The sequence below is a fragment of the Dolichospermum heterosporum TAC447 genome (genome assembly GCF_024584745.1).
Taxonomy (GTDB): domain Bacteria; phylum Cyanobacteriota; class Cyanobacteriia; order Cyanobacteriales; family Nostocaceae; genus Dolichospermum; species Dolichospermum heterosporum.
Genome location: NZ_CP099464.1, coordinates 1,942,501 through 2,000,171, shown reverse-complemented (window position 1 = coordinate 2,000,171; position 57,671 = coordinate 1,942,501). Strand labels below are relative to the sequence as shown.

Here is a 57,671-nt window from a genome sequence, read left to right as displayed (position 1 = left end):
TTGGGGTAATTTCTTGAGTTGGTTGGCAATTTCTGGTTCTTGACTCAGATAGCGCAATAAGCCATAGCCAATTCCTTTATTGGGAATAGCTCTTAGTTGTTCTTTAACTGATTTTAAAGTGTCCCCTAAATTGTCTGTGGTTGGTAGTTCTACTACGACAGGGAATATGGTTGTAAACCAACCTATTGTCCGTGATAAATCTACACCATCAACTATGTCTTCCCTTCCATGTCCTTCTAAGTTGAACAGCACTCTCTTGGAGTTTGTCCATTTGCTCAAAACCAATCCTAAGGTGGTCAGTAGGATATCGTTAATTTGAGTGTTGTAAGCTTTTGGTACATCTTGCAGCAAGGTGCGAGTCTCCGCTTCGCTTAAATACGATGATATTGTGTTCTCTGCGCCAACGGTATTTTCCCCTTTTCTATGGTCTATTGCGATGGCAGGAACTTCTCTGCGATTTTGATTTAACCAATACGCGGTTTCAGTTTTCAGGGATTGGGATTGGGCATAATCTGTTAATTTCTCTGACCAATCTTTAAAAGCTGTGGTTTTGGCAGGCAGTTGAATAGCTTGACCTTGATCTATTTGCTGGTAGGCTGTTTGTAAATCTTCTAGTAAGATTCTCCAGGATACACCATCAATGGCTAAGTGATGGATTGTTATTAGTAATCGCGCTCTTTTACCGATACCCAGATGGAAAAAGGCGACTTCCACTAGGTTTTCTGATAATTCTAAGCTCGCCTGTAATAAATTCCCTTGCTCTTCTATAGCTTCTGGTTGCTTATTTTCTGGAATTTTTGATAGGTCTATCTCACAGAACCCAATTTTATCTTTTGGAGCAGAGTACATCTGTTGCCAAGTGGATTCATTTTGGGTAAAACTTAACCTTAGGGCATCATGATGTATTAGTAGTTGCTGGAATACTTGTTTTAATAGCTCTACTTTTAGATCACTGGGAACTGATAGCAGAAATGCTTGATTGAAGTGGTGTACTGCTGTAAAATTTTGCTCAAAAAACCAGTGTTGAATAGGTGTCAGAGGTAATGTACCTGTGACTAATTCTTGTTTTATCTCTGTGGTTTTGACTGTTCCTGCTATTGCTTCCAATTGGGCAATTGTTTGATTTGCAAATAGTTGTTTAGCTGTCAGTTCTAGTCCTGCTTGTTTGGCTTTGGCTAAAATTTGGATGCTGAGAATTGAATCTCCACCTAGTTCAAAGAAGTTATCGTGAATTCCTACTTGTTTTACTCTCAGCACTTCTGCCCAAATCTGCGCTAATATTTTTTCTGTTTGATTCCGTGGTAGCACAAAACTTATTTCTATTCCTGCACGGGAATCTGGTGCTGGTAAAGCCCGATGGTCTATTTTGCCGTTGGGAGTTAGGGGTAAGGATTCTAGTATCACAAAACCATGAGGCACCATATATTCTGGCAGTGTTTCTTTGAGATATTGGCGCATTTCACTGATGGTTACTGTGGAATCCTGATGTGGTACTAGGTAGGATACTAATTGCTTCTGTCCAGGAATGTCTTCACGAGCAATGACAGAGGATGTCTGGATTTGAGGATGTTGATTGAGTACCGTTTCTATTTCTCCTAGTTCTATGCGGAATCCTCTGATTTTTACTTGATTATCTATGCGCCCTAAGTATTCTATGTTGCCATCAGCACCCCATCTTGCTAAGTCTCCTGTTCTGTAAATTCGCTCCACTTGACCACATATATCTATTTCCATAAATTTTTCCGTAGTCGCTTGGGGACGATTTAAATAGCCTCTAGCTAAACCAACCCCAGCAATACACAATTCCCCTGGTATTCCTGGCGGTAATAGTTGATTGTTTCTATCTAAGATATAGATGCGAAGATTAGATATTGGTTTACCAATAGGTGGTTTTCTGCCATTGGGTTGACAATGGAAGATAGTAGCGGTGACTGTGGATTCTGTAGGTCCGTAGCAATTGTAGAAATTTCTTTCTGTTCCCCACTGATTAACTAATTCAGTTGTACAAGCTTCACCACCTACTGTCAGATATTGCAAATCAGGTAATTTTGCTTTGGGTAGTACAGATAAGGCTGAAGGCGATAAGAAGCTATGGGTAATTTTGTTTACTGTTAAAAAGTCTACTAAGCTTTGACTAGGCAATAAAGTTACTTTATTTCCTAAATACAAACAAGCACCTGTCACTAAGGCTGTGCTAATTTCACCTACGGATAAATCAAAACTAAAAGAACCAAATTGCAATAATCGGCTATGGTTTTCTACTTGGAAAGTTTTAGCCCAGGTTAAACTTAAATTGACTATGGCGCTATGCTCTATCATTACCCCTTTGGGTCTTCCCGTAGATCCAGAGGTATAAATTACGTAGGCTAAATTATTAGGTTGACTTTGGTGACTGGGGTTTTCGGTTAATTCTAAGTTAAAGGTGTTTTCATCTAAACAAATTACCTGACAAGGTTTTTCTCGATTGTCTAAGGGTAATTCATTTAATAGTGATTTTTGTGTCAGCAATACTGAAACTTGAGCATCTTCTAACATGAAGCTCAAGCGTTCCTGGGGATATTCGGGGTCAAGGGGTACATACGCTCCTCCTGCTTTGAGAATCCCTAATAATCCAATTACCATTTCTAGGGAACGCTCTACACAAATCCCTACTAATGTATCTGGTTTTACACCCAACGTTTGTAAGTAATTGGCTAACTGATTAGCCCGACTATTTAATTGCTGATAGGTGAGTTGTTGATTTTCAAATACTACCGCTACTGCATCCGGTGTTTTCTCTACCTGCTCTTCAAATAACTCATGGATACATTTATCAACAGGATATTCAACTTGGGTATCATTCCATTCTGTTAATAGCTGGTGCTTTTCAACTTCTGTCAATAATGGTAATTGGGCAATAGACTCCTGGGGATTGGTGACAATGGATTCCAGCAGGGTAATATAATGTCCTGCCATCCGCTCAATAGTCCTACTATTAAATAAGTCGGTGTTGTATTGCCAGCAAGGTTGCAACACTCCCTGAGCTTCCATTACCATTAAATTCAAATCTAAGTCTGCTCCCCTTTGATGTCCGAGCAAGTATGGCTCCATCTGAAGCACTTGTTCTTGAATGTGTGATGATTTTTCTGTTAGTTCACACCAACGATGTCGTTGCCAAGTAAAACTAACTTGAGATAAAGGAGAACGGCTGGGATTCTTTTGTGGCTGAAGTTTTTGTGCTAACAAACCAAAAGGGTAATCTTGATGATATTGGGCTTTTTTTACTGTCTTGCTGACTTGAGCCAGAAATTCTTGGAATGTCGCATTTTCCTGGACAGAAACCCTTAAAACTGTCAGGTTAACAAAGTAGCCAACAATCTCTTCGAAGTTTCCCCCCCTCCTACCCCTCATCGGGCTGGATATGAGGATATCTGTTTGGTTGGTGTATCGGTAAAGTTGGATGTAAAATGCTGTAAGCAGAATCTGATAAAGGCTGGTTTTAGATGCTACAGCTAGATGGTTGAGTTTTTCAGTTAACTGTTCATCTAGCTTGACTATGTATGATGCCCCTTGATATGTCTGTACTGCGGGGCGGGGTTTGTCTGGTAGCAAATTCAAAATTGGCAATTCTCCAGCTAATTGTTCTTGCCAGTGTTGCCACAGTTTTTCTCCCTGAGAACTAGATAGCATTTCTGATTGCCAGTGAACAAAGTCCGCATAGGATTTTTTTTCACTGAGATAATCTACTGTTTCTGTCTGTTCTTGACTAATTTGCTCAATTTCCCTGAGATATAAAGTTTGAAATTCACTCAGCAATAAATCAAAAGACCACATATCACCGGCAATGTGGTGCATTGTCAGCATGAGAATGTGTTTTTCTGCTGAACGACTAAATAAATTAACTCTCAAAACTGAATCTTGTTCTAAGTTAAAAGGGCGGTCAGCAATAGCATAGATTTTCTTTGCTAATTGTTCTTCGCTCCACTCCTTGCTATCTATTACCTCAACACTAAAATTCTCTTGTTGATTAACCTGCTGTACCGGTTTACCTTCATGATTGGTGTATGTGGTTCTCAGAATCGGGTGCTTTTCAATAATTTTTTGCCATACACGATTCACAACATCAATCTTTAACTCATAATCAATTTTTACCGTAATAAATATATTATAAGCAACGCTCTCTGGGGCAATTTGGTAGATAAACCACATTGCTTCTTGACCACATGAAAGTGGATAAATATTTTTAATATTTCTTGTCATAATTAGGCACACTCAAATACAAAATTTTACTACTAATTTTTTGATGATTTTGGCTTTTTAAGTAAGCAAATTTTCAATACAGCACTTTCCGGTGTTATGAGGTACATATCCAGCGGGCAAGATGCCCGCACTACAAGAGTTTTATAGTTCAAGTTTGCACCACATCAGAGCGAAATCTGCTGTAATATTTGCTTTATTTTAAGTTATTAAAAATAATATTATCAGGTTTAGCCGTCAACTACAAGGATATTTTACATAGTTAACCAGACAGTTAAGGAACTTCCAACTGTCAAGTAGTGAGACAGAATTAATTACACAATATCATTGCGTAAGCGTTGCGTGGCGTTAGCCATATGGAACGAAGTGAAATGAAGCAATAGCAAGGGTTGTGATTGCTTCCCTTCCCTCGCAATGACTGTAAATATTTTCGTCTAATTAATTACACAATACACAACGAAAATTGGTCATTTGGAGACTGAGAATTTGCGAACTGCTTGCAGCAGCGCTTCGCTATCGCCTACCAATATTCATTATGTTTGGTACAAAATATAAGATTTGATGGTTATGAAATTAAGAAAAAACCGATTGCGACACCGGGGTGCGGAATGTAGGTTAAAAGTGCGGTAATGGTGAGTCAATCACTAGGTTTTGGTATCTGTGCCATAGCCATTTTATAAATAATCCTCTTCGTATTCTTGTAATGATGTTTCAGTAAAGGTATTCTGACTTTGAGTTACTGTTTGAATTGCTGCAATTGTTTGAGCTAAACCCACAATAGTAGGTGTTTGCAATAAACGCTGGAGAGACAATTCTAAAGAGAAATCTTCCCGTAACCGAGAAATTACTTGACCAGCTAGTAAAGAATTTCCCCCCAATTCAAAAAAGTTATCATGAATTCCTAAAAGTGTCACTTTTAAAACTTGTTGCCAACATTGGGCAATTTTTAACTCTATCTCGTTCCGTGGTTCAATCTGCTCCCTATTTTCCTGATTGTTACTTCTTTTAATGAGTCTAGCACGATCAACTTCACCATTTTCTAAACAAGGCATTTCTGGCAGTTGTACAGAGTCATAAATACAAACATTGCCAAAATTATCTTGCACTTTTAAGCCCGGTAATTTAACAACCTCCCCCGTATTAGTTGTAAAATAGGCGGTTAATTTCTGTAAATTAAAAGTTGATGATTGCCAACGTAGAATATTTTGATTACTGCCATCTAAACCGATCAATAAATTATGTTGCTGATGGTGTAAGCTGGCCAGCATAGAAGATATTGCTTGGGAGCAGGACATGATATAAGAACCTTTAGCACGGATCAGATTTTTCATTTGATATCCTTGACTCATTCCTGTATCATCCCACATACTCCAACTGAAACAATAGCTGGTTAATTTATTGGTTAATTTATTTGGGGAATTTTGGTAATGAGTAAAACTATCGAGAAAACTATTAGCAGCAGCATAACCACCCACAGCAGTGCTACCAAAAAAACCGTGTGCTGAAGAAAAGTTAATAAAAATACTTGCCTGATTCTCTTTTGCTAACTGATGCAATACCCAAGCACCCAACAATTTAGGACATAGAATTGCGGCTAAGTTTTCCTGCGTTTCTTCTAGTACCTGTTGTTCGTGAAAAGTTCCAGCTAAATGCAATATACCATCAAGATTTTCACCCCATCTAAATTGAGCTTTTTCTACTATTATTTGCAACTGTTCTAAGTCACAGATATCAACGGACTCATAAATTACTTCACCCCCAAGCTGTGCTAATTCTTGATAGAGTTTGATGTGTTTTTCTGAATTTAGGGGAGTTCTCCCAACTAATAATAATTTAGCTTGGTAATGTTTTAACAAATACCGGGCAACTTCAACACCTATACCACCAAGTCCCCCGGTTATTAAATAAGTTCCTTCTTGTTGAAAGGTAATTGATGATTTAGGTGTGTTGGTAAAATCAACTTGTTCTAAGCGAGAAATTAAACGTTGTCCATTTCTGTATGCTAACTCTCGTTCTTTTGAGGAAATTTGCATTTCTTGGAGAATATAAAACCCATTTTTTTCAACTTCCGCAAAAGGTAAATCAATGTGGCGGCAGTTTAGTTTAGGTAGTTCTTGAGGAATAGTTTTTAATAGTCCTAATACTGTTGATTTCTCATAAGCTATAGGATCATCTGAGGCAATAGACTGAATATGAGAAGAAATAAATAGTAATTGAATATAATTATTAGTACCTTGAACTTTTGCTAAAGCCTGAACCAGGAATAATAAACTATATATTCCCTGTGCTTGTGCTTTTTCTAAGCTATCAATATTATTAATTTCCTGATATTTATCGTAAGTCCAAAGATGAAGAATCTGCCCAATAATAATCTTATCTGCTGCTAGGGATTCGATTAAAAGTTGATAATCTTTGGCTATTTCGGGATTAACTACATAATGAGAACTACTGATTTTTTGAAATTCTTTTCCAGGGTAAACGGTAATATATGACAGTTTATTTTCTGACAATGTTTGACATAAATAGTCACCCAACCCCCAATCATCGAGAAATACTAGAGTTGTATTAGTAATAGTTAAAGAGGAATTAACAGTAATGGGTGATTTAGGTTTCCATACTTGACGGTAAAACCAATTAGGAATGGTATTACTATTGCCTAGTAATATATCAACTCGTTTAATAGTTGATTTAAATTCACCTGTTTGGAAACGTTGGCTGAGTTGAGAACGTTGAATTTTGCCAATAGCGGTTTTAGGAATAATGTCTTTATCTATTGGAATTAAATAATCAGGATTTATTCTCACCTTGTTCACAACACAAGCGCGAATTTCCTTGAGTAGAGTTAATAAACTTTGATCATCATTTAGGTAAGTATTAAAAAATATAGCTAATTTATCAGTATTACTTCCTGGTTGTCTGACTGCACAAGCACCTGTATAAGAAACTTCTACTCCTGTCATTTCCTCAACAGCAGCTTCAATTTCATGACAATAGTAATTTAATCCATTAATGATAATTACATCTTTGATTCTGCCCGTAATGGTTAAACGTCCTTGATCTAGAAAGCCTAAATCCCCCGTATTAAACCAACCATCAGTAGTAAAAGCTTCTTGGTTTGCTTGTGGATTTTGATAGTAACCGATAGTAACAGATGCACCTTTTACCTGTAAACGCCCAATAGTATTTTCGGTTACTATTTGTTCGTTTTCATCAACAATCCGTAATGCAGCACCAGCAATTGGTAATCCTAATTCTACAAATGAAGTTTGATCTGAGGAAGATTCTAGAGAAAAACTGTCAGAATAGGTAATACCAGAAGAAGTTTCACACATTCCAAAGGCTGGGTGAATAGCATTAGTTGGTAAACCATGATGACTGAGAAGTTTTAAGAAATTCCTCGCTGTTTTTGTAACAATTGGTTCTCCAGCATTGATGATAAACTTCATAGAAGATAAATCCCATTGCTGGCGATTGATTTCTACAGCACGGTCACAAATTAAGGAAAACGCAAAGTTAGGCGACCAGCTAATTGTCGCTTGATGTTTATCAATTAAATCTAGCCAGTGAAGCGGTTTCTGTACAATTAAATCAGTATGTACATGAATTTGCTGGCAACCTAAACTCGCAGCCATGATACTCAGAGAAACTAACGCACCCACATGATCTAAAGGCATCCAGTTTAAAACACTTTCCTGGCTGGAAAAATGACCCATTAAAATTAAGCCAGTTGTCATACTCAAGATATTGCGATGATTTAACATCACACACTTGGGTATTCCCGTGCTGCCAGAAGTCAAAAGCAAAATTGCTAAATCTTCGGGTTGATTCTCATATATGTTTAAATCTGCTTCACATTGACGCAACTCATCAACGGTTACAATTTTAAAGTTTTCTAAGTTTAAACCTCTGGCAAAATCATCAATATCAGCAGCTAAAGAACCACTTGTTAGTACCAAGGGTTTCTCTAACATCTCCCAGGTGTTTTTTAATTTACTGGCTGTATTATTGGCTGGTTCATAAATGGGAGCAATAGATACTGGTACTGGAACAAAACCACCCAAAACACAACCCCAAAAAGCACAGATAAAATCTTGATTATCTTCCAGTTGGAAAATTACTTTGTCTTGAGGTTTGAGTCCTGTTTTTCTTAATCCAGCTAAAATGATTTGGGCATCTTGCCATAATTTTCTGTAAGATTGAAATGTCTCACTACCATCAGATTTAATATAGATAATACCTTTGTTTGAATTTTCTGAGGCTCGTTGTAATACTTCTACTAAATTTTTAGGAGCGTCTGGGGAGTATGGCAGTGGTTCACTGTGACTAATGGCTAATTTTTTTGATAAATAATAATTTTTATTTTCTATGTTTTGACTATGTGTACTTACTTGTATTTCTTGTTGGTTATTTTCATAGGGGTTTGCTGGAGTCTCCCCCAACAAATCTTCTAAATGCACAGGAGGAATACTAATACTTTTAACCACAGGTTCAACAACCACAGCAACCTGATCAATTTCTGACAATGACTCTAATTGCTTTTCTAAATCTCGTATTAAGTCAGATTTAATTACTTCTAAACTAGCTAACGCAACTTCATCTACCTGCCCTGTCTCTGTTAAGGGTATGGTAGAGACAGGTACAAATGCAGTGGGTGTCAACTCGCTGGGAAGAATTGTTTGCAGGTGAGATAAAAGTTGTTCTGGTGCAAACAAACCTGATGGAACTATATAAGCTATTAATTCCTGTTTTACCTTTTCTGTCTGTCTCTTGATAACTACACAATCATCTACAGTCAAACTCGACCGAATAGCAACTTCTATTTTTTGGTATGTAAAATTTTCGTTAGTTGAAGTCGCTAAAATTTGATTATGGTTGTCTAAATTCATTGTCTTTATATATCCTTATTAAGATTAAAGCGGCTGTTAATTATTTTCTAATTAATCGTAATTATAAGGTAAAACAGTCATTTATTTTCTTTTATTTCAATTGATGTTATTTTTTAAAGTTATGCTTATTTTAAAATAATGCTTATTAAGCAAACAAATATACTGCAAATGGTTCATAGTTCAACTAAATATGAAACCTCTCCCTAACTCTCTCCTAGAGGGTGTTTGAAAAGTTATGGTTGATGTATCAAATATTTTTTACCCCACCCTAACCCTCCCCAAAGCATCGGGGAGGGAACTAGATATTTATTGTTTCCCCCCTTTACAAGGCTATCGTGTACACACAAGTTATAATTACCCCCATTAATCCCCCTGATGCAAAGGGGGGAAACAAGAATCCAGTTCCCTCCCCAAAGCATCGGGGAGGGTTAGGGTAGGGTAATTTGAGGAATAATGGTGATGCGATAACTTGTGTGTACACCGTAGCTTTATAAGGGGAAAGGGGGGTAACAATGTGATGAAAATTACGGTATACGACTTTTCAAACATCCTCTAAGGTATTGCAGTTTCTGACCCATTTTTTTATTTTCTTTGTATGATAAGAAAGTCTAGCTTCCAGCTATTTCGAGTATAATCTCAGGTTTAGCCATAAAATACAATAGCAGTTTAAACATTTAAGACAACTGTTAAGACAGTTAAGAATCTCACCAACCACGTTAGATAGAGGAAATCTGTTTTTTACCAAATTATTGGGTCTGACGCACCCTACAAGTACAAACTTACCATCACATGAATGAACGAAGTGAAATGAAGCAATCGCAAGGGTTGTGATTGCTTCCCTTCCCTCGCAATGACTGTAAATATTTTTGTCCAATTACTTACATGCCAAGAACTAATGTTATACTATCCAATCAGAATTGAAGTAATTGCAGGATTTTTATAAGTCGTGAGACAGAATTAATTACACAATGTCATTGCGTTAGCGTAGCGTGGCGTTAGCCATGTGGAACGAAGTGAAATGAAGCAATTCCAAGGGTTGTGATTGCTTCCCTGCCCTCGCAATGACTGTAAATATTTTTGTCCAATTACTTATTCACTCTTTCCCGTTTGTAAACTGAATAATTGGAGATAAAAATTCCGTGGTAAAAAAAGTAATTGAACAATTAGTTTTGACCTTTGATGGTCAACATGATTACATAGATTTTGTCAAAAATGATCCTGATCTGGTTTTATCCCAGGGTACTTCAGGTTTTACAGTTTCAGGATGGGTTAATCCCCATCATCTCACTAAACAAGCTACTACTTATGGAACACGCAATGTCTTTTTTGCCCGTTCTTCAGACCGATACAGTGATAATTTTGAAGTTGGTGTTAGTCCTACAGGAAATTTAGATATTTACATTGATGAACAATTGAGCAAATTTATCAAAACCCTGGGTAATAGAGAATTAACCATTGGAGAATGGCACTTTTTTGCTATTGTTTTTAATCAAGGTGATCTTACCGTATATCTTGATCATAATCAATATATAGAATATTTTACAGGTTCTGCGTTAAATAAAGCCACAAGTCCGATCACTCTGGGGGGAACTTTACACAATAATATATATTTTTCAGGACAATTAGCTCATATTAGTGTCTGGAATTATCCATGTAATCAGGAACAAATTCAAGCCCATCGTTCTGGGCTAATAGTTGGGGATGAAGAAGGATTAGTTGCCTATTGGAAATTAGATGAAGGAGCAGGAAGAATAGTCAAAAACCAAATTGGAGAATCTTATCAGGGAAATTTTTATGGTGATCCTAGTTGGAATTTAGCACAAATTCCCTTTCTAGGAGAATCATCTGATCAAGCAGAAATTCCCACTGAGAATTCTATTAGTTCACAACAGCAAGAAACCACAATAAACCAAGTAGAATCACCTATTAATATCCAAATTCTACTCCCATTATCTACACAGGAATCACAAGAAAATATCAATAAAACAGCCCAACCAAAATATAAAATACTTGCCATTGATGGAGGTGGTATTCGCGGTATTATCCCTGCACTTGTTCTAGCAGAAATTGAAAAGCGAACACAAAAACCTATATTTAGTTTGTTTGATTTAATTACTGGAACTTCTACTGGTGGAATTTTAGCACTGGGATTAACTAAACCCAGATTAAATACAGAAACATCTGATAAATTAACCGAGGCGGAATACACGGCTGCGGATCTCTCACAACTATTTATTGAGTATGGAGTGGAAATATTTTATGAGCCATTATTTGAAAAGTTACTTGGACCTTTAGAAGATATATTTCTTCAGCCAAAATATGCTTCTACCAGCAGAGTAGAAATTCTCAAACAGTATTTTGGTGATAGTCTGATAGAAAATAATCTGAAAGAAGTTTTTGTCACCAGTTATGATATCGAGCAACGCATCCCAATATTATTTACCAATAAACGGGAAAAACAACAAATAGAATCTAAAAGATTTCGCAATTTATGTGCAGGATTTTCGCTTTTAGATGCAGCATTAGCCACCAGTGCTACTCCCACTTATTTTCCTCCCCATCGCATTGCCACTGCTCATAATACTAATGGTTTTTATACTTTAGTAGATGGAGGAGTTTTTGCTAATAATCCATCCCAGTTAGCTATTTCTGAAGCAAAAATTAGTAGTAAACAAGAAGCAAACAGGGTTCTGAATACAGAAAATATTTTAGTGGTTTCTCTAGGTACAGGTTCGCTAACAAGTGTTTATCCTTACAATGAAGTCAAAAATTGGGGACTTTTGCAATGGGGAAGACCACTTTTAAATATTATGTTTGATGGTAGTAGTGAAGTTGTGGCTGGAGAATTAGAACGGTTGTTTGCATCTAGTAATCAAAAAAATAAAAGTTCTTATTATCGGTTGCAAACATTTTTAGATGCAGAACTAGAAGAAATAGATAAAACAACTTTACGAAATACTCGCCAGCTACAAGCAGCAGCCCAACAGATGATTGCTCAAAATAGTAAAAAAATAGATGAATTGTGTAGTCTTTTGTTAGAGGGTGTTTGAAAAGTTTTTAATGTATAAATAAACCCCTCTCCAAACCTCTCCCCGACGCGGGGAAAAAGGTCTGAATCAAGGATTAGACGGATTGCGCTGATTTCACGGATTTTAGTAACTTTTATCATAGCAAACAACCTAATCCGCCCAATCTTTTAATCCCTATAATTTCCCATAGCGTCTCCCACAGAGGAGGAATAACGAAGCGATCGCGAAGCGCGACCTAGGAATCGCAAAAACCACGGGATTATGTAATTACTCGCGCTCGTAATGACAATTTCAGGCAATACTGTTCGGTTAAGACTAAAAAACAAAAATACGTAGGTTGGGTTGAGGAACGAAACCCAACATTTTCAATAATTTGTTGGTTTTATACAATAGGTTGTTTACGTGGAAATTTTCGTTAACCGAACAGTATTGCAATTTCAGGGGTCTATAACGCCTGAAACCTTTGCAGATACCACTTGTGTGTACACCGTAGCCTTTATAAGGGGGGTAATTTAACTTGTGTGTACACGATAGGGTAGGGAAGGGGGGCTGGGGGGTTAGGTTTTTGGAAATTTCTGGTTTCATCTAATACTTTTTAAGGGGATGTAGAAACCCCATCTTCGACGAAGTAAGATGGGGCAGTTCATTTCACTTCGTTCCATAGTGCTAACGCCACGCAACGCTAACGCAATGACATTGTGTAATTAACTCTGTCTTACTACTTAATTGCTTGGCAAAATAAGTCCGGTAGAGTTGGCAACGGGGTAATATGCGATCGCCATCAAAGGTAATTAATCCTAAACTTTCCAGTTGATAAGCATGGATAGGATCAATAACCAGACTTTCCTTAGTGGTAACAACTTCAGTATATGTCCTAATTAAATCAGGATTAGCTAAAAGTTTTACCCAATGTTTCTGCAAGTGATAGCGATAAATTCCACCATTGGCGATCGCCTCTTTGACCAAGTCCGATAAAGTAATAGCCCCAGTGCTAAGATAATACAAAGTAAGTTGCGTCAGTGCTGGATGACCACCAATAAGAGATATCAATTGTGCCGACTCGTTACCAGCAGTCCACCTTAGTCCATATCGCCTAGCTAATTCTTCTACCTGTTGCTGAGTAAATTCATGTAAACGGACAGGTAGTCCAATATTAAACGGAGAGTGATTAATATCTAAACAAAAATGCTGTTCTGTTGAATAAGCAACTACTAACCTCAAATTTTTCCATAAATTATTTTGTCGTGATTCTTCGTACCAACAACGCAACAAAGCAAAAAATTCCTGAGCAACTTGAGGATATTCAAAAAATCGTTCAACTTCACTCAACACCAAAACCAGAGGGTTATTACTCTCCTTGAGAATATAATGCTGGAAGTAAAGGCTACAGGTTAACTTATAACCCACATCTTCATCCCAATGATCATTAATATTGGGAGCCATACCTAGTTTTATGGCAATTTGGCTACAAAAAGAACGCAAAAACTTATTTAAGTCAGTTAAGCAATAAGCATCTATCTGGGAAAAACTTAAATTTACAGTGTTATATCCTTGTGCATCTGCAAATGACAAAAGACGTAGTATCAAAGAAGTTTTACCCATCTGTGCAGGGGCGAAAACTCTAATTACACAACCTGCTTGAGTCACCTCTCGGTACATTAATTCTTCTATCGGTTGACGTTCAATATATAGGGGAGAATCTAACGGTACTGGTCCATCAGGATAGGACCATAAAAACGGACTTTCTGTTTGTAGACATATACTATTTGATAAGCAATCTAATATTTTCGTTTCATTATCTTCCTTAAGGAAGATGTAATCCTCTTGATAAAGTTCTAGATTAAACGTATTGAAACATAATTTTAAAGTTTTTTGGTCTACACCTTTATTAGCTGACCATAAGCGGCTAAGAGTTTTAGCAGAAAGTTTTGTTTGGTCAGCTAAATCCTCTAAGGAGAGGCGTTGGCCTTCGTTTTCTATAACCTCCCAAGAGGATATAGCTTCTTGTAGACGTTGTAGTCCTTGAGGAGATAAAAGGACACCTCGTCTTCTTTTTGTTTTATTTTGTTTTACAGCCATAATCCAAGAAGTTGACTAATTTTGTTAACTAGTATAAAATTAGCTGTGTAGGGTTTGTTGAATAAGTACCCAAAGCAAACCTAGATGCCACATAGCGTAAAAAATGGTGGTTTGGGAGATTGGTTTCCAAACTCACCCCCTGATTTTTCATGGAAATGCAAGGATTTTGAGGATCTAAATGCCATAGCCTTGCACTTTTTTGTTCTCAAAATCCGTGAAACGCTTACTGAGAGGCGGTTATATTTTTACTCAGTAAGCCCTAAGTATAGTAAAAAATTACTCAAGTTACATTTCTGGTATTAAATTATCATATTTAGCCTGTAAAAATTAAATCTAAATTAAATGCTAAGATTTCCGTTTGATTCTGAAAAGCGGGAAAATTCTGAAACATGGGAAATTTGATATAAGTAAATTCAACATGAATCCTAACTGATTTATGGTAAAATGTACGAATCGTATATTCAGTATCTCTAACCTCCGTTTAATTTACTTATGTCTTATAGTCTTGATGTAGCAACCGTTACCTTACCTGAAGCTATCAAACTAAAACTTGCCGCATTAAATGATGTAAACTTATTTACATTAAATTCAGAAGCCTACATAGATTTTGATGATGATGTGCAGCTAGATTTAGAAAAAATTTTTGACATTCATAGTCCAGTCGAATACATAAACGTGATGTTCGATAAAATTATTACTGAAGTATTTGGTGGACATGAAATTATTATAATTAACCCAAAATGTAAAATATGTAAAAATGCTCAAAACATAGAAATTTACTTACAGGGATTACTAAATAATCAAAATATAGAATTAGTTTTTAGTAAAAATCCTATTTTAAAATATCAATTAAATCATGGATTTAGTTTTAGTAAGCTGACAAATTCAGTTCCGATCATCAGTAATTTAAATTTAGACAAAGCAGAGTTAATTATATCTAACAATAATTGTAATTACCTTCATAAAGAATTAGGTAATATTAACTTAAGCAAAGGATTGAATTTTATTGGAAATATTGATTTACAAACCATTTCTCAAAATCTGAGTAAATTTATATACGAATATTTAGAAATTAGTGATTTAGCAGGATTAATTACCCTTAATCCCACAGGAAAAATATGTTTAATAAGTCATATTGCAGGACAAAGAAACTTATTTTCTCAACCACCATTGCAAGTTGATTTTAATAACTTACTGCTCGAATTAAATATTGATCCTGATTTACAACCAAGATTTGGATTAACGGGAAATTTAACTCTTCAAGGTTATGATCCCAGTCAAGAATATGAACCTAAACTATTTCTTGCTGGTAATCTCTCCCTCGAACCTGAATCTTTAACAGCATATTTTTGTCAACAATCTGAAAAAACCTGGCATAATCCCTATGGATTGAATGGAACAGAATTACGTAATCTCAGATTCCAAGGAGGGGGAACATATTTACCACCTTACTTTGATAACTTTGGTTTCATTGGTGATTTGAGATGGGAAGAAATAGACATAGAAGTAGCATTTCTGATAGATACTAATGATCCTCAAAGATTAGCATTAGTTTTAACTGTCAATCAACCAGTTAGTTTAATAGATTTGTGGCAAGGTCCAGTTACCTCTTTTATTGAAAAACAAGCAGGTTTTTCCACATATTTAGTTAACAAAGCATTATCCCTATTAGAAACCTTGGATAATTTGCAGATTGAATCAGTTGATGCAGATGCAGACGGAAAATGCAACCCATTGATTAAATATGTTCCCTTTCCTACGATAATTGCAGGCCAACCCATATCAGAAGGATTAGAAATTAATGGTAAAATCAACGCTTGGGGGCATGAAGCGATTTTACTCCTGCAAGGTAACACAAATTTAAATAATATTAGTGGTTTATTAAAAGTTTTTGAAATAGATTTAGGATTTGCCAAAATCAAGGGATCAGATGATAACAGTTTAGATTTAGCATTAAAAGTCACACCTACCGAGCAGTATCTTCAGGGAGATGGCTATGTAGAGTTACTTGGTAACGAAATTGCCAATGTAGAATTTAAAATTACTGCTACGAATGCGATCTTTAAAAACTTTGATTTAAATTTAGCTAATCTGATAAGTCTTGATGTTGATGACTTAATTATAGATATAAAAACTGGCTGCGGTAGTGGTTTTGGGAAGATTTCTATTTTAGGTAATACTCTAGCAGGTATTACATTTGATATTGATCAAAATAGTATTAACATAAACAATCTTGAAATCAATTTAGTTGGTTTCTTAACTCTCAATATTCCCATGTTAATAGTTAATTTAAATCAACAAATTGCAACAGGTGAAGCAGATATTACCGCATTTGATCAAGCTTTAGGTAAAGGCAAATTATTATTTAACGTTCAAGGTGTTTTCATCAAAGATGTATTTTTAAATTTAGTAAATATTCTGAAATTGAATATTCCTAAATTGAAAGTTGATTTAACAAATAAAAAAGTTTCAGGTTTCGGGAATATAACTATATTAGGTAAAAAATTCATGGCATTAGGTATTATCCTTAACGAAAGAGGATTGAAGGCGAAAAATGATTTCGATTTTGGCATTTTAGCCTTCAACGGTGCTACAGTCACTCTGGGTAAAGACAATGATGGAAATATCAATAATTCAGCTAATATTGTAGGAAATCTCAAGTTTTTAGGTTATAGCATTGCTAATATTAACGCCAAAATACATAGTGATAAATTAACTGCATCGGGTAGCTTCAATTTTGGTGATATTCTCATTCTTAAAGGAATGAATAAACAAAAAAATGCCACCTTAACACTTAAAAAATCTAAAACTGGTCGTTATAATTCAGTTAGTATCATGGGCAGATTTTATTTATTAAACCAAGAACTGACATCTGTGAAAATCAGTAATAATAACGGCACTCTCAAGATTGGTGGCATCTCTGTTAATATCAAAAATTAATTATAGTGTTCCGATTTGATTTATAAATTTTCCGTGGAAGCAGGGAATAGGGTTTTAGATCATTTGGATGTACGGAGTTTTGTATGGCTTACACCAAGCTACGCTATCAATAATCAAATAGGAGTCATATATAAAATTAATTAATTTATTTAAATAACATTAATTTTTTTAATTGATTAAAAATAATCTTAACTGTCCTAACTGTCCTTGTATACTAATGAAAAGTCTGGTAAAAAATAGGGGTGAAGTAGTGCAAACCATTACACACATATTTTCACAGACACATATCTTCTTAAATTTCTTAAACATGATATTGCCAAGGGGGAGTTCAGCTTTGACAATTTCAGCAGTAATAAATCCTCATCCACTAAAACATCAGGAAAAATGAGGTCATTAAGCAATCAGTCTTATCGCATTGTTGCTATTCCCGGTGAAGGAATTGGACCAGAAGTTGTGGAAGCGTCGCTACAACTTTTGCAACAAGTAGCAAAACTAGAAGGATTTACCTTGCAGGTAGATTATGGTTGGCTGGGTAAAACCGCCTTAGAAAAATTTGGTAGTTACTTTCCCCAAGCGACTATAGATATATGTAATGGATCTGATGGAATTGTCTTTGGTGCAGTTACCCAAGGTGGACTGCTAGAACTGCGAAAACATTACGACTTTTTTTGTAATCTGCGTCCAATTCGGATTGTTGATAGTCTAGTTCATAAATCTAGCTTACGACCAGAAAAAATTAAAGGATTGGATATACTCGTCATTCGAGAATTAGTGAGTGGGATTTATTTTGGATCTACTGGACGTGCTTCAGATGAACAAGGAGATTATGGCTACCACACCATGCTCTATTATGATCATGAGATACGCCGCATTGCTCGCCAAGCCTTGCAAAAAGCCCAACAACGCCGAGGAAAACTAACAGTAGCTCATAAAGAAAATGCTTTACCTAATTTGCCTTGGACTCGTTTAGTACAAGAAGAAGCTACCCAGTTTCCTGATGTTGTAGTCGAACCAATGTTAGTGGATAATTTAGCCATGCAAATGGTGATGAATCCCCAAAGATTTGATGTAATTTTAGCCAGTAATTTATTTGGAGATATTCTTAGCGATATTGGCGGAGCTTTAGTTGGTTCTTTAGGTTTATTAGGATCAGCTAGTCTTAATGCCGATGGATTTGGACTATACGAAGCAATTCACGGTACTGCACCAGATATAGCTGGTAAAGGAATTGCTAATCCTTTGGGAACTATTGGTGCTTGTGTTTTAATGCTGGAGCAGTGGGGGGAAAAGAGAGCTGCACAAAGGATTATGACAGCACAAGATCGAGTTTTAGCTCAAGGATATCGGACAGCGGATTTATCTCCTCAAAGTTCAGAAATATTAGTTAATACTGAACAATTAATACAGCGTTTACTAACAGAGATTTATAATTTACAAAATACAGGAATGGGGGTGCTGCATGAATAATATAAATAAACAAGTTTTAAATTTAGGAGATGATATTAATACTGATGATATTATTCCTGCTAATCGGGCTACAACTTATGATCCTGATATTTTAAAACAATATGCTTTAGAACATTTGATAGGAGTAGGAGAGTTATTAAAATACAATGTAATTGTCGCTGGTGAAAATTTTGGCTGTGGTTCTAGTCGAGAAATTGCGCCTGTAGCCTTGAAAGCTGCGGGAATTGAAAAGATTCAGGCGCGATCATTTGCAGAAATTTTTTATCGCAATAGTATCAATATTGGATTAAATCTAGAAATTTTAGAGGAAAAACAAGAGAATCCTATAGTTGAGGCGATCGCCCAAGCAGGTGGGTTAATACCTTTTAATCAAATGCGTCGTCAGGGAAAAATTGCCACTCCTAAAAGTGTAACTCCCCAAAGACCCATGACCTTAGTAGAAAAACTGCTTGCTAAAGCTTCTGGTAATAATTATGTCCGTCCTGGAGAAGTGGTTTTTGCCCAAGTTGACTTAGCTTTATCCCATGATGCGGTAGCAGGACCAGTAGCCACAACATTTTATAAACACTACGGACAAGAAGCAAAACTGTGGGATGCTCAACGGGTAGTTTTAGTAGCAGATCACTTTATCCAAGTTAATGACATTCGCAATGATCAAAAAGCCAATGTCATGTACCAAGAAATGATTGACTTTGCCAAAGAGCAAGGATGTCATTTATTTGATGTAGTTTCTCCCGGTGAAGCTGCTGGTATTTGTCACGTTTTACTACCAGAAAAAGGATTTGTCCGCCCAGGAATGATTATTGCTGGTACAGATTCCCATACCTGTACCTACGGCGCATTAGGAGCTTTTTCCGCCGGTGTGGGAACTACAGACATGGCCAATATCTATGCTATGGGGGATATGTGGATTCGTGTTCCCTCAACACTGGTATTCGAGTTATCTGGAACTCTACCCGCCCACATCAGCGCTAAGGATATTATTTTGTTTATCCTGGGACAAATTGGTTGTGCTGGTGCTACCAGTAAAGTCATGGAATTTAGAGGGTCAATACTCGAACAAATGCCCTTCGATGAACGCTTGACTCTTGCTAATATGGCCATTGAGTGTGGTGCAATCTGTGGCTTAATTGTTCCTGATGAAACAACCCGCAATTATGTCACAAGTCGTTCTGATCAAGAATTTGAGGAACTTATAGGCGACCCTGATGCTGAGTATGAGAGAATATATAAATGGGAACTCAGTAATCTAGAACCGCAAATTGCCCGTCCTCCCAAACCAGATCAGGTAGTACCTATTAGCCAATTAGAAGAAACCCCGATTACCAAAGCCTTTATTGGTTCTTGTACAGGAGGTAAACTATACGATTTAGCTCAGGCTGCCGAAGTTTTACAGGGTCGCCGAGTGGCAGATGATGTAAACTTATTTATTGTTCCTGCTTCCGTAGAAATTCGGGAAAAAGCAGAAGCATTGGGATACATGGACATTTTTGCCCAAGCAGGTGCAAAGATTCTTAAATCAGGTTGTGGTGCTTGTATCAATTCGGGAATTGGAGTTTTAAACAAAGAAGAAACAGGAGTTTATGCAACCAATCGCAATTTTAAAGGACGCAGTGGCGATCCTACAGGGAAAAATTATTTAGCCTCTCCTAGAACGGTAGCCATTTCCGCCGTAAAAGGCAAAATCAGCCATAATCTTGATTAATTATTAATTGAAAAGATAATATCAAAATGTTAGGAGATTGCAGTGGATGAAATTGTGAAAAAACTTGCCGGTTTAGGTTTTCCGGGGATCATTCTCTTGATTTTAGCATTCGCATCAGCAGGTAGTAATGCTGCTATCGTTGCCGTGCTGACAGCAGCAGGAGGACCATTTGGTATCCTTGGAGGTATAGGTTTACTTGGTCTGGCAAAGGTGCTAAGTGATCTCATGGCTGATTATGGAATTGAGGCTATTTTCAAAGCAGTTTATTCAGAACGTAGCAAAACCGAAACTTTGCGATCGCTACTTTACGAAATTCAAGATTTACCAATTTGCCAGGAGTTAAAAACAAAATTGCAAAATCATCTAAAATTAGAAAGTAAGAACTATTTACCATCTCTAAGAACCGTGAATATATCCTTTGTGAAAATAGAAAACAGCCATATTCCTGATTAAATGAATGAGTTAAACAGTAAATATCAAAATCATACAGCTATCCTGTTTGATTTATAAATTTTTCGTGGAGGCAGGGAATAGGTTTTTAGATGATTTGAGTGTACGGAGTTTTTTCAAAAATCAAATAGGAGTCCTATGTTTGTTGATTATTGCATTGACTATTGTTAGATATTGAGGTTAAATAAAAGAGAAAATGTTAAAAAATCACCTTGATTTGAGATAAAGAGACATTTATCTTCCTTAGTCTAGATACTGCAATAGTTTCTTGAACTATAGAGATATAAATCTCATGCCAATTAAGCCAATTAAAACAGTTTCCACTAACAATATTTAAGGATCTTAGATCATGAACATGGACGAAATCGCAAAAAAACTAGCTGGGCTAGGTCTTCCTGGCATAATTCTTGTAGTCTTAGCAGTTGCATCAGCAGGTAGTAATGCCGCTATTGTTGCAGCCCTAACAGCAGCAGGAGGACCATTTGGTATCCTTGGAGGTATAGGTTTACTGGGTCTAGTAGGAGTTGTAGGAGATACAGTAGGCGCCTATGGAATTGAAGCTATTCTCAAAGCAGTTTATTCAGAACGGACTAAAAACGAATCTATAAGGGCGCTCGTCAAAGAAATCAATGATTTACCCATTTCCGACGTGCTAAAAACACAATTAACCACTCACCTAGAATCAGGAACCCATACAGCGACAGAATCAGAAGTGAGTGAAGCACCAAGAACAGTAGAAATTGTTGATGAAAATGAGGAAGTAGTAGCAGTAGAAGCATAATTTTATGCTTAAATTTGATGACATTCTCAAACAAATGCCATTAAATTAAAGGGTTTTTGAAACTTCTAGTTTTACAACGTCCAGGTACAGACAATTTCACCAAAATCAAATAAATCAGGATGAAATAAAAAATGGCCTCTGAGTCCGATTACAATAGATGAATCTCTCATAGGCCATTTTTATAACACCATAAAACTTGGTCATAATTCTAGAATACTTTACCTAAAAATATAGGACTTACGCACGCTCACTAAGAGGATGTTTGAAAAGTATCAGAATTAATCGAGATCCCCCCAACCCCCCTTACAAAGGGGGCTAAATTCCTCAAAATCCCCCTTTTCAAGGGCCTTTTCAAGGGGGATCTGCGGGTGTCAGATCCCACACGAAAAAGTTTTCAAACAACCTCTAACTTACCATCATATAAATGAACGAAATTGCGTCGTTTTCGGCTTTGGGAATAACTTATTGAGTAGGGTGCGTCAGATAGAAGAAATCTGTTTTTTACCAAATTATTGGGTCTGACGCACCCTACAAGAGATAAAATACACATTACATATTTAGAAAACTTTATCAATGCGTAAGCCCTAAAATAGATAAATTTTCCTGGAATACAATCTGAAATACAAAAATCAAGCTTATTAAGCTTAAATTAAAAACCAAGTAAGTATTAATTATTTTTTACCACCTTAGTAAAATTATCAATTTACATACCAAAATCATGGAAGAAATGGTGATTAAATCAAATAATTCTCTGGAGAATTTGCCCGTTTTAACCGAACAGGAAAAACATCAAATATTGGTGGAATGGAATAATACCACAGTAGATTATCCTCAACATTTGTGCATCCATGAATTATTTGTAGCACAAGTAGAAAAAACTCCAGATAATATTGCTGTTGTTTTTGATGGGCAAAAACTTACTTATCAACAGTTGAATCACCAAGCCAATAAAGTAGCTCATTATTTACAATCTTTAGGTGTAGGAACAGAAGTTTTAGTAGGGATTTCTGTGGAACGTTCCCTAGAAATGATCGTTGGTTTATTGGGTATTCTCAAAGCAGGTGCAGCATATCTACCACTAGATCCCACCTATCCCAAAGAATGGATATCCTTCATGCTGGCAGATTCCCAAGTGCAAGTGCTGTTAACACAGCAAAAATTTGTGGAAAGCTTTGCGGAAAGTGGAGTAAAAACAGTTTGTTTAGATCAAGATTGGGAATTAATCGATCACCAAAATCAAGAAAATCCTACCAGCGATGTCACAGCAGAAAATCTAGCCTATGTGATTTATACATCTGGTTCTACAGGCACACCCAAAGGAGTCCCTGTACCCCATCAGGCGGTGAATCGGCTAGTATGTAATACCAATTATGTACAGGTTACAACCACTGACCGTACTGCCCAAGCTTCCAATACTTCATTTGATGCAGCCACCTTTGAAATTTGGGGTTCGCTATTACATGGCGCTACCTTAGTCGGTGTTCCGCAAAACGTTCTGCTTTCACCTCTAGATTTTGCTGACTACATCAGTGAACAAAAAATTAACATCTTATTTTTAACCACCGCCTTATTTAATCAATTAGCTAACATTGTTCCCCAGGCATTTAAAGACCTGCGATACTTATTATTTGGTGGTGAAGCTGTAGATCCGAAAACAGTCAGAGCAGTGCTGACAAATGGCGCACCCCAGAATTTACTGCACGTTTATGGACCAACTGAAAGTACAACATACTCCTGTTTTTATCCAGTAGAAGATGTACCAGAAGGTAGCACAACATTACCCATTGGCCGCCCCATATCCAATACACAAATATATATACTTAACGAACAACTACAACCTGTTCCCGTGGGTACTCCAGGGGAAATATATATTGGTGGTGATGGTTTAGCACGAGGCTACTTGAACCGTCCAGAGTTAACTGAGGAAAGATTTATTTCTCATCCGTTTCATAATCTAAAATCTAAAATCCAAAATCCAAAATTGTATAAAACGGGAGATTTAGCCCGTTATTTACCAGACGGTAATATTGAATTTGTGGGGCGAGTTGATAACCAAGTCAAAATTCGCGGTTTTCGGATTGAACTAGGAGAAGTTGAGACGGCTTTAAGTCAACACCCAGATATACAACAAGCAGTAGTAACTGTTCGGGAAGATGTTCCTGGTGATAAACGGCTAGTTGCTTATGTTGTATCCAATCAAAAATCCCCAGTCACCGCCACAACCTTAAAAAGCTTCCTCGAAGACAAGCTACCCGCTTATATGATTCCGGCGGCTTGGATGGTGCTGGACTCCTTACCTCTGACCCCGAATGGTAAAGTTGATCGTCGTAGTCTGCCAGCCCCTGCTCGTACACGCCCCGATTTAGCAGCAGCTTTTGTTGCACCCCGTAACTCTATTGAAGAACAGTTAGCGACTCTCTGGACTGAGTTATTAGGACTAGATGTAGTGGGAGTCAATGATAACTTTTTCTGTTTGGGTGGTCACTCCCTGATTGTGACGCAAATGATTTATCGGGCGCGGGAAATTTTCTCAGTCAATATATCTTTTGCTCAAGTATTTGCTAACCCCACCATAGCTGCTGTAGCTGAAATCATTGCCCAAGGTGGTGAACAAACCCAATGGGAACGCCCTACCATTCAACATATTTCCCATGAAGGACTTGTACCAGTTTCCTTTTCCCAAGAGCGCATTTACTTTGTCTATAAATTAGCACCAGAAAACAGCGCCTACCAATTCCAGTCCACAATGGACATTAGAGGCAAACTGGATTTTGAAGCTCTACAACGTTCTCTAGATGAGATTGTCAGGCGGCATGAAATCTTCAGGACAACTTATCAAGAGGTGAATGGTAGACTCTATCAAGTAATTCACCCACATCCAGGAGCCGCTTTGAGAGTCGTTGATCTGCGGGACATTCCTGAACCGGAGCGACAAATAGAGGCACAAAAGTTAGTAGAGGCAGAACTTCTCACACACCTAGACCTAACCCAACTACCCATAGTGCAATGGGCGGTATTTCAGTTGAGCGACCAGGATTATATATTGACCCATGTGGAACATCACATGGCGCATGATGGCTGGTCATTTAACGTCTTTTTAAGTGAGTTGGTAGAACTGTATGAAGCTTTGTGGGCGGGTAAACTTTCCCCATTACCGGAATTAAGTTACCAGTTTGCTGACTTTGCTACTTGGCAGCGTGAATGGGCAAAAACACAAGAAGCTCAAGCGCAGTTGGTGTATTGGCAACAAAAGTTAGCCGGGATTCCCCCGTTGTTGGAATTACCATACAATCGCCCACGTCCCAAAGAGCAAACCTATAATGGCGAACACGCCAGGATGGAATTGCCTGTTGATTTGTGCGAATCCCTGAGAGATTTCAGTCATCAGCAAGGTGCAACCTTATTTATGACGATGCTGGAAGGTTTTATCATCCTGTTGCATCGTTACATTAGCCAAGATGATATTTTTATCGGTTCTGCGGTTGCCAATCGTCGGATGCACCAAATCGAGAAGATCATGGGTATGGTTGTTAACAACTTAGTTTTACGCACTGACGTTTCAGGAAATCCCACAGTGCGGGAATTACTTGATCGGGTGCGCCAAATGACAATGGAAGCTTACGCTAACGAAGACGTACCTTTTGATAAAGTGGTAGAAGCAGTGAAACCGATTCGCAACCTCAGTCATAATCCGCTATTTCAGGTGATGTTTAGTTTCCATAACTCCGCCAAACCCTATTTAAAATTCCCTGGCTTTGACTTCACCTTGCATGAACCAGCTAATAACAAATCTGCCAAGTTTGATCTTGACTTCTTAGTTATCCCTAGGTTTGAACAAAGTGTACAGTCCGGTGCAAAAACAGGAGCAAGAGGAATTACTCTGGATTTGGAATATAACAGCGACTTGTTTGATGCTGAAAGCATGGAAGCGATGCTAGAGCAGTATGAACAGGTGTTAATTGAGATGCTTGCTAACCCAGAACAAAAAATTTGTCAAATACCTCTGGTGACAGCATCTCAACAAAAATTACTAGGGGAATGGAATCAAACAGCTAGGGAAAATACACAGACTCAGTGTATCCAGAAGTTATTTGAACTGCAAGTAGAATTAACACCAGATGCGATCGCTGTAGAACAGGATGGTAAAAAATTAACTTACCGAGAATTGAGCGATCGCGCTAACAAAATTGCCCACTATTTGCAAAGTTTAGGAGTTAAACCCGAAACCTTGGTAGGTATTTGTGTTGACCGTTCCCTAGAAATGATTGCTGGGTTACTGGGAATTCTCAAAGCTGGTGGTGCTTACGTTCCCATTGATCCTGCTTATCCCCAAGAACGCATATCTGAGATGATCGCAGATACCCAACTCGGTATTTTACTTACACAAAATAGATTCCAAGAGAAACTAACAGGTTATACCGGACAAACCATTTGTTTAGATACAGATTGGGCAAAAATTGCTACCCAAAGTACAGCCAACCCAGTGAGTGACGTTCAACTCAATAACCTAGCCTACATTATTTATACCTCCGGTTCTACAGGTAAACCAAAGGGTGTAATGATTGAACATCGTTCCATGTTGAACTTTGTCACCACTGCCATTGATGAGTATGGTATAAATGCTCAAGATCAGGTTCTACAATTTGCCTCTGTTTGCTTCGATACATCCATAGAAGAAATCTTCCCCTGTCTTGCTGTTGGTGCAACCTTAGTGTTACGCACTGAAGAAATGCTCAACTCCAGCGATGATTTTTGGCGGTGTTGTCAAAAATGGCAGTTAACAGTTTTGGACTTACCCACAGCATATTGGCATCAGTTAGTAACAGAACTGCAACCCCAAAACTCCCCCATTCCTGGAAGTTTGAGAACTGTAATTATTGGTGGGGAAGAAGTACAGCTAGAAAAAGTGCAACATTGGCATCATTGCACAGCGCATCTTTCCCCAGTGCCCCAATTATTTAACAGTTACGGACCGACAGAAGCCACAGTAGTTACTACTTTAGAACGCCTCACCCCGACAAATACTTCTGTGAGCATCGGTAAACCCATTAGTAATGCTCAGGTTTACATTTTAGATCAATATCAGCAACCTGTACCTATAGGAGTTCCTGGAGAATTACACATTGGGGGAGCAGGACTAGCAAGAGGATATTGGCAACGTCCAGAACTCACAGCCGAGAAATTTATTGAGAACCCCATTGCAGACAATTCTTGTGGGGTAGGCATCTTGGCTGCCTCAGAAATACAAGGGACGGGCAAGATGCCCATCCCACAAAACCAACAAAATCATCCACTAAATATACAACGCCCAAAGCTTTATAAAACTGGGGATTTAGTCAGATTTAGAAGAGATGGCAATTTAGAATACCTGGGACGAGTTGACAATCAGGTGAAAATTCGCGGTTTTCGCATCGAGTTGGGAGAAATTGAGACAGTATTAAGACAACATCCGCAAGTATCCCAAGCTGTTGTTATTGCCCATCAAGAAACTACTGGACAAAAGCGACTTGTAGCTTATGTTGTACCCCAAGCACTACAGCCAACAATTGACGAACTGCGCCAGTTTCTTAAACAGAAATTACCTACTTACATGATTCCTGCGGCGTTCATGGTGTTAGATAGCATACCCATGACCTCTAACCAAAAGGTAGATTATCGGGCTTTACCAGCACCTGATTTTTCTCGCAGTGATGAAGATAAATTTGCAGCACCACGCACATTAATAGAAGAGAAATTAGTGGCGATTTGGTCAGAAGTGCTGAGAATAGAAAACGTTGGCATTCACGATAATTATTTTGAATTGGGTGGAGATTCAATTCTCAGTATTCAGCTAGTTTCTAAAGCGAATCAGGCGGGTATTCAAATTGCCGCTAAACAGTTATTTAGGTATCAAACCATTGCGGAGTTAGCGACTGTAGCGGGTATGACTCGCCAAATCAACGCCGAACAAGGTTTAGTAACTGGTAAAGTTGGTTTAACACCGATTCAAAAATGGTTTTTTGCACAGAAATTACCAGAAATCAATTACTTTAACCAATCAGCATTGTTAGAAGTTCCTGCTGATTTGCAACCTGAGTTATTGCAGGAAGTGGTACAAAAGCTTTTGGTACATCATGATGCTTTGCGAACTGCTTACAGCAGCACTAGTTTCCTCCAGGACGCTCCGCGTAGCTTGCTTCCCCGCAGGGGTACGCTATCGCAATTTGTACAGGAAGGGGAAAACTGGCAACAAATCCACACCGATGTACAAAAAACTGTACCATTAAGCATCTTTGATTTATCGCACCTGTCAGCAGCAGAACAGGAAACAGCGATAAGAACTAAAGATACAGAATTACAAGCTAGTTTGGATTTAGCAACAGGAGAAATTACCAAAGTTGGATTATTCCAATTAGGAAGTAATAAACCCAGTTGTTTACTTTTGGTGATTCATCACTTAGCAGTTGATGGGATTTCTTGGCGGATTTTATTGGAAGATTTAGTCACAGCTTACCAACAAATGAGCCGAGGACAGGCGATAAAATTACCAGAGAAAACAACATCTTGGAAATATTGGAGCGATCGCTTAACAGAATATGCTCAAACCGAAGCTGTGAAAGAGTTAGATTACTGGGTAAATCAATCTAATATTTCCACCAAACCTTTACCAGTAGACTATCCTGCATCTGAGGAAAATAATACCCTAGCCTCAACTGCATCTGTATCACTGGCCTTCAATAAAGAACAAACCCGCGCCCTATTACAAGATGTTCCTGCTGCTTACAATACCCAAATTAATGATGTTTTATTGACAGCTTTAATACAGAGTTTTACCCAATGGACAGGAGAAAATTATTTACTAATTGATTTAGAAGGACATGGACGAGAAGACTTATTTGAAGATGTAGACCTGTCACGAACTGTAGGTTGGTTTACAACATTATTCCCTGTGGGTTTAGAAATCACAGAAAATCAACCAGGGGAAGCATTAAAATCAGTCAAAGAACAAATGCGAAGCATTCCCAACCGGGGGATAGGTTATGGTGTATTGCGATATTTAAACACAGACACCAGCATCCGCGAAAAATTAGCTTCCTTCCCCTCAGCGCAAGTTAGTTTTAACTACCTTGGACAATTTGATCAAGTTCTGAAAGCATCATCAGTTTTAGGTGAAGCTAAAGAGTTTAAATCAGAACAAAGTGGATTAAATCGTCGTAGTCACCTATTAGGAATTAGCGGTTTTATTCGGTCTGGGAAATTAGAAATGACTTGGGCATATAGTGATAAAATTCACAAGCGGGACACCATAGAAAAGTTAGCTTCAGGATTTATGGAAGCATTAACAAACCTCATAGATCACTGTCAATCAAAAGACGATCAAAGCTATACACCATCTGATTTCTCTGCTGCTAAACTCAATCAACAACAGCTAGATAAATTCCTAGCCAAACTCAACAAGAAGAAATAAATAGGTAATGGGTAATGGGTAATGGGTAATTGGTTAATTCTTTCCAAGTCCCCAGTCCCCAGTCCCCAGTCCCCAATCACCAACTCAGAGGAAATGTATGCAAAGTATCGAAGACCTTTATGAACTTTCACCCATGCAACAAGGGATGTTGTTTCATACCCTTTATGCACCAGAATCAGAAGTTTATTTTGAGCAGTTACTTTGTATACTTTCTGGGGAATTGAATTTTTCAGTATTTCAAAAAGCTTGGGAACAAGTTGTCGCCAGACATTCAATATTACGCAGTTCTTTTTATTGGGAAGAAATAGAAAAACCCTTGCAAATGGTCAGTAAGCAAATGGATCTTCCCTGGGAAAAATTGGATTGGCGACATTTAACAAGTGATGAACAACAAAAGAATTTAGAGGATTTTTTGGTGAGCGATCGCCATAAAGGATTTGATTTAAATCAAGCTCCTTTAATGCGTTTTACCATCATTCAATTAACTGAGAACACCTACCAATTTATTTGGAGTCATCACCATATATTATTTGATGGTTGGTCAATGCAGATTATCCTTAAAGAAGTTTTCGCTTTATATGAAGCAAATCAACGGGGTGAATATTTAAGATTGTCACCAATTCGACCTTATAAAGAATATATTGAATGGTTACAACAACAGGATATTGACAAAGCTAAACAATTTTGGCAACAAACACTTAAAGGTTTTGAAACATCTACCTTAATAGGGAACAGGGAACTCTTAACTGGGAACAGAAGTAAGGGAATATATCAAGAAAAACGTTTTCAATTATCTCAAACGGTAACTGAAAAGTTGCAAGCTGCGGCACGACAGCATCATTTAACATTAAATAATTTAGTACAGGGAGCATGGAGTTTATTAATTTCCCGTTATAGTGGCGAAAAAGATGTAGTTTTTGGAGCAACTGTATCCGGTCGTCAACCTGTAATAGACAACATAGAATCAATGGTGGGATTATTAATTAACACCATTCCCACCCGTGTAAAAATTGATAATCAAAAACAAATATTATCTTGGCTGCAAGAATTACAAACTCAAGCAATAGAACAAGAACAATATAGTTATTTTCCCCTGGCAGAAATTCAACAAGTAAGTAATATTCTCCCAGGGATGCCATTATTTGAAAGTCTGTTAGTCTTTGAAAATTATCCCGTAGATTCCAGTAAACAAGACAAGGAAAAAACCTTAGATATTAGTCATCTGAGTTGTTTTGAAAGAACAAACTACCCATTAACAATAGTCATTAACCCTGGTTCACAGTTAGGAGGTAGATTTGTTTATGATACTAGATCCTTTGATGAAACAACATTAGTCCGCATGATTGGACATTTCCAAACATTGCTCACAAGATTCTCTGAAAACTTACAACAGAATATTTCACAAATATCTTTACTCAGTGCAGCAGAAGAACAAGAATTAATAATTTTAGAAAATCATCTAGAGAATCATCAAAATCAGGAAAATATTAATTATCAATGTGTTCATGTTTTATTTGAAGAACAAGTACAGAGAACACCTGATAAGATTGCAGTTGTTTATAAACAAGAACATTTAACTTATCGGCAATTAAATAACCGTGCTAATCAATTAGCAAATTATTTAAAATCATTAGGAGTTAAACCAGAAACCAAGATAGGAATTTGTGTTGAGCGTTCCTTAGGAATGGTAATCGGAATACTCGCTATTCTCAAAGCTGGAGGTGCTTATGTACCTTTAGATCCAGCTTATCCTACAGAAAGACTAGCTTTAATGCTGGAAGATGTACAAACACCCATCTTGCTAACACAAACTCATTTACAAAATAGACTCCCACTCAATCAGCAAACAGTGGTGAATCTTGACACAGATGGGGAAATTATCGCCCAATATTCAGCAGATAATTTCCCCAGTGAAGTTACTCCAGAAAATTTAGCTTATATCATTTATACATCCGGTTCAACAGGAACACCAAAAGGAACAGAAGTTCCCCATCGTAGCTTTATAGGTTTTATGTTTGGGGTTGATTATATTCAACTTGACGAAAACCTAATTTGGCTACAACATTCATCAATTTCTTGGGATGGACTCACCCTAGAAATGTGGACACCCTTGCTTTATGGTGGACGTTGTGTACTGTATCCAGAAAAAATTCCTACAACAGAAAAATTAACCCAAATTATTCAAGAACAAAAAGTTAATACTCTTTGGTTAACTTCTGCTTTATTCAATATGATGATTAATACAATGCCACAAGGTTTATTAGGCATTAAAAAACTGCTTATTGGTGGAGAATCTTTGTCTATAAATCATGTACGTCGTGCTTTAGAACTATTACCAGAAACCAAAATCATCAATGGTTATGGTCCTTCAGAATGCACAGTATTTACCTGTTGTTATCCAATTCCTCAACAACTTGGCGAAAATGTCAATTCCATTCCTATTGGTAAACCTATCGGTGATAGAACAGTTTACATACTAGATGAGAATCTACATAGAGTACCAGTGGGTGTTCCTGGGGAACTTTATGTAGGTGGTGCAAGTGTTGCTAGAGGCTACTTAAACCAACCAAAACTTACGCTAGAAAAATTTATTCTTAATCCTTTTGAGGCAGCAGCAGGGGGAAAACTTTATAAAACCGGAGATTTAGTCCGTCGGTTGCCTGATGGCAATCTGGAATTTATTGGTCGAATTGATACACAAGTAAAAATTCGCGGTTTTCGGATTGAATTAGCAGAAATTGAAATTGTTTTAATTCAACATCCTGATATAAAAGATGTGGTAGTAATTGCATGGGGAGATGAACCAGGTCAGAAATTATTAGTAGCGTATTTGGTAGCAAAAGATCATGCTCCCAACCCTAGCAGCTTACGCAACTTTATCAAAGAAAAGCTACCAGATTACATGATTCCTACCGCTTTCGTATGTCTAGAGAGTTTACCCCTAACTCCAAATGGGAAAATCAACCGTCGAGCTTTGCCTATTCCTGATACTTCCCAAAGAAATTTAGAAGTTGATTTTGTTCCACCTAGCACCGATACAGAAAAAGAACTAGCCACAATTTGGACGGAAGTTCTGAAATTAAAACAAGTAGGAATTAACGATAACTTTTTTGAATTAGGAGGACATTCCTTACTAGCTACCCAAGCAATTTCTCGTTTAAGAGAAGTCTTTTCTCTAGATTTCCCTCTGCGTTACTTATTTGAAAATCCCACCATTGCCGAACTTGCCCAGAAAGTTATTGAACAACAAATTGAGCAAGCTGAAAATGATGAACTAGCCAGGATTTTAGCAGAAGTAGATCAACTATCAGAAGAGGAGGTAACACAACAATTATTTATGAATTAATAGAAAAATAACCTGATAAATATATTTATCTCTGTGTCCTCTGTGTCTCTGTGGTTCGATAAAAAATAAAAAAATCAACTTTAATATAAACTTATGAATGATCTACTAAAACAACTAGAAAACCTATCACCAGAAAAACGAGAATTAGTTCTACAAAAACTAAAAAAGCAACAACAAACCCCACTTCTCAACCCAGTATCACGAGAAAAACCCCTTGCTCTCTCCTTTGCTCAACAAAGACTATGGTTTATTGACCAACTAGAAGGCGAAAATTGTGTTTATAACGTGCCATTTTTCTGGCAAATTAGCGGGTGTTTAAATATTAGTGCTTTAGAAAAAGCCATTTTAGAAATTGTCCAACGTCACGAAATTTTACGCACTAGCTTTTCTGTTGTTGATGAGTCACCCATACAAGTAATTCATGCTCATCCTGCACTTAAAATAGAGGTATTAGACTGGCGACAAGTACCAGCAACAGACCAGGTAAGTAAAGTACAACAGTTAGTGATAGATGAATTACAACAGCCATTTGACTTATCAAAACTTCCTTTGTTGCGGGTAAAATTACTACAACTAGCTGATGCCTGCGGCGAGCGAAGCTATCAATCTCATCTATTACTATTGGTTATTCATCACATAGTTTGTGATGGGTGGTCAATGGATATTTTCCGCCGAGAATTGTTTACTCTTTACACCGCTTTTTGTAATGGAGAATCTTCTCTTTTACCCCCATTATCTCTACAATATGCTGATTTTGCTCACTGGCAAAGGTCATATTTACAAGGAGATAATTTAAACAAACAACTCAATTACTGGCAACAACAACTAGCAGAAATTCCCCCTTTATTTGAATTACCTACAGATCATCAACGTCCATCAGTTCAAAGTTTTAGGGGACGTAGTGAATTTATCCAAATTGATCTAGATTTAACACAAAAATTAAAGCATTTAAGTCAGGAGTCAGGAACTACTTTGTTTATGACTTTACTGGCAGTATTTACGCTATTATTATCGCGCTACAGTGGACAAGAGGATATTGTAATTGGTTCAGCGATCGCCAATCGCAACCGTAGAGAAATAGAACCATTAATTGGCTTTTTCGTCAATACTTTGGCTTTGCGTACCAACCTGGAAGGGAATCCCAGTTTCTTAGAATTACTACAAAGAGTAAAGCAAACCACTTTAGATGCTTACGACCATCAAGATTTACCATTTGAGAAATTAGTTGATGAACTGGGATTAGAGCGATCGCTTGCTCATCATCCCCTATTTCAAGTCGCTTTTGGTTTACAAAGTGGAACTCCCGAAACACTTTTAATTCCTGGTTTAACTCTCACCCGCTTTGAGTGGGAAAACACCACAACATTCTTTGATTTATCCTTAATTTTCCGGGAAACTCCTCAAGGTTTAACTGGAGAGTGGGAATATGCAACTGATTTGTTTGCAGAGACAACTATTCAAAGGATGGTGCGCCATTTTGAGGTTCTGCTCCAGCAAATTATTGATAATCCCCATCAATCAATTAATACTCTATCTTTGCTGACTCCAGATGAAATTCAGCAACTACAAACATGGAATCATACACAAACAGAATATCCTCAAGATAAAACTCTTGTTGACTTATTTGAACAGCAAGTTATTAAGAATCCTAATAATTTAGCTGTAGTTTTGGCATCTGAAAGTCTAACTTATCAACAGTTAAATGCAAAAGCGAACCAACTAGCTAATTACTTAATTGAAAATTACCCAATACAACCAGATACCTTAATCGGTATTTCTGTGGAACGTTCTTTGGAAATGATTGTTGGTATTTTAGGGATTCTGAAAGCTGGTGGTGCTTATGTACCCATTGATATCAACTATCCCCAAGAACGAATTGAGTTGATGTTAGAAGATTCTGGAGTATCGGTTTTATTAACTCAAAGTTGTTTAGTAGATAAGTTACCTTTAGATAGTTTACAAAATCCTGTTGAAGTTGTTTACTTAGATGAAGAACTAGACAAATACTCATCACCAATTGTCAACTGTCAATTGTCAACACTTCGACTTCGCTCAGTGACCACTGTCAATTACAATAATTTAGCTTATGTGATTTATACTTCTGGTTCTACTGGAAAACCCAAGGGGGTAATGATTGAACATCAAGCGATTGTTAATTTGGCTTTAGCTTGGGGTGAAAGTTTTCAAGTTCAAAATCACAGTCGCTTGCTACAATTTGGGTCTTTTAGTTTTGATTTATCTATTGGTGAAATTGCAACTGCTTTATCAGCAGGTGCTTGTTTATATTTAGGCAATAAAGATACTTTATTACCTGGTGAAAGTTTAGTTGATTTTTTAACTAAACACAAAATTACTCATGGCTTTTTATCTCCTTCGGCTTTATCTGTCTTACCAAAAGTGAGTTTCCCAGATTTACAATATCTGGCTGTTGGTGGAGAGGCTTGTTCGGCTGAATTGGTAAGTCAGTGGGGAACAGAACAACATTTATACAATTGTTATGGTCCGACAGAATCTACTGTGACGGCTGCTATTTATCTTTGTCAACCTAATAGTCAGATAAACAGCAAAAAACCACCAATCGGTAAACCATTACCTAATATCCGTATTTATATTTTAGATGCCAATAATCAACTATTACCCCCTGGTATCCCTGGTGAATTGTGTATTGCAGGAATAGGTTTAGCGCGGGGTTATCTTCATCGTCCTGATTTAACAGCCACAAAATTTATTGATATTAATTTATTTGGTAAATCTGAACGGATTTATAAAACCGGTGATTTAGCTAAATGGAATAATGAAGGATATTTAGAATATTTGGGTCGCATTGATGAACAAGTAAAATTACGGGGTTTTAGAATTGAACTGGGTGAAATAGAATCACTATTATTACAACATCCATCAGTTAAAGAAGCTGTGGTGATTTTATATGAAACTGATAACAATCTCAGGTTAATTGCCTATGTTACAGAGTCAGAAAAAACCGCTGGCTTGGCATTTAATGGGGTAACTGAACTGAGAGAATACCTCAAAAATCGCTTGCCCAATTATATGATTCCTAGCCAGATTATGGTTTTGGAAAACTTGCCCTTGACTGCTAATGGAAAAATAAACCGTCGTGCATTACCAGCACCAAACACAGCCACTGCTGCTGATTTGGAAATACCAGTAACTCCCACAGAAGAACTACTCGCTAGTTTATGGCAAAGTTTATTAAAAGTTAACTCTGTTGGTCGTTCTGATAACTTCTTTGAATTAGGTGGAAATTCCCTGTTAGCAACTCAATTAGTTGCCCGCATTCGTGATATTTTCAGGGTAGAAGTACCTGTTCGTAAGATATTTGAGCAAAGCATTTTATCTGAGTTGGCGAGGGAAATTGATAAAGCATCTGCGAGTGTGGCTTTACCTCCCATTTCCCCCCAGTTAGAAAATGAACCAAAAACTCTGTCTTTTGCCCAATCAAGACTTTGGTTTATCGCTCAACTGGAAGCGACAGGAACTTCTTCTACCTATAATATGCCATTCGCATACGAATTGAATGGCAAACTCAATGTAGATGCTCTAACTCAGAGTTTAACTTATTTACTACAACGTCATACGAGTTTACGCAGTTATTTTCCGGCTTTGGCGGGAGAGCCACAAGTAGTAGTTAGAAGTATAGAAGATATAGAAGTGTTGGCAATCGCCAACTTACAAGAACTCGATCCCCACACACAAGCGGAAATCTTACAAAAATTAGCTGATAACCATGCTCAAGAACCCTTTGACTTAAATACTGGACCCCTGTTCAAAGCCAAACTAGTGCAACTCAGCCCCCAGAAAAATGTCCTGCTGATAAATATGCACCACATTATTAGTGATGGTTGGTCAATGGGTGTATTTAAGCGGGAATGGGAAAAAGCATACACCGCTTTTGCAGTCGGTTCTACTCCCAACTTATCACCGTTACCGATTCAGTATAGTGATTATGCAGCTTGGCAACGCAATTGGTTACAAGGGGAGACTTTAGCAAGTCAGGAAAATTATTGGAAACAACAACTAGGCGATGCACCCAGGTTATTAGAGTTACCTACAGATCATCCCCGTCCAGCGCAACAAAGTTACCAAGGTGGGCGTGAAGAATATTGTTTGAGTCAAGAACTAACTCAGAAGCTTAAAAACTTGAGTCAAGAACAAGGGGTGAGTTTATTTATGACCCTGTTGACTGCTTTCAATATCTTACTATCCCGTTACAGCCGCCAAGAGGATTTATGTGTTGGTAGTGCGATCGCTAACCGCACTCATAGCCACACAGAAGGGTTAATTGGCTTTTTTGTCAACACCTTAGTATTGCGAAGCAAAATCAAGCCAGAACAAGGATTTATTAATTTACTCCAACAAACCCGTCAAACTTGCTTAGATGCTTATGCTCATCAAGATATTCCCTTTGATTATTTGGTAGAAAAACTACAACCAGAACGCAGCCTCAGCCATAATCCCTTATTCCAAGTGATGATGGTGTTGCAAAACGCGGCGGGGGCTGGGGTGAATGTGAGTTTACCAGGGCTTGATATTCAATACTTGGAACAAAGTTTCCCCTTTGCCAAGTTTGATATACTGCTGGATTTGTGCGAAAGGGATGAGCAACTAAATTGTATGTGGGAATATGCCACAGATTTATTTGAGGCATCAACCATTAGACGCATGGCGGGACATTTTGAAGTTTTGCTGACAGCAATTACCCAAAATCCCCAACAGCCGATTTATCAGCTACCTATCACCACTTCAGCAGAAGTTCAACAACTGCTAATCTGGAATCAAACTGACACAGATTACCCTCAGAACCAAACATTGGTAACTCTGTTTGAACAACAGGTAGCAAAAACACCCGATCAGATTGCAGTTGTGTTTGCAGATCAAAGCCTGAGTTATCAAGAACTCAATCAAAAAGCTAATCAACTGGCGCATCATCTCTTGCAACTCAAAAGCATATCTGATAACCCACTGATGGCGATTTGCATTGATCGTTCCTTGGAAATGCTCATCGGTATCTTTGCTATCCTCAAAGCCAGTGGAGCTTATGTACCGATTGATCCGAGTTATCCCCAAGAACGCATTCATTTAATGCTCGAAGATAGTAATGCGGCGGTATTGCTAACAACTAAATCCCTGAAAAAGCAACTTCCTTTAGAAAAGCTGAAAAATACTGCTCAAGTAGTGTTTTTGGATGAACAAACATGGACTCAACAGCCAACAAATAATCCCCATCCCATCAGCATTAATAATGATTTAGCTTATATAATTTATACCTCTGGTTCTACAGGGCGACCTAAAGGAGTGGCGATCGCCCATTCTAGTCCCGTAGCCTTTGTAAAATGGGCGCATTCAGTCTTTAGTGCAGAACAGCTTGCAGGTGTCTTAGCTTCAACCTCAATTTGTTTCGATCTCTCCATTTTTGAAATTTTTGTTCCCCTGACTCAAGGTAGTAGTGTGATTTTGGTAGAAAATGCACTCTACATTGAGCAAGCACGTCAGAGTCCTGTACCGATAACTTTGATTAATACTGTACCGAGTGCGGCGGCGGAACTGCTGAATATGAATGCTATTCCCGCAAGTGTACAGGTAATTAATTTAGCTGGTGAACCATTAAAAAATAGTTTGGTACAGGCTTTATATCAAAACACATCTGTCAGAGAAGTTTACAACCTCTATGGACCGTCTGAAGACACAACTTACTCTACATTTACGAAAGTTGCCAAAAATGCCCAGCATGAACCAACTATAGGTCAAGCGATCGCTAACACTCGCATCTACATTTTAGATAAATATAATCAACCCCTGCCCCTGGTATTCCTGGAGAACTTTGCATTGCAGGTGCAGGTTTAGCACAGCGTTATTTACATCGTCCTGAAACTACCGCCGAAAAATTTCTGAACGTGGAATTATTCGGCAAAACTGAGCGAATTTATAAAACTGGTGATTTAGCTCGGTGGCTACCTGATGGTAATCTGCAATACTTAGGACGGATTGATTACCAAATCAAACTGCGGGGTTTCCGTATTGAATTAGGTGAAATTGAAGCATCTTTACTCAAACATTCCAAAATTCAGGAAGCGGTTGTTTTGGTGCGGGAAGATAGCGAACACGATTCCTACGGAGCGCTTCGCTATCAACATCTGGTAGCTTATGTCGTCCCTACAACGGAAGGCGACCATATCAACCAAAGTGAACAGATAAAATTGTGGGAACAAGTATTTAATGATAGCTACACTCAGCAACCAAACCCAACCGATGATCCAACTTTGAATCTCGCAGGTTGGAAGGATAGCTACACAGGAAAACCCATTCCCCAGTCGGCCATGCAAGAATGGCGCGATATAACAGTTGAGCAAATTTTAGAACTTGCACCCAAACGAGTTTGGGAAATTGGTTGTGGAACAGGGATGTTATTGTTTAAAGTTGCATCCCATTGTCAGCATTACCTGGGGACAGATTTTTCATCCAGCGGATTGCAGTATATTGAACAATATCTCAAACAGCAATCTCTCCAAAACAAAGTTACTTTAAAACAAAGTGCCGCTAACCAGTTTGAGGGCATTGAATCCAATACTTATGACTTGGTAATCATCAATTCTGTAATTCAGTATTTCCCTTCTTTGGATTACTTGTTGTCAGTCATCGAAGGGGCGATCAAAACTGTAAGTAATCAGGGAAAAATCTTCATGGGAGATGTGCGAAATCTACATTTATTGGAGGCTTTCCATACCGCAGTAGAATTTTATCGCGCTCCTGATAAATTATCAATTCAGGACTTACGCCAACAAATTCAAAAAAGCATCTGCAACGAAGGCGAATTACTGATTGATCCTGATTTCTTTATCGCCCTTAAACAAAAATTTCCCCGGATTAGTCACGTAAAAGTTCAATTGAAACGGGGTTACAGCCATACGGAAATGAGCCGTTTTCGTTATGACGTTGTTCTATATTTGGATCAAACAGAAACTTCTGTTACCGAAACCCAATGTTTAGATTGGCAAGAACAGCAGTTAAATATAAAAACAATTGAGAGAATTTTAACAACTGAGCGACCAGATTTATTAAGCATTAAATATATTCCGAATGCGCGGCTCACTTCAGAAATGGCGTTGTTAGAAAAAATTACTCAGATAGATGGTCAGGTTTCCGACTTAAAAGCTGTTATTGCCCAAGTCAAATCAGGCATCGAACCGGAAGCATTCCTAGATTTAACGCAAGATTTACCTTACACACCTTTTATTCAATACACTTCTACCAGTTTTGCCTATTACGATGTTATTTTCCAAAGGAATATTCCTGGAAAAGAGCAAATACCAAGATTTAATCAAAGTAAAAATTGGCGACAGAAACCTTGGCAACATTACGCCAATCAACCGTTACAATATCGCACCAATCAAGTTGACCCAGCATTACTAGAAGAATGGCGGTATTTTCTAGGAAAAAATCTCCCTGATTATATGATTCCTAGCCATTTTGTTGTTTTAGAAAAACTACCACTAACACCCAATGGCAAAGTAGACCGTAAAGCATTACCAGCACCAGGTAAAACAGTGGTAGCTACAAACATTGAATTACCTATAACAGAAACAGAAAAATTGCTGGCTCAACTTTGGGCAAAACTGCTGAAATATGAGGTCATAGCCCGACAAGATAACTTCTTCAACTTGGGAGGACATTCTTTATTAGCTACCCAACTTTGCTACCGCATTCGTGACACTTTCAAAGTAGAACTGCCACTGCGTCAAGTATTTGAGTCTCCTACTATCATTGACTTGGCAAATTATATAGATAGCTGCATTTGGGTTAATTCGACAACCACAGATATACAACCTTTAAACTCAGACGAAGAGGAAATTGAACTATGACCATAACACAAAATCAGCAAATAGTTTCTTTAATGCTTCGTTTGCAGAACATGGGCTGCCGAATTTGGGCTGAAGATGATAAGTTACGGATTCGTACTAGCAAAAATGCCCTGACTGCGGAACTGAAGCAGGAAATTCAAAACCACAAAGCAGAGATTCTCACCTTCTTGAAAGCTGCTAAAACACAAGCTGTGATCACCGCAGAAATTCCGGCTTTAAGTGCTGACTCTCCCAAGCTTCCGTCCTTTGCTCAACAACGTCTCTGGCTATTAGCACAACTCCAAGGGTCATCAGCTACTTACAATATGCCGATCGCTTTACAACTGAACGGCAACCTGAATATTGATGCCCTACATTCTAGTTTGGCTTATCTGCTGAATCGGCACGAGAGTCTGAGGATGTATTTTCCTACAGTTGCCGGACAACCACAAGTTGCCATCCGCAGTTTAGACGAAATCACAGTTTTAACAGTACAAGATTGCCGGGAATTAGGGACTGGGAACAAGAGAGAGCTTGATTTAGATACCCAATGCCCAAATATGCAAGATTTAATTGACGCTCATGCACAACAACACTTGGACTTAAATACTGGCCCTTTGTTTAAAGCTAAACTGCTGCAATTGGAGGAGCAAAAATCTGTCTTGGCCATCAATATGCACCACATTATCAGTGATGGCTGGTCAATGGGAGTATTTTTGCGGGAGTTATGGCAGGCTTATAGTGCTTATTCTCAAGGTAAGACTCCGAATTTTGCTCCTTTACCGATTCAATACAGTGACTATGCAACTTGGCAACGCCACTGGTTACAAGGAGAAGTATTAGAAAAGCAAATTAATTACTGGAAACATCAACTAGGTGATGCTTCCCCATTACTGGAATTACCTACAGATTATCCCCGTCCAGCACAGCAAAGTTACAGAGGCGATCGCTATATTTATTCTCTTACACCGGAATTAACTGCTGCTGTTAATGCTTTTAGCCAACAGCAAGGCGTAAGTTTATATATGACCTTGTTGGCTACTTTGAGCATTTTACTATCTCGTTACAGTCGGCAAGAAGACTTATGTATTGGTTCTCCCATTGCTAACCGCACCCATAGCCAGACTCAAGGGTTAATTGGCTTTTTTGTCAATACTTTGGTTATGCGTCAGCAAATCAAACTAGATCTAAGTTTTATTGAGTTTTTACAACAAACTCGCCAAACCTGTTTAGATGCTTATGCTCATCAAGACGTTCCCTTTGATGTGCTGGTAGAAAAGTTACGACCAGAACGCAGTATGAGCTATAACCCTTTATTCCAGGTCATGTTTACCCTGGAAAATAATGCTAGTCCAGATTTGGATTTATCAGGGTTAGATACTGAGTTGCTGGGAGTCAAGGGTGCGATCGCTAAGTTTGACTTAACCCTGATGGTGATCGAAGATGATCATCAGTTAAATTGCTCTTGGGAATACGCCACCGATCTATTTGCAAGGGTTACTATCCAACGGATGGCGGAACAGTTTGCAGTTCTGCTTCAAGGAATTATTGATCATCCCCACCAATCAATCAATACTTTACCTTTGATGACAGGAGAAGAACTGCTAAAACTACAACGCTGGAATCAAACTCAAACCGATTATTTTCAAGATAAAACTTTTGTTGATTTATTTGCAGAACAAGTTATAAACAATCCTCATAATATTGCTGTAGTTTTTGAATCTGAAAATCTAACTTATCAACAGTTAAATGAAAAAGCCAACCAACTAGCTAATTATTTAATTGAAAATTATAAAGTTCAACCAGATACCTTAATTGGTATTTCTGTGGAACGTTCTTTAGAAATGATCATTGGTGTTTTGGGTATCATAAAAGCTGGTGGTGCCTATGTACCCATTGATCCCAACTATCCCCAAGAACGAATTGAGTTGATGTTAGAAGATTCGGGAATATCGGTTTTATTAACTCAAAGTTTTGTAGTAGATAAATTACCTTTAGATAGTTTAGGAAAACCTATTGAATTTGTTTATTTAGATGAAGAACTAGACAAGTACCCATCACCAATTGTCAATTGTCAATTATCAACTGTCAATTACAATAATTTAGCTTATGTTATTTATACTTCTGGTTCAACGGGAAAACCCAAGGGGGTAATGATTGAACATGGTGGACTGGTAAATTTAATTTTGGCAGTTGATGAAATTTTGCAAATTCAACCGCAAAGTCGTGTACTACAGTTTGCTAATTTCAGCTTTGATGCTTCCATTTGGGAAATTGCTTCTACCCTTTCCGCAGGTGCTTGTTTATATCTCACAAAAAAAGAAAATCTGTTACCTAGTCAAGAACTGATTGACTTTTTAACTGAATACAAAATTACTCATGTTACCTTACCACCTTCAGTTTTATCTTTGTTACCCCACGCAACCTTACCTGATTTGCAAATTTTAATTACTGGTGGTGAAGTTTGCCCCAAAGAATTAGTTACCCGATGGGCAAAAGGAAGAAGTTTTTTTAATGCTTACGGACCAACGGAATCTACAATTTGTACTAGCATCGCTCTTTGTCAACCCAATGGTAAAAAACCACTTATTGGTAAACCATTATCTAATCTCCGCATCTATATTTTAGATGCACATAATCAACCATTACCTCCTGGTATTCCTGGAGAATTGTGTATTGCTGGTGTTGGTTTAGCGCGGGGTTATCTCCATCGTCCTGAATTAACCGCCGAAAAGTTTATGGAAATTGAATTATTCGGCAAAACTGAGCGCATTTACAAAACTGGGGACTTAGTCAGATGGAAACCTGATGGCAATATCGAGTTTATTGGTCGTATTGATAACCAAATTAAACTCCGTGGGTTTCGTATAGAATTGGGTGAAATTGAATCAGTCTTGTTGCAATACCGGGCTGTTAAAGAAGCAATTGTCACCATACATAAAACTGAAAATAATCAGAGTTTAATTGCTTATATATCAGGAATTACCCCTGATTTATCGCCCCAATTGAAAAATTACCTGAAAACTCGTCTACCTGATTACATGATTCCGGCTCAGATCATGGTTTTAGACGAGTTACCCTTAACCCCCAATGGCAAAATTGACCGGAAAGCTTTACCTGTTCCTAATATTAGCGTTCAAGCTGCATACACACCCCCCCGCCACAAAGTCGAAGCACAATTAGCGCAAATTTGGTCTGCTCTTCTTGAACGTCAAGAAATTGGCATTCATGATAACTTTTTCGATTTGGGCGGACATTCTTTATTGGCAGTCAAATTACTCAATTTTGTGCAACAAGAGTTGGGACAACAACTGGCCTTGAGAAGTTTATTTCAGAATCCTACTATTGCTCAACTGGCACAAACATTAGGTAATAGGGAGATGGAACAATCAAATTCTGATTTAGTACCGATTCAGCCTCTAGGAGATGCAACCCCCCTATTTTGTGTATCTGGCTCTAACGGACACAGCTTCTATTTTCGAGATTTGGCAATCAATTTAGGCATTGAACGTCCCATATATGGACTCGATGCACCAGGAAGAGACGGACTGAGCATACTTCCTCACTCAGTAGCTGACCACGCAAGTCAACTAATTGCCCAATTACGTCAACAGCAACCCCAAGGACCTTATATATTGCTGGGGTACTCTTCCGGTTGTAGTGTCGCTTTTGAAATAGCTTCCCAACTGGAGCAGCAAGGTGAAAAGGTGAGTTTACTAGCTATCTTGGATTCGGGATTGGTTTCTAATCCGGAACATTTTAAAAATAGAGCAGATATTGATTGGATTTGGCAAATAATCCAACGCATCGAAGCTTTAAAAGGAGTTTCTTTCGGTTTAGAATACGCTGATTTAGCTGCTCAACGCGATAACCAGGCTCGTTGGGATTTGGCGGCAGATTATTTATACCGTCATAATGTCCTACCTGAACACTCCAGTCTTGATTTACTCAAAACCAATATGCAAATTATGAGAGTACAGACGCTCAATTACGTAAATTATCAGCCTGTTCATCGAATTTCTGCCCCGATTGTTTTATTCCGCGCTGAAGACGTGCCGGAAATAGTGGTGCGAGAACTCCAAGCACTTACCAATTACGATTTACCGGACTGGGGATGGCAAGCTTACACACCAAACCCTGTGAAGGTAATATCTGTACCTGGAAATCACGGACGGATGCTTTATGAACCGAATGTCAAAACCTTAGCCTCACACTTACGGCTGATGATGATTTAATTAATAAATCACCCATAATCATCAACCTGACTTTTTTAATTTTGAACTTTAAATTGGTGTAAAACAATGCAAACTCTTCCAATCAAAATTTCCGATGAAACCCTGCGCGATGGAGAACAACAAGTAGGTATTTTTTTCTCTTTACCGACTAAACACAAACTTGCTCATCTGATTGCACAAACAGGAGTCAGTGGATTTGCCATCATGCCTAGTGTTTGTGATCAAGAATCAGAGCTTACCAAAACATTAATATCAGATGGATTAACTCATCTAATTACTGCCTCTACGATGATGGGAAAAGAGTACATTGATCAGGCGAAAAACTATGGAGTTAAGCGTATTATTCTCTTCCATGCTGTTTCCGATCGCTTGATGTTTTTACGCAATCCTGATATTCGTTTAATGAGTGAATACCAGGGTAAAACGATTGATGATGATATCCCATCTCACATCATTAATAAGGTTCGTCAAGATGCTATTAATTTGATTGTGGAGAATTTACGTTATGCGACACAAGTTGCAGGATTGAGAGTAGATTTTGCAGCGGAGGATGCTTCTAGGGCAGACTTTAATTTTTTAGTACAGTGTATTAATTCGTTCAGTGGTTATGTTGAACACTTTTTATTGTGTGATACCGTCGGTGTACTCACTCCAGAGAAGAGTTATATCTGGATTAATGATTTACTCCAATGTACTACAGGGGTAGAGTTAGGAGTACATTACCACAATGATAGGGGGTTGGCGCTGGAAAACACCTTACAATCAATTACAGCGGGGGCAAGTTTAATATCAGGGACATTTTGTGGTTTAGGGGAGCGTTCAGGAAACGCTGCTTTAGAGCAAGTATTAAATGGGTTGCGACTTCGGTTCGGTATTGAACTAGAGGGTATAAACTATGATGCTGTTGATGCACTGACTAATTACATTGAAGAGATGGGGATTCGTCCTGCACCCCCTTATTCACGAATTTCACAAAGTCATGAATCAGGTATTCACGTCAATTCTCTACTTCGTGATCCTTTGAGTTATTCCACATTTCCCCATGATAAGACAGGTGTTGTCTTTGGTAAGTGGAGCGGTGTTAGTAATTTTCAATATCTCTTTGAAAAACAATTACAAAACCCTCAAACTAGGCAACAGTACGAGAAAATGCGCGATGTAATTAAATCTTTGGCGATAGAACAAGAATGCTATTTTACAGCTAAGGAAGTTTTAAAACTCTGGAAAGATGGTACCTTTGAATAGTCCATCTTGTAAATTGACATAAGACTTATACTCAAAACGACTAGAAGCTGGACTTTTTTATCATACAAAGAACAAGGTTCAAACCCTCTCCAGTATTAAATATTATTCCTTTTCCCTCTCCTAAGAGGAGAGGGTTAGGGAGAGGTTTACCAGAGGGGTTTCATACTAGTAGTCTGTCAACCCGAAAATGACGGGTGAAGGCAACCAGGGGGAGAAAAGAGGCAGGGGAGGGAAGAACAGAAGTTTTTTCCGATCATTACCCGTCAAAATAAATTTGACAGACCACTAGTACAAGACAGCGTAAATAAACCAACCATTCTAAATCATCCAAAAGCCTATACTGTCTTCATTTTGACTTTTGACTTCCGCCTTGCGGCACTAGCCTTCTTATTCTCTGCTATCTGCTCTATAAGACTCAAATAATTTTTTACAGATGCAAGCTACAACTTTTATTAATAAATCCGCCAAGGATAATTCTGCTTCAGGTACTAATCAATTTTGGAAAAATTTCCAAGCGGTTGTCGGTCCATATTGGTATCCTACAGATGCAAATGGTAGAGCATTTTCAGAGGTGATTCGCACTTATGGAATGCTGGCTCTTCTAGTATTATTAATTGTTGTTATGGTAGGTGCAACAGTTTTTAACAGCTTTGTTAACCGCTATTTACTAGATGTTATTACACAAGAAAAGGATTTAGAAAAATTTAGTGATTTATTATTGCTTTATGGTTTTGCGCTGGTTTTGGTAACAATTTTAGTAGGAATTTCTAAATTTGTTAGAAAAAAAATAGCTCTTGAATGGTATGAATGGCTGAATAGTCAAATTTTATCAAAATATTTCAATAATCGGGCATATTATAAAATCAATTTTCAGTCCGATGTTACCAATCCAGATCAACAAATATCACAAGAAATTGAGCCTTTAACTAAAGATTTTCTCAGCTTTTCAGCTACATTCCTAGAAAAAGTCCTAGAAATGACAGCTTTTTTAATACTGCTCTGGACGCTCTCTAAATTTGTAGCAGTTGCTTTAGTTTGTTATACGTTAATTGGTAATTTAATTGCTATTTACTTGGCACAAGAATTAAACAAAATTAAGCAAGAAGAAGTTGAATCAAATGCAGACTATACTTACAGTTTAACTCATGTGCGTAATCATGCGGAATCAATAGCTTTTTTCCAGGGAGAATCACAGGAATTAAACATTGTTAATCGGAGATTTAATAGGATTGTTCAAAGTGTTAAACGCAAGATTGATTGGGAAAGAAGTCAGGATATTTTTAATCGAGGATATCAGGCGGTTATTCAAATATTTCCATTTATAGTATTTGGACCAATGCAAATTAGAGGAGAAATTGATTTTGGAGAAATTGCCCAAGCTTCTTTAGCTTGTAATTTGTTCGCAACAGCGCTGGCTGAATTAATCAAAGAATTTGCCACTTCAGGAAAATTTTCTAGTTATATTGAACGTTTATTTGAACTCTCGGAAGCGTTAAAATCTGTCACTAAAGAACAGGAAAATGTCAGTATAATTAAGACGAAAGAGGAAAAGCGACTAGCTTTTGAGAATGTTACTTTACAAACTCCCAATTATGAACAGGTAATTGTTGAAGAGTTGTCGCTGACTGTTCAACCTGGAGAGGGTTTATTAATTGTTGGTCCAAGTGGTCGTGGTAAAAGTTCTCTGTTGAGAGCGATCGCCGGTTTGTGGAACTCAGGGACTGGTCGTGTAGTCAGACCTCCTCTAGAAGATGTATTATTTTTACCTCAACGTCCTTACATAATTTTAGGAACTTTGCGGGAACAGTTACTCTATCCCCATACAAAACGGGGAATGAGCGACCGCGAACTGGAAGCAATTTTAAAACAAGTTAATTTGCAAAACCTATTGAGTCGAATAGATAATTTTGATACAGAACTTCCTTGGGAAAATATCCTTTCCTTGGGAGAGCAACAACGTTTAGCATTCGCACGTTTATTAGTTACTTGTCCTAGCTTTACTATTTTAGATGAAGCTACAAGTGCTTTAGATTTGAACAATGAAGGTAATCTATATCAACAATTACAAGAAAGGAACACAACATATATCAGTGTAGGACATCGAGAAAGTCTATTTAGTTATCATCAATGGGTTTTAGAACTATCACAAGATTCTAGTTGGCGACTTCTCTCTGTTGAGGATTATAGACGGCAAAAAGCACAAGAACTTGCTACTGAAAATTCTGACAATTCTGGTATCACTATAGAAGTTGTACCCAAGAATGAACCTGCTGATGCAACTGTAAATCAACCAGAAATATTAATAGATTCTTCGGAAAATAGAGAAATTACCATAGATTTTGTAATTGCTGATAATGAACCTGTCAATCAACCAGAAACATCAAACGTGTCTCCTGAAAATCCAGAAATTATCATGGATTTTGTAATTGCTGATAATGAACCTGTCAATCAACCAGAAACATCAAACGTGTCTCCTGAAAATCCAGAAATTATCATGGATTTTGTAATTGCTGATAATGAACCTGTCAATCAACCAGAAACATCAAACGTGTCTCCTGAAAATCCAGAAATTATCATGGATTTTGTAATTGCTGATAATGAACCTGTCAATCAACCAGAAACATCAACAGCAGATACAGGTGAAATTGTAGGACTTTCTCATCGAGAAATGCAGAAATTAACAGACTATTCACTGGGGACTGTGAGAACTAAAGCAAGTAAAGGTCAATCTCTTACTACAAAGGATGGTTTTACCTACCGCTATAATAAAGACTCAAAGGTTTTGAAATGGGTAAGAGTTGAACCGCTTGAGAATTAAGTAACTCAAAATTAAAAAACGTAATATCCAGATCCCCGACTTCTTCAAGAAGTCGGGGATCTACCCGATTTAGATTTTACATTGCTTTCTAATAACGACATTTACTTAAATATCTTAAATCTCTTAAATGTCCTTGCTTTAACACTCGTTTACTGATATATTTTTGATATGTAACATAAATTTCCTCTCAGGAAAAAAGGAATATCCATGCAAGCATCAACATTAGCAAATATTGAAGCACTACCATTCTTCGCTCGCTTTTTGGCAGCAGAAGAAGAACCACCAGAAACACCAACACCACAACCAGAAGAACAGCCATTACCTCCATCAGTATTCACTTTCAAGTGGCCTTCTGATTGGGAAGATTGCTAAATAAAGTAAATTTGAAATTGCAGAAATAGCAGGATCGAAAAATTGAGAAGTGCTGATTGTTTCCGAATAGATAGCATATTCAGATATCAATAATACTTAAGCGATCGCTGCTGCTTGAATATCCCCGAATTCTACCCTTTGGACAGCCACTATACAGGTGTCTACAAGAAATCGGGGATTTATATCATGTGACAGGTGACAGTGATAAAAGTCTTTCAGTGCCTAAGTTTTAATTTTGGTTGATGTCCTAACCGCCTTGTGTAAAGCTATACAATTAACAAGCAACTTTTTCAGATAGTTACGAATATCTAGCTAATCAAATTTCAATTAAAAAAGTTTTTATGCACCTGTCTCGTGACATTGTTTTATTAATTACTCACAGTGGTGATTTTTTCACAATAGATAGAGTGGCTGAAGCACTGTCAAAAAAAGGGGTGCAACCATTTCGCTTAGATACTGATAGGTTTCCCCTAGAAGTAGAATTAACAGCACATTTTGATAACTGCAAAATCTATCACACTATAGAATATGGCGGCTATTCTATCAGCACAGAACAGGTGCAAGCGGTTTGGCTGCGCCGAATATGGGAACCAAAACTAAGTGCAGACCTAGCACCTAAGTTTCGAGAAGCTTGCATAAGAGAATCACAAGCCACGTTAAATGGTTTCTGGGATAGTTTGCGAAACGCTCATTGGGTAGATAATTTAGAATGTATAAATGCTGCCAATGATAAATTGCGCCAACTGCGGGTTGCTACTGAGGTAGGTTTTGTCATTCCCCAGACTCTCGTTACTAACAAAGCTGAGTCAGCAAAGGAGTTTTTTCACCAAGTCAACGGCAAGATGGTGAGTAAGTTATTAACTCCTCTATCCCGGACTATGGAATCTACTTCTTTCTTTTTTTACACCAGCGTGGTTAAAGAAGAAGATTTACAAGATGCTGAGTCCTTGCGTTATTGTCCGATGGTGTTTCAAGAGCAAATTCCTAAACAGTGGGAATTGCGCGTAGTGTACGTAAATGGTAAGGTATTTGTCGGTGCGTTAGATGCCAGCATTTATAACACATCTAAAGTTGATTGGCGTAAACCTGGTGTTGATGTTGGTGTATGGCAACACTACGAGCTTCCTGAACAAGTGCTGCGTCGTTTGCAAATCTTTATGAATAAATTGGGGTTGTTGTTTGGAGCGTTAGATTTTATCGTCACACCATCAGAAGACTATGTATTTTTAGAAGTTAACCCCATCGGTGAATGGGGAATGCTAGAAAAAGATTTGGACTTGCCTATTGCTAGTGCGATCGCTGATACTCTACTTTTATAGTATCAAGTTGTTAGTTATCTCGTTGAGGCTGGTAATGGGTAATAGGTGATGAAATACCTGTTTTCATCCTGTTCATCCTTTAATCCTGGACATCCTGTTAGCGTAGCTTGGCGTAAGCCATTTCTGACAGTTAGCCTAACTAGTAGCTCGTCAAATTTATTTTGACGGGTAATGATGCCTCTCTTCTACCCCTGCTTGCCTTCACCTGTCATTTTCGGGTTGACAGACTGCTAGCAACTCATACCAAGTTTAATTAAAAACATATATTTTATTTATGACAATTTTAATAGTCACATATAGCAACGACAATGAAAGCATTCCTTTAGTGATCAAAGCGATTGAAGATCAAGGGGAAAAAGCATTTCGGTTTGACACTGACAGATATCCTACGGAAGTCAAATTAGATATTTACCAAGGTGATACAGAACGGGTAATTATCACTGATGGAGAAAAGCAACTGGATGTGAGTGAAGTTTCCGCAGTTTGGTATCGAAGGATGCGCTATGGAGCAAAAATTCCTAACACGATGGACAAGCAATATAGAGAAGCATCAATTAACGAATCTCGCGCTACTGTTCGGGGTATGATTGCCAGTCTTCCAGGCTTTCATTTTGATCAGATGTCCAATGTAGAACGAACTCATCATAAACAACTACAGCTACAAGTAGCACGAAAAATAGGACTGCTTACCCCACGCACTCTAACTACTAATAACCCAGAAACAGTTAAACAATTTGCTTCTGAATGTCATAAACAAGGTATAGTGACAAAAATGCTTTCTTCCTTTGCTATTTTTGGCGAACAGGGAGAACAGTTATTTGTGTTTACAAGTCCAGTTAAAGATGAGGATTTGGAAAATCTGGAAGGACTGCGTTTTTGTCCGATGACGTTTCAAGAAAACGTACCCAAGGCGCGAGAGTTGCGGATAACTATTGTAGGACAGCGCGTATTTACAGCCGCAGTAAATTCCCAAAGTTGTGAAGGAGCTACTTATGATTGGCGTAAACAAGGGAGAGCATTAAAAGACGCTTGGCAAGCTGATGATTTACCTCAAGATGTGGAAAAAAAGCTACTGCAATTAATGGTTGAATTTGGTTTAAACTATGGAGCAATTGATATGATTGTCACACCCGATGGAGAGTATATATTTCTGGAAATTAACCCAGTTGGGGAATTTTTCTGGTTAGAAATATTTGCACCACATTTTCCAATTTCTCAAGCGATCGCCGAAATTCTCCTAACTCGTAAAAATCAAAGTAATAGATATAGATATTGAATTATGCAAACTCGTAGTGTTAGTGAGCAAACACCATTTAATCCTTTTTCTACTGTTATACAACTTTGGCGGGATTTGAAATTAGTCGCTGGTCCCTATTGGTATCCCACAGAGATAGGGACAAGAGCATTTTCCGAAGTGATTTATTCATGGGGAATGTTTATTCTGTTGCTCATATTAATTACTTCCATTGTGGGTATCCATAGTCTCAGTAGCTTCTGGAATCGCTACGTCTTTGATATTGTAATTGAAGAGAAAAACCTAGAAAAATATCTCAGTACATTATGGATATCTGTGCTATTTATTGTTGTCACCGTACTTTTAGTAGCATTTTCTAAATATATTAGAAAAAAAATTGCTATGGATTGGTACAAGTGGCTAAATAATCATATTTTAAATAAATATTTGAGCAATCAAGCCTATTATAAAATCAATTTTAAGTCTAAAATTACTAATCCAGACCAACGCATAGCTCAAGAAATTGAACCTATTACCATCAATGCGTTAAGATTTTCAACTACTTTCCTAGAGAAGTCTATGGATATGATTGCTGCTGTAATCATTCTCTGGACTATTTCTTCACAAGTGGCAATTTATCTGATTATTTATACAATTGTAGGTAATTTATTTGCTATTTTTTTAAGTCAAGAATTAGCGAGAATCAACCGAGAGGAGCTATCATTCAAAGCTGACTTTAATTATTGCCTAACTCATGTACGGAATCATGCTGAATCAATTGCTTTTTTCCAAGGAGAAACTGAAGAACTAAATATTATTAAACGCAGATTTGATAATGTATTGAAAAATGCGGAACGGAGGATAAATTGGGAAAAGGGTCAAGATATTTTTAACAGCGCCTATCAGTCGGCAATTAGTTTGTTTTCTATGTTTATTCTTACACCTTTATTTATTCAAGATAAGATCAATTATGGAGAAATTAGCCAAGCCACATTTTGTAGTTTTATGTTTTCTAATGCTTTAGGTGTATTAATAGCTGAATTTGGTAACTCAGGACGATTTTCTAGTTACGTCCAGCGTTTAGCAGAATTTTCAGATGCGTTAGCATCGGTAAGCCAAAAACCTGAGAATATTGGTACTATCAAAGTCATAGAAGAACCGCGTTTAGGGTTTGAGGATGTCACCTTAAAAACACCCAATTATGAACAAGTGATAGTTAAAGACCTATCATTATCTGTTTCACCAGGAGAAGGGTTGTTAATAGTTGGTGCTAGTGGTAGGGGAAAAAGTTCTTTGCTGAGAGCGATCGCCGGTTTGTGGAATGCGGGAAGTGGTAGGTTAGTAAGACCTGCGTTAAAGGAAATTTTGTTTCTTCCCCAACGTCCCTATATAATTTTAGGAACTCTGCGGGAGCAGCTACTCTATCCGCATACAGACCGGAAAATGAGCGATCGCCAACTGGAAGAAATTCTCCATAAAGTTAATTTGCAAAACCTGCTTACCCGCATCAAGAGTTTTGATACAGAAGTTGCTTGGGAAAATATCTTATCATTAGGAGAACAACAACGTTTAGCTTTTGCTAGATTATTAATTTCTCTCCCTAGCTTTACTATTTTAGATGAAGCGACGAGTGCTTTAGATTTAAAAAACGAAGAAAATTTATATTCTCAATTACAAGCTACAAACACAACTTTTATTAGTGTGGGACATCGAGAAAGTTTGTATGCTTATCATCAATGGGTTCTAGAACTTACAGAAAATAATCATTGGCAACTCTTACCAATTGAAGATTATAAACGCGAAAAATCAATTTCTTTGACTACTGCATCAAAATAGTAAATTGAGAAAATTACCGAAAATTACAATCATGCTCACCCAAAAGCAAAAACAATTTATTAATTATAAAAGTATCAAAATTTATGAACGAACCTATCAATTACCAGTTCTAAAAAATCATTCTGTCAAAACATTACAAAATAAAATTCGTGAACGTCAAAAATTAATTAAAGAAGGTGTTCGTTATCATCATATTGCTGGAATAATCAAGCAGAAAAAAGTGATTACCCAAGGAGAGATTTTAGCAGAAATTCAATTATTTATCATAGATTATAATCAGATTATTGATTTTCTGGAAAATTATCAAGAAAGTTATCAGGATTTTTTGTTAACATTGATGGATAATTTAAAGAAATTATTTCAAGAAAAATATTTAGAAATCAAAAATCTAGAAGATGCCAGAAGTAAACTAGAACTAAAAAACCAACAAAATTCGCAAATATTAAATGAATTAATATGGGAAAAGAAAGAAAATTTTAAAGCTGTTATCATCTTAAGCAATGCTTATTTATTAACTTTAGAAAAAATTAAATTAATTAGTGAAGGTATTAGTAAACTGGCAGAAGATGCCCAGTATCAAAAACAAATTGTGCAGCAAATAGTAAAAGATTTAGCAGTATATCAAGAAATTTATGAATATCAACAGAAAGCTTATAAGATTCGTCAGGAAATAGCTAAACTTGCCCATAATGCCATTAATTTTGAAGATTCTATTCAAGATTATTTTAGTCCCTTTCAATCTTTAATAGATGAGGTGATGAAAGTAGATGAATATTTTTATGCAACTGTTGGAGATATTAAAAGTCTAGGGGATAACATTTTAAATTATCAGTCAAATTTATTTAAGATCGAAGAAAATGAAGGTATTTATCAAACATTTCTCGATTTTATGGTAAAAAGTTATGAGAAAAACACCAGATTAAAAGATGCCTTAATTCAATCTCAATTATTAAATTGGCAAATCCCTAATTTTGAAATAAGTGAAAATGGTGTCTTTTTAGGTCAAGGTATTGATTTAATTTCAAATTATATATCTCAACAAATAACTGATCAAATCCAAACTCTAGACAAAGCAGAAGTAAATTTTATCTCTGTACCATCTCTGGCTACGACTAAAAAAACAGAATTAATGGAAGTAGCTAATGATCATATTAGTTCCCAGCCAGAATTTTTTACCAATCAAGATATTGACTATACCCGATTGCGGGATCTGCTGGCACAAAATCAGTGGAAAGAAGCTGATATGGAAACTGCTAAATTAATGCTAAAAGTCATGAAAAAGAATTACTGGAATGAAGTTTATCAAGAAGATATTGAAAGCTTTCCTTGCCAAGATTTACATATTATTGATCGACTTTGGGAACAATACAGTTATGGTTATTTTGGCTTTAAGATTCAACAAACAATTTGGAGTGAAATGGGTGGTCAAATAGACTATGAAACAGAAAAGAAACTAGGCGATCGTCTGGGTTGGCGAAAAGATGGAAAATGGTTAGATTACGAAGCTTTAACTTTTCAATTATCCCCCATGACACCGATGGGACACCTACCAGCCAAATGGTTACACTATGACCAAAATAGCCTTGACTTATCCTCACCATCATCTACAGAACACCTATCAATGGCAGCTTGGCGCGTAAAGTCTTGGTTAATTTGGCAGATGCACTTGTTCTTTTCTCGTGTAAAAAGCTGTGTATAATTCTTGTTCCAATTGCTATCTCTGACTCTTTTTGTTGCTGTGCTGACGTGCTGGGTAGTTATTCACTCCCCCCCTCTAAAATTATCGAAACCCTTGATCTCTCGTTAAAGATAGGGGGGCAATACTGCTCGGTTAAGGGGAGATAGGGGGTGAATTCAAAAATATTTTGTTCGCGTATGTACTACGAGAACAATAAAAGCTAAAAAACTTGCTTATACCTAACGAAAGGCACGCTGAAAAAACTTAATTGTCAATTGATGAGAATATCCTTAAACAGTGGAACTATAAATTGAGAATCAAAAATTAAAAGCATCAAAATGGATATATTCAACTTGCCTGGTTAAAAATTTGAAAAGATAGTTGTTGTCGAGGAGTAGCATGATTTCGATGACTTCGTTTTTTACTCTTAAACTTTGAGCGGGCTTTCTTGACGGAACCGTTCACAGGGGGTGAGAATTTATTAAAAAACCTGAAAGCTTTGTCTGTTGGGTTTTTCAGGCAACTTGACATATTAACGAATGGTTCTTAAATTGGCTGGAAAACGATTTGCAAACCGATATAGAGATTTTGCGAATTTCAAATGACCTAAAAAAATCAAATCTATAACGTTTTTCATGCTGTTTTCGTGGAATCTCATATAGAGCGTTTTTTGTACCCCCCGTGAACGGTTACATTAGACCACGACTTTCCATCTTTGGCAACAGGAATAGCAATTCCACATGGGTTATATGATTTAAAGGATAACATTGGTTTTATACGTCGCTTTGGTCGAAAAACTGTCGTTAATTCACGCGCCATTCATCCCACGCTGCCCTTCGGGTCAGTCCTGGGGCTTCTGTCGGTTAAGCTAAAATAGAAGTGATTAGGCGTTATGGGATTTTAGTAGAATGAGTTGGACAGAAAAACTAGAGCAGTTAAAAGAGTTATTTACAGAAATGGATCAGGCTTTAATAGCCTATTCGGGGGGGTTGACAGTACATTGGTCGCTAAGATTGCTTATGATATGTTAGGCGATCGCGCTTTGGCTGTAACTGCGGTTTCTCCTTCTCTATTACCAGAAGAATTAGAAGACGCGAAAATTCAAGCCGCAACTATCGGAATTTCTCATAAAGTTGTCCAAACACAGGAAATGGACAATCCCAATTACACATCTAATCCAGTTAATCGTTGTTATTTTTGTAAAAGCGAATTACACGACACTCTCAAACCCTTGGCTTTAGAGTTGGGTTATCCTTATGTGGTAGATGGTGTAAATGCCGATGATTTACATGATTATCGTCCCGGAATTCAAGCTGCAAAAGAAAGAGGTGCGCGATCGCCTTTAGCAGAAATTGGGGTGACTAAAGCCGAAGTTCGGCAAATTTCCCAACAATTAGGTTTACCTTGGTGGGATAAACCCGCTCAACCCTGTTTAAGTTCGCGCTTTCCCTACGGTGAAGAAATTACCATTGCCAAATTACAGCGAGTAGGTAGAGCCGAAATTTATTTACGAAACCTGGGGTGGCAAAATTTACGGGTTCGTTCCGAAGGTGACACAGCCAGAATTGAATTATCACCAGATAAAATTAAAGATTTTGTCTCGACTACAGATTTACCAACTTTAGTATCCGCATTTCAAAACTGGGGATTTATCTATGTCACCTTGGATTTAGAAGGTTATCGTAGTGGGAAATTAAATCAAGTTTTACCTCAAATCGCTTTAACAAATTAGAGCTTATTCTTCTAAAATTGATGATTGTCAACTTTAGAAGAATTTCTCACATATTCCCTAAAAACTGAAGATAATTGAAACAAGATTTTATCATTTTTTCTTTTCGTGACTAACGTTAAACGTGGAATAATTCTTATGGAATTACCCTGATTGTTTTTATGTCCGCAAAAGAATCTGATCTAAAAATTCAGGCTCAAGCAATATTAGATGCAATAGCTTTTACTCCCTTTGAGCAATGTCAACCCTTAAATCACAGGTTTGATAACATAACTCGTAGTCCTGGTATTTACGCTATTAGACACAAAGCTGAAGGATTAATTTACATTGGTAAAGCACAAAATCTACGTAGTCGTTTTAGTGGAGGTCACAAAGCTTTTTTATGGGCATGGCTAGATAAATATAGAAACGAAGATGTGCGTATTGCAGTACAAGCAATTTCTCATTGGGAAAATCCTGGGCTATTATTGGAATTAGAAGCAATTATTCTTATAGCTACTGAACCTCCTTACAACGTTCAAATACCAAGTGAGCAGTAACATTATGCAAGTAGAACTTTTAGAGCAACTTTCCGCTACTGATGCTAAAATTATCTTAGAATGCTTACCAGAGAAAATCAGAGTGACCCTGAAGCACAAATGAATAGTTTGAAATCGCAATTGAAAATATTACTTTCTGAGGGAGCAGATCCTGAACAAATTAAATTGATAAAAGAAGCTATTGATAAATTAGAAAAAGAAGGAACACTGGATGGGTTATCTAATATTCAAAAACGCCGATTAAGAGCTAACCATAGAACTACTATAGGAAGAAGAAACTAGACTATAATAGTTATCTAGGTAGGGTTTGTTGTAAATGTTGAAAACTACTATATTTGTCTTGAATGAGATTATTAATTAATTTCTGTAACGCAAAAGAGTAGTTTTGTAAAATAGGTTCTGAAAGATTAGGATTTTCAGCAGGGTAAGGTTGTTTATTTGTTA

22 protein-coding genes and 3 pseudogenes (2 of these 25 only partly in view) are annotated in these 57,671 nt (G+C 37.4%); 21 read left to right on the top strand and 4 right to left on the bottom strand.

All coding sequences use genetic code 11. The features are described from left to right. Both NG743_RS08965 and NG743_RS08960 read right to left on the bottom strand, forming a co-directional pair. On the bottom strand, positions 1-4,239 hold the 5' end (the start) of the coding sequence (locus NG743_RS08965) for a non-ribosomal peptide synthetase (protein WP_257121866.1). The gene continues 8,967 nt to the left of window position 1, outside the view; the window shows 4,239 of its 13,206 coding nt (coding positions 1-4,239); it begins with the start codon at positions 4,237-4,239; its stop codon lies beyond the left edge, outside the window. A 671-nt stretch (positions 4,240-4,910) separates the two neighbouring features. Then, positions 4,911-9,122 carry a non-ribosomal peptide synthetase gene (locus NG743_RS08960; RefSeq protein WP_257121865.1) on the bottom strand — a complete coding sequence of 1,404 codons (4,212 nt, stop codon included), beginning with the start codon at positions 9,120-9,122 and terminating at the stop codon, positions 4,911-4,913. A 1,139-nt stretch (positions 9,123-10,261) separates the two neighbouring features. On the opposite strand from NG743_RS08960, the gene NG743_RS08955 reads away from it, so the two are divergent. After that, positions 10,262-12,172, top strand: a complete 1,911-nt coding sequence (locus NG743_RS08955) for a patatin-like phospholipase family protein (RefSeq protein WP_027403940.1) — start codon at positions 10,262-10,264, stop codon at positions 12,170-12,172. Positions 12,173-12,817: 645 nt separating this feature from the next. Here the strand turns inward: NG743_RS08955 and NG743_RS08950 are convergent. Then, on the bottom strand, positions 12,818-14,230 hold the full coding sequence (locus NG743_RS08950; protein WP_193964204.1) for an AAA-like domain-containing protein: 1,413 nt from the start codon (positions 14,228-14,230) through the stop codon (positions 12,818-12,820). Positions 14,231-14,722: 492 nt separating this feature from the next. Here NG743_RS08950 and NG743_RS08945 point away from each other — a divergent pair, with 492 nt between their 5' ends. From NG743_RS08945 to NG743_RS08845, 20 genes and pseudogenes are all read left to right on the top strand, one after another. Next, positions 14,723-17,170, top strand: a complete 2,448-nt coding sequence (locus NG743_RS08945) for a hypothetical protein (RefSeq protein WP_051424409.1) — start codon at positions 14,723-14,725, stop codon at positions 17,168-17,170. A gap of 384 nt (positions 17,171-17,554) precedes the next feature. Beyond that, positions 17,555-18,637: an isocitrate/isopropylmalate dehydrogenase family protein gene (locus tag NG743_RS08940; protein ID WP_193964343.1), complete on the top strand. Its 1,083-nt coding sequence runs from the start codon at positions 17,555-17,557 to the stop codon at positions 18,635-18,637. Between the two features lie 145 nt (positions 18,638-18,782). Then, positions 18,783-18,932, top strand: a pseudogene (locus NG743_RS26860) (3-isopropylmalate dehydratase); the annotation flags it as partial. Between the two features lie 78 nt (positions 18,933-19,010). Further along, positions 19,011-20,342 (top strand): 3-isopropylmalate dehydratase large subunit, encoded by a 1,332-nt coding sequence (locus NG743_RS08930; RefSeq protein WP_370566923.1) that lies wholly within the window; start codon positions 19,011-19,013, stop codon positions 20,340-20,342. Between the two features lie 42 nt (positions 20,343-20,384). Continuing rightward, the gene (locus NG743_RS08925) at positions 20,385-20,795 is read left to right on the top strand and encodes a hypothetical protein (protein ID WP_027403943.1); all 411 of its coding nucleotides are present in this window, start codon (positions 20,385-20,387) and stop codon (positions 20,793-20,795) included. Positions 20,796-21,147: 352 nt separating this feature from the next. Next, positions 21,148-21,573: a hypothetical protein gene (locus NG743_RS08920; protein WP_027403944.1), complete on the top strand. Its 426-nt coding sequence runs from the start codon at positions 21,148-21,150 to the stop codon at positions 21,571-21,573. A 718-nt stretch (positions 21,574-22,291) separates the two neighbouring features. Then, on the top strand, positions 22,292-29,020 hold the full coding sequence (locus NG743_RS08915; RefSeq protein ID WP_257121864.1) for a non-ribosomal peptide synthetase: 6,729 nt from the start codon (positions 22,292-22,294) through the stop codon (positions 29,018-29,020). Positions 29,021-29,117: 97 nt separating this feature from the next. Continuing rightward, positions 29,118-32,366: a non-ribosomal peptide synthetase gene (locus NG743_RS08910; protein WP_193963050.1), complete on the top strand. Its 3,249-nt coding sequence runs from the start codon at positions 29,118-29,120 to the stop codon at positions 32,364-32,366. A gap of 93 nt (positions 32,367-32,459) precedes the next feature. Beyond that, positions 32,460-40,243: pseudogene (locus NG743_RS08905) on the top strand (amino acid adenylation domain-containing protein). Beyond that, positions 40,240-44,457, top strand: coding sequence for a non-ribosomal peptide synthetase (locus tag NG743_RS08895; protein ID WP_193962697.1), 4,218 nt, complete (start codon positions 40,240-40,242; stop codon positions 44,455-44,457). The pseudogene NG743_RS08905 and the gene NG743_RS08895 overlap by 4 nt, the downstream one beginning before the upstream one ends. A gap of 66 nt (positions 44,458-44,523) precedes the next feature. Then, positions 44,524-45,702, top strand: a complete 1,179-nt coding sequence (locus tag NG743_RS08890) for a hydroxymethylglutaryl-CoA lyase-like TIM-barrel protein (protein WP_027403949.1) — start codon at positions 44,524-44,526, stop codon at positions 45,700-45,702. A 433-nt stretch (positions 45,703-46,135) separates the two neighbouring features. Then, positions 46,136-48,520 carry an ABC transporter ATP-binding protein/permease gene (locus tag NG743_RS08885; RefSeq protein ID WP_257121862.1) on the top strand — a complete coding sequence of 795 codons (2,385 nt, stop codon included), beginning with the start codon at positions 46,136-46,138 and terminating at the stop codon, positions 48,518-48,520. A gap of 207 nt (positions 48,521-48,727) precedes the next feature. Further along, positions 48,728-48,892 carry a microviridin/marinostatin family tricyclic proteinase inhibitor gene (locus NG743_RS08880; RefSeq protein WP_027403950.1) on the top strand — a complete coding sequence of 55 codons (165 nt, stop codon included), beginning with the start codon at positions 48,728-48,730 and terminating at the stop codon, positions 48,890-48,892. Positions 48,893-49,233: 341 nt separating this feature from the next. Continuing rightward, positions 49,234-50,211, top strand: a complete 978-nt coding sequence (locus NG743_RS08875; RefSeq protein WP_027403951.1) for an MvdC family ATP-grasp ribosomal peptide maturase — start codon at positions 49,234-49,236, stop codon at positions 50,209-50,211. Positions 50,212-50,485: 274 nt separating this feature from the next. Continuing rightward, the gene (locus tag NG743_RS08870; protein ID WP_027403952.1) at positions 50,486-51,487 is read left to right on the top strand and encodes an MvdD family ATP-grasp ribosomal peptide maturase; all 1,002 of its coding nucleotides are present in this window, start codon (positions 50,486-50,488) and stop codon (positions 51,485-51,487) included. Positions 51,488-51,490: 3 nt separating this feature from the next. Continuing rightward, on the top strand, positions 51,491-53,281 hold the full coding sequence (locus tag NG743_RS08865; protein WP_257121861.1) for an ABC transporter ATP-binding protein/permease: 1,791 nt from the start codon (positions 51,491-51,493) through the stop codon (positions 53,279-53,281). 31 nt (positions 53,282-53,312) lie between these two features. Continuing rightward, positions 53,313-54,980 (top strand): GUN4 domain-containing protein, encoded by a 1,668-nt coding sequence (locus tag NG743_RS08860; RefSeq protein ID WP_027403954.1) that lies wholly within the window; start codon positions 53,313-53,315, stop codon positions 54,978-54,980. Between the two features lie 887 nt (positions 54,981-55,867). Then, a pseudogene (gene larE / locus NG743_RS08855) lies at positions 55,868-56,691 on the top strand (ATP-dependent sacrificial sulfur transferase LarE). A 158-nt stretch (positions 56,692-56,849) separates the two neighbouring features. Then, complete coding sequence (locus NG743_RS08850) at positions 56,850-57,227, top strand: GIY-YIG nuclease family protein (protein ID WP_257121860.1); 378 nt, start codon at positions 56,850-56,852, stop codon at positions 57,225-57,227. A 60-nt stretch (positions 57,228-57,287) separates the two neighbouring features. Then, positions 57,288-57,509 carry a hypothetical protein gene (locus tag NG743_RS08845; protein WP_257121859.1) on the top strand — a complete coding sequence of 74 codons (222 nt, stop codon included), beginning with the start codon at positions 57,288-57,290 and terminating at the stop codon, positions 57,507-57,509. Between the two features lie 10 nt (positions 57,510-57,519). Here the strand turns inward: NG743_RS08845 and NG743_RS08840 are convergent, their stop codons facing one another. Further along, positions 57,520-57,671, bottom strand: partial view of a protein kinase domain-containing protein gene (locus tag NG743_RS08840; protein ID WP_257121858.1) — the final stretch only. It continues 1,885 nt past the right edge of the window; the window shows 152 of its 2,037 coding nt (coding positions 1,886-2,037); its start codon lies beyond the right edge, outside the window; it ends in the stop codon at positions 57,520-57,522.

Bases quoted from the DNA above. Each gene is read 5' to 3' on its own strand.
- NG743_RS08945 (WP_051424409.1), top strand. From the start codon at position 14,723: ATGTCTTATAGTCTTGATGTAGCAACCGTTACCTTACCTGAAGCTATC.
- NG743_RS08870 (WP_027403952.1), top strand. From the start codon at position 50,486: ATGACAATTTTAATAGTCACATATAGCAACGACAATGAAAGCATTCCT.
- NG743_RS08865 (WP_257121861.1), top strand. From the start codon at position 51,491: ATGCAAACTCGTAGTGTTAGTGAGCAAACACCATTTAATCCTTTTTCT.
- NG743_RS08940 (WP_193964343.1), top strand. From the start codon at position 17,555: ATGAGGTCATTAAGCAATCAGTCTTATCGCATTGTTGCTATTCCCGGT.
- NG743_RS08895 (WP_193962697.1), top strand. From the start codon at position 40,240: ATGACCATAACACAAAATCAGCAAATAGTTTCTTTAATGCTTCGTTTG.
- NG743_RS08890 (WP_027403949.1), top strand. From the start codon at position 44,524: ATGCAAACTCTTCCAATCAAAATTTCCGATGAAACCCTGCGCGATGGA.
- NG743_RS08885 (WP_257121862.1), top strand. From the start codon at position 46,136: ATGCAAGCTACAACTTTTATTAATAAATCCGCCAAGGATAATTCTGCT.
- NG743_RS08910 (WP_193963050.1), top strand. From the start codon at position 29,118: ATGCAAAGTATCGAAGACCTTTATGAACTTTCACCCATGCAACAAGGG.
- NG743_RS08960 (WP_257121865.1), bottom strand. From the start codon at position 9,122: ATGAATTTAGACAACCATAATCAAATTTTAGCGACTTCAACTAACGAA.
- NG743_RS08930 (WP_370566923.1), top strand. From the start codon at position 19,011: ATGCGTCGTCAGGGAAAAATTGCCACTCCTAAAAGTGTAACTCCCCAA.
- NG743_RS08875 (WP_027403951.1), top strand. From the start codon at position 49,234: ATGCACCTGTCTCGTGACATTGTTTTATTAATTACTCACAGTGGTGAT.
- NG743_RS08850 (WP_257121860.1), top strand. From the start codon at position 56,850: ATGTCCGCAAAAGAATCTGATCTAAAAATTCAGGCTCAAGCAATATTA.
- NG743_RS08950 (WP_193964204.1), bottom strand. From the start codon at position 14,230: ATGGCTGTAAAACAAAATAAAACAAAAAGAAGACGAGGTGTCCTTTTA.
- NG743_RS08880 (WP_027403950.1), top strand. From the start codon at position 48,728: ATGCAAGCATCAACATTAGCAAATATTGAAGCACTACCATTCTTCGCT.
- NG743_RS08860 (WP_027403954.1), top strand. From the start codon at position 53,313: ATGCTCACCCAAAAGCAAAAACAATTTATTAATTATAAAAGTATCAAA.
- NG743_RS08845 (WP_257121859.1), top strand. From the start codon at position 57,288: ATGCTTACCAGAGAAAATCAGAGTGACCCTGAAGCACAAATGAATAGT.
- NG743_RS08915 (WP_257121864.1), top strand. From the start codon at position 22,292: ATGGAAGAAATGGTGATTAAATCAAATAATTCTCTGGAGAATTTGCCC.
- NG743_RS08920 (WP_027403944.1), top strand. From the start codon at position 21,148: ATGGACGAAATCGCAAAAAAACTAGCTGGGCTAGGTCTTCCTGGCATA.